Raw genomic sequence first — 57,671 nt, 5'->3', positions numbered from 1 at the left:
CGGACGTTTGATATCTTTCAATACGTTGTCTACAGCCTGTACTTCTTTTTCCATCAGGTAGCCCAACATCTTGTGGTCTGCATCGAAGTAGTCAGCGATTACAGCAGTAGAAGCGTGTTTACGGTGAGCAGTACCGAATGCGTCCATTACGTAGCAGTCAGCGTAAGAAGCCAATGTTTTTGCGAATTCTTTCTGAGAAGCCTTCATTGCTTTCTTCGCATCTTCGTAAGCAGGATCTTCTTTGTCGATACCTACAGGCTTACCTTCTTCTTCAGGATAGAAACGCAGGTTTTCCAGCAACAATACTTCACCCGGTTTCAAAGCAGCAGCAGCTTCAGAAGCCTTAGCGCAGTCAGGAGCAAACTGAACAGCTACACCCAAAGCAGCAGATACAGCGTCTACAATCTGGCTCAAAGAATATTTAGCGTTTACTTTGCCTTTAGGTTTACCCATGTGTGACATGATAATCAAAGCACCACCGTCAGCCAATACTTTTTTCAAAGTAGGCAGTGCACCGCGGATACGAGTATCGTCAGTAATTTTACCTTCTTCGTTCAAAGGAACATTGAAGTCCACACGAACGATTGCCTTTTTACCGGCAAAGTTGAATTTGTCAATAGTCATCATAATCTCTATATTTTATTGTTTAAAATAATTCCGTATTTTATCTTATCAGTTGCAGCGCAAAGTTAAGAAAAAAATGGAAGAGCCGTAAAAAGCAACGTATTATTTTCTTCGGATGTGTTATTTTCTGCTAAAAACATATTTTCTGTTTTGTCTTGCTTTGTATTGGCAGCATAATACTTTTGCTATAAATTTTTTATTTTATATAATGTTTATAATTGAAAACAGGCTCAAAACGATTGGATAATGGGGCGAAAATTGGATTTATTTTGTTCTCTTCTGACAATTTGTAATTGTTTCGTAATATAAATATGAGTTAAAAAACTTATATTTGCATTGAATTTGAATAACAAAGGACTGAAACTAGATTATTGTTGGTGCTAATAAATTATAATGTGTTAATTATAAAAACTCTCAAGAGGAAGCCGTTTCTAAAGTATTAAACTTATTTCACTTTATGAGAATGTATTGTTAATAGGATAAGCTATTAACATAAAGCTGTTAAATATCTGATTTGCTTAATTATAAATATGATATTATTGTATAATTTTACTATATTTGTCTATAAACAAATTTAAATTTCATTAAACATTTAGAGAGACGTATGAAAAAACATCTGAAACATTTCCTTTTGTTTGCAGTACTTACTGTATGTAGTATTGCAACAGCTGTAGCTCAGGCTACATTAAAAGGTAGGGTCGTAGATGCTGATAACAGTGAGCCATTGATTGGTGCTACTGTATCTGTTAGTGGAACTTCTTTAGGTACTATTACCGATGTAGACGGTAATTTTTCTTTCGAAGTGAAAGGCTCAAAAGCTACTTTGGTTTTTAGCTATGTAGGTTACAATGAAGTACGTCGGGAGGTAAAACTCTCGGGAAGAACGGTGGATTTGGGAGAGATTGCCATGAAACCGGATGCTATTGGCTTGGATGAAGTAAGTGTCATTGCTTCTATTATCAAGAGTGACCGTCAAACACCTATTCCTATTTCAAATGTGAAATTGGCTACAATTGAAGAGAAGGTAGGTAACTTGGAGTTCCCTGAATTGCTGAAGTCTACTCCATCTGTATACGTAACTCGTGAAAGTGGAGGTTATGGTGACTCACGTATCAATATGCGTGGTTTCGATTCTTCAAATTTAGGTATTTTGATTAATGGTGTACCTATCAATGGTATGGAAAACGGTAAAGTTTACTGGTCAAACTGGTCTGGTTTGTCTGATGTTAGCCAATTCATTCAGGTACAGCGTGGTCTGGGAGCTTCTGCTTTGGGTATTTCTTCTGTAGGAGGTACCATGAACATGGTAACCAAGAGTACAGAAGCAAAACGTGGAGGTTCTGCTTATGTTGGTATTGGTAATGATGGCTATCGCAAGTATTCAGTTTCATTGTCTACCGGTTTGATGGATAATGGTTGGGCTGTTACTTTGATGGGAGCTCTGAATACTGGTGATGGTTATGTAAAAGGAACAAATTATGAAGGATGGACTTATTTTGGAAATATCTCGAAAGTAATCAATGCTCATCATAAATTGTCTCTTACTGCATTTGGTGCTCCTCAGTGGCATAATCAGCGTAGCACTATGCATAAGATTGAAGACTATAAAAACAGTCCCGACGGCGGTCGATTTAATAATGGTTACGGATATATTAATGGTGAACTGACAGGTAGTGGATATGGTTATAATTTCTACCACAAACCTCAGATTTCATTGAACCATTACTGGACTATTGATGAAAACTCTTCTTTGTCTACTTCTCTGTATGCATCAATTGCTACTGGTGGTGGACGTCGTGTTCGTGGTAATCATAGCGACTGGTTGACTATCAATTATAATACAGGACGTCCGGAAGAAGAAGCGATGATGACCGAAAGCGGATTAATCGATTATGAATCTGCAATGAAAGCCAATGCTGAATCGGAAAATGGTTCTCAGGCTATCTTTACCAATGCCATTAACGACCATAAGTGGTATGGAATATTGAGTTCTTATAAGAATCGCTTTACTGAGCATTTTACTTTCACCGGTGGTTTCGACGGACGTTACTATAGAGGTTATCACGCTGAAAAGATTGATAATTTGCTGGGTGGAGAATATTATTATCCGGGAAGTAAGGCTTTGGATTTCCAGTCACCTAACCAGAAACTGAAAGAAGGTGATTATGTACAGTATTATAGCATAGGTGAAATTGTTTGGGCAGGTTTGTTTGCTCAGGCAGAATATTCTGTAGAAAAATGGTCTGCTTTCGCTTCTGCTTCATTGACTGAAGAAGCTTATCGTTATCACGATCGTGGTGGAAAGCCTATTGACGGAAAGAAAATCTCAGACTTCTATCACTTCTTGCCTTGGAGTGTGAAAGGTGGATTTAACTATAAGTTTACAGAAAATCATAATGCATTCTTTAATGCCGGTTACTTTACACGTGCTCCATTCTTCAATTCTGTATTCCCCAATAATACCATTGAAGCAAATGCTGATGCTCCGTACGAAAAGATTATGACTTTCGAGTTAGGTTATGGTTTCAGCACTGAAAATTTCAACTTGGCTTTAAACGGTTATTATACTCGTTGGAACGATAAGAGTTTGCGCCGACAGATTACAGCTGGTGAATCTGCTAATATTACCGGTTTGGATGCCGTACATATGGGAGTTGAATTGGAAGCTACTTACAAACCGGTACAGAACCTGGAGCTGAAAGGTATGTTCTCTTATGGTGACTGGAGATGGGCTGATGATGTAAGCTTTACTTTATACGATGATATGGATAAGCCTATAGGTACTTACAATGCATATGTAAAAGATGTACATGTAGGAAACTCTGCACAGATGACAGGTGCCTTATCTGCATCTTGGGAAATGTTCAAAGGATTTAAGTTGAATGTCGATTATAACTATGCTGGTAAGAACTACGCTGATTTCGATCCGGCAAACCGTACCAGTAAATCTGATGCAGGTATAGACGCATGGCAGTTGCCTGATTTCTATACAATCGATTTGGGCTTGAGCTATCGCTTCGAATTATGCAAGGGCTTGAAAGCTGTAGTATATAGTAATGTGTACAACGTAACAAATACATGCTATATTGCTGATGCCAAAGATGGAGCAAACCATAACTGGGATACAGCATTGGTATATTACGGATTTGGTACTACTTGGTCAACCGGTTTTAAAGTAATGTTTTAATCGATAAAAGAATGATTAATATGAAATTCAAATATAATTTAATTGCTATGTCGTTATTGGGAACCATGATGGTTTCGTGCGATCCCTTAGGCGACATTTATCAGGAAATAGATGCTCAGGGTTCTGATGTAACCAAAAGCAAAGAAGAATATGTCTTGACGAAGGCCGATTATGAAAGCATCGCAAAAGCAGCGTTGTCTGATGCTGGAGAAGATGAAACCAATAAAGCTTTGGCTAATAAGGTAAAGACAGATTTAGCTTTGAACTCATTTGCTACTGCAGATAAGTATGTGCCTGCTATATTGAAATCTTTATATCCTTCGTGGGGAGAAGGTTCTACTGTAGGGGTTACATATAATTTCCAGGAAGAAATTTCTGAGGAAGTAAAACAGTTTGCTAATGTTGCTATCTATGAGTTGACAGACGATGACTATGCAAAAGTTTGGGGTGAAGAAGAAACAATGTCTTTCCTGAGTCCTAAACATGCTCCCGAAACAGTATTACCGGAAGTGTTGAAGGCTAGTATGTCGGATGCTTCTGCAGGCAGTTTTGTTGCAGTAGACTATAAGTACGATGATAAGGATCCGGAATATGTACAGGGTCAAGACCTGTTCTCTGAAGATTTCAATTCATTGGTAAAAGGAGATGAAGTGACTACTACATTGACAGATTGGAAGTCTGAAGTGGTAGAAGGCTCTGTAAAATGGAAGGCTAATGAGTATAGTGGAGATTTATTTGCGGAAGTCTCAGCTTATGGAACAGGTGGAAAATTGGATAGTTGGTTAATTACTCCGGCCGTAAATATCACAAGTACAGATGCTGGATTTACTTTCAATGTAACTCAGAGATATTATAAGGGCAATTGTTTGTCTGTTTATATTTCTGATACATATGCGGGCGGAGAATTTGTGGAAAGTGAATGGGTGAATATTACTTCTTCATTTAATATACCACAAGCAACAATGGATAACAAGGCCAATGTCGGTACTTATTCTTTGTCGGAATATAATGGTAAGAATGTTTATTTCGCATTCCGCTATCAGGGAGAGGACAACGTGGCTACTACTACTGTCCGTGTTGATGATGTAAAAGTGACTACATCACGCATGTCTGTAACAAACGAAAAACCATACAATGCGTTGTATCAGTTCGATGGCGCTCAGTGGAAAGCTTATAAGGGTAGTGAGGTTATATTGGTAGCTCCGGCAGATTATGATGCGATGGGTGCTCCGGGTTCTCACGACAATTTCAGCTCTTCTGATAAGCCTGAAAACTATTTGCCACAATTCCTGGCAGGTAAATATCCTTATGCACAGCAAGGCGATAGCAAGGTAGTTCTTTATAAATATTACAACAGCACCAATAAGACTACCACTATGATTGGCGACGAATATAAGTACGATACTGCTTGGATACTCAATAAGAACATTGTGACCAAGAGCAAGGAGACTTATATCGTGGTAAGTGGCCAGTGGATTTTTAGCCCGATTGTAAATGTGTCAATGACCAAAGATGACTATCGGATTCTGGTAGACTGGGTGGCAGAAAATCATCCGGGATACATCGATGCTAAATACAAAGACTCTGAATATTGGTTTGGTGCCAGTGTAAACTATTCAAACTTCAACGTTAGTTTGCCGAAACGTCGTTCTAACGACCCTGATGGTGTACTGGCAGACAAGAGTGATGAAGAGGCAGAAGTATATCTTGCAAACATGGTTGCTGAGGGTGCCAAGAAGCTTTTGGAATTGAAATATCCGAATGCAGATGCTCAAATGAATGGAGCCGATGTACACTATGTTGTATCAACCACTGTATACGATGGCGGTTACTTCGTTTATACATTCAAGTTCAAGAGCTTGGGTGGAGGTCAGTTTGAACAGGCCGGTGAACCGGAGATTTCAAGTAAATAATATTAGTTTATAGTTTTGGAAAATCCCTGTCCGAAGAGTGATATTTTACTTTCGGATAGGGATTTTTTTTGTGGTATGGTATAAAACAACGATGCTTGTATCGTTGGCTTCCGATACAAGCATCGTTATGGTTCGTTACTAATAACGTGAATACACGATACAGGTAACGTTTTTATATATCACATGTAGCTTATTTCATTATAAACTTCACTGCTGCCCAGTTGTTCTTCTCGCGGTGATGTACAAATTCCAAGCCCAAACTTTCTGCCTTTTCTCTCAGAACAGGTATATCTTCAACGTAGAATCCGCTCATGTAAATCTCCGAACCACTATGCATGCAGTTTGTATAAGCTGCCATATCGTTCATCAGAATGTTGCGGTTGATATTGGCAATAATCACATCGAAAGGTTGGCGTCCTTCAAGTAAGGAAGCATCCCCCAGTTCTACTGTAATATTATGAATGTTGTTCAGTGCAATGTTGTCACGTGAGTTGTTTACACACCAGTCGTCAATATCGATGGCTGTTACCGGGTCGGCGCCACGCATACTTGCCAGAATGGCAAGAATAGATGTACCACATCCCATGTCGAGGACAGATTTACCTTTCAGATCCGCATCCAGCAGTTCGCCTAAAATGGAACTGGTTGTTTCGTGATGTCCGGTACCGAAAGCCATCTGAGGATTGATTACAATATCATATTCAGCCTTCGGATAATCTTTATGGAACGTGCTGTGTATTACACAACGGTTGTCTATTACTATAGGCTGGAAAAAGTTCTTTTCCCATTCTTCGTTCCAGTCTTTATCTTCCGGTTCAAAAATACTGTAAGTTATATTTGTGTCGGGCAGGGGGAAGTCGGCCAATACATTTTTTAGTGCCTCTTCATCGAAAAGGCTTTGCTGAATATATGCCTGTATACCTCCTTCACATTCTACAAAACTTTCAAAGCCTATCTCCGCAATCAGGGCAGACAGCACATCCGTAACAATTTCATTGCAAGGCTGTGCAGTAAAAGTAATTTCAAAGTATTTCATATATAGGAATCTTTAATTTCTACAAATATAAGTAAAATAGGAAAAACCTGAAGCCGAAATTGCGTATTTCCACTTGCAGGAAGAAAATATCTGTTTATTTTTGTAAGTAAGAACAATTGGATAAAGAAGAAAATTTAAAAATAAGACGCCTATGAAAGGACGATTTATTACTTTATTGCTGATTGCCGTCTTACCGGCGTTGGCTATGGCGCAGAGTCATGATGACTTGTACTTTGTTCCTAAGAAGAAAAAGAAAGTAGAACAAAAAGAGGAGGTAAAGAAAGTACAAAGTACAGATACTGTGGCTATGTATGCAGCAACCACTCCTACAAAGATAGTGGTAAAAGATGTGACCGGACAAGTGAGGGATGTAGATGAGTATAATCGTCGGTATACTTCACGCGACAATACCTTTTCGGTAGAAAATGATACACTCTACATAGAGGAAAAACCTTACAGCGAACGTGGAGAGTGGGTGAATGGATTTGAAGGTTCGCAGGACGATTATGAATATGCCATGCGTATCGTACGTTTCCGGAGTCCCCGTTATGCTATTCCTGTAAGCAGTCCGTTGTATTGGGAAGTAGTTTCTGGAGTTTACCCGTCATGGGATTGGAATGTATACGATGACGGAATGTATGCGTATGTATTTCCTACCTACAGCAATCCGATGTGGTGGGACTGGCGTTGGAACAGGGGATACTATGGATCACGTTGGGGATTCGGATTCTATGGACCTAACTGGAGCTTTGGATGGAGTTCGCCTTGGTATAGCAGCTGGTATTCTCCATACTGGTATGGCGGATATTGGGGTGGATGCTGGGGACCTGGTTATTGGGGACCGGGATGGCATCATCATCATCACCATCACTATCCTTATCATGGCTGGGCTGGTCCTTCTTATAATTACAATAATCGTCGCGAAAGTGTACGTTATGCTCGTCCTTCTTCTTCCTCATACCGTCGGGCTCTTGATAATAGAGGACGTACGGGAGGACGTGTGGTGGCTGGAAGCCGCGATGCAAACACATCGGTACGCAGTAATGGGGTACGTGTAGGCAGAGATAATGCAGTATATACTCGTCCAAGTACTGGAGGTAACAGAGGAGGAAACAGTTATACCCGTCCTACTACCACTCGTCCTACTACTACCACTCGTCCTGCATCGAACAGTAACTCTTACCGCAATACCAATGCATTCGAACGTATGCGTAACTCTGGTTCAAACCGAAGTTACAGTAGTGGTTCAAGTCGCGGAAACTATTCTTCCGGAGGTGCTTCCGGTGGAGGTGGAAACGTACGTAGCGGTTCACATAGAAGATAATAAAAATAGAAATGGATATGAAAAATATAAAGGCTATAGCAACTGCTTCTCTGCTGTTGTCATTCATAGGGGCAACGGCACAGACACCCTATGATGCTGCTCGTTTTAGTGGTAATGAACTGAATGGAACAGCCCGTTTTGTGGGAATGGGAGGTGCCATGAGTGCATTGGGAGCAGACATCTCTGTCATTGGTTCGAATCCGGCTGGTATCGGTCTGTTCAGAGGGCATGATTTTACGGCTTCCTTCGGGTTTAATGCAACAAAGACTGCCAGCGATTTCGGGGGAAATACAATGAACGAAAAGCGCAACCGTGCTTCGTTCGACCAGATTGGGTTTGTGTATACCAGTAAGATAGGAAACCGTACCAAACTGCGTTATGTAAACTTTGGGTTCAATTATCATAAGAGTAAAAACTTTAACCGCCAGTTTGCTTCGGGAGGTATGTTGGAGGGAATCTCACAAACCGGACAGATGAATAATATGATAAATGCCTGGATAGATGATAAATCTACCTTGGATAAGCAAATTGGTGATATATACAATTACGGAATGGAGGGTACTAAACTTCCTAATCCATATCATCCTACGCAATCTCCCTATCCGTATTTGGGTGTGATGGGAGTACGCAGTGGATTGGTATATGTAAGTAAAGATGATCCTACCCAATTGATGTATATGAATGGGCATGCCAACGGATACCGCAGTGTGGAAGAAGGGGGCATCAGCGACTATGACTTTAATGTATCTTTCAATGTAGAAGACCGTATGTATTTCGGGGCTACGATTGGTGTACACGATGTCAGTTACCGTCGTTCTTCCTACTATACAGAGGATGTATACGACAAGAGTTCGACTGGCTATTATGAAATCAATAACTTGTTCAGTACAGACGGTACAGGATTTGACTTTAAATTTGGAGCGATATTCCGTCCCTTTGAAGAATCGCCTTTCCGTTTTGGAGTAGCTGTTCATACCCCAATCTGGTATGCACTGACCGATATTTATTCTTCTAATATGTATACGTATTTGGAGGATAAAAATACGCAAAAAGTACTTGTCGATTTTAAGGAATCTCCTCAATATTATACCGATGCAGATGTACTTCGCGACTATCAGATGGTGACTCCATGGCGTTTCAATGTAAGTATGGGTACAGTAGTGGCCGGGAATATTGCTTTGGGAGCCGAATATGAATTTATGAATTATGCTTCTGCCAAGTTGAAATATTCTGACGGTTACGATATGGAGGAACAAAACAGTTATGCAAAGGAAGATTTGAAGGGGGTACATACAGTACGTGTAGGAGCAGAAGCTCGTATTTTACCTTCATTAAGCGTACGTGCCGGATATAATTTCAGTTCTTCTGTTTTTAAAGAATCTGCCTATAAAGCGTTGGGGGCAAGTGATATGCGTACCGATACGGAGTATTTTAACGACTTTGGCCGTAATACGGTTACTGTAGGACTTGGATATCGCGGCAACCGCTTTTATGCCGATCTGGCTTATAAATACGATATGTATAAATCCGATTTCTATGCATTCAGTGATGATTATCTGACTGCAACGAAGGTGGACAATAAGCGCCATCAGTTACTGATGACATTGGGAGTACATTTCTGATTCTTACTGTCTGATAAAAAGTAGAAAAGAGATATTTCCGTTTAGGGCTGGCTTTGTAACAACGAAGTCAGCCCTAATTTTATGTTTTGACGGCTTTGGCTTTATTGGAAAAGCATTGTTCTTGTTTCTGTTGTATGAGGGTATTGTAGCGTATTACAACATAGGATGTGTTGTAGCCGGCGTCGTCGTTTATATAGTCGGCGTCGCCGGTTGTATAGTTAGCGACGCCGATTATGCAGCCGACGTCGTCGGATATAGAAAAAGACAGATAGAAGGGAACGGTTTTATTGGTAGCATGAGATTTTGGTTTGGAGAAGAGCACCCGTATATCGTGGTAAAGTTCTATTTTTCTCTGTATTCCCTTCGTTTCCAGAAGTTGAATCCGGCATAGATGCGCAAGCTGCCAAAGGAGTTTGTCATGGCAAAGCGGGTACGGCGGTAGTCGTATGTATTGACAATGAGTGAAGCTCCTACATAATATTTGCTGTTGTTCCAGGTAATACCGGCACGGGTTATTAAATCGAAGTTCAAATCCTTCATCCATCCGGTCCAGCTGTCATCCAGATTGGCAGGCTTTCCGTTTATCTTAGCCCGTTTGTAAGAAATTGCCGGCATGAGAGAAACATTCAGCAGACAGTTTTTTGCAAAGACCCAGTTATATCCATATCCTGCACTTAAATTGTAGTCGTGGTATTGCAGCCGGTTAAAGATAAGAGAAGGTGCTATGTGGGTAATCATTTCGTCCGGAAGTTGGGTATAATCGAACGAAATCTGGTGGTGTGAGTATGAGAATCCGGCCATAAACGAGCCGCAACTGCGGCGTTGGTTGGTGGACTGGCTGTATGCTGCCGGGTAGGAAAAATGTTTGTTGTTGAATATCCAGTATGTGTTGAGTCCTACAATTTTGCTTTGAAATCCTCCAAAGTCTTGTCCGATGTAGTCGGAAGGAATATCGAAATTGGAGTAAGAAGTAATGTGAAAGTCGTTTCCTGTTTTTCGGTAGTAAAGATCCAGTCCTATGCGCGAACTGTACAGGTTGAAGACGTATTCTTCCTTCGATTTTCCGTTTTTATTCTTTTTTATTAAATCCGGGATACTGAATGAAAATCCTAAAAAGATCCATCTCCAGCCAAAATATGCTCCGATTTTAGGGGTCGCATTAGGGGCGAAACTGATGCTTTGTTTACCGTCTCCTATATCGCCTTTCAGACTGTATCGTTCGTGCCAGAAACTTTGTTCCACCATGAAAGTCAGGTTGTATTTATTGGGCGCAATATAGCTTGTATCTGTTTCGCTGAATGTTTTTTCGAGCCATTGTGCAAAACTCTTCCGTTTCTCTGTCTGAGCATGCAGGCTTTGACAGAGAAGCAGAAAAATTGCAATGTATTGGAAAAACAGTTTCATGTTTTACAGTTTATTCAAAATACGGTCCATTACCCAGTTGGTAGGAGTCGCACTGATACCGTCGCAAGTGCAGATGGCTTTTCCTTGCAGATGTTCTACTACTGCTTTGATAAGCGGAAGCTGTACATGCGGTGGGTTGGGAGGAAGAATTTCTTCCCTTCCTCGCTGGGTATGTAGTGCTATTGGTTCGTAGGTAAATATCGAGAAACAAATCATACCTTTGTCTCCTATGATTTCAATTCTGTCTTCTTTGGCCGAATCATGAGCTACAAAGCACCATGAACCGGAACCGGGCAATCCGGATTCAAACTTGAAACAGGCGCTGATGGTATCTTCTGCAGGATACAATCCGCCACGGTTGCTTTTATAACCCTCGGCTTCGAGAATACAGCCGAATATATCCTGCAGCATATCCAGCTGGTGTGGGGCTAAATCGTAAAAGTAACCTCCTCCGGCGATATCTGGTTGTACACGCCAGGGCAGGTTGGTACTGTTGTAGTCGAGGTTGCGCGGAGGTTGGGCAAAGCGAATCTGAATATTGATCACATTGCCTATTTCTCCACTTTCTACCAGTTCACGTACTTTCTGGAAGTAAGGGAGGTAGCGTCGGTAATAGGCTACAAAGCAAGGTACACCTGTCTCTTTCGAAATACGGTTGATGCGTGCACAGTCTTCGTAGCTGGCAGCCATCGGTTTTTCTATATATACCGGTTTTCCTGCTTTCATGGCCATAATGGCGAAAGTTGCATGAGAGGAGGGAGGGGTAGCTATATAAATGGCATTTACATCTTCGTCGCCTATCAGTTCCTGTGCATCGGTATACCAGCGGGGAATATTGTGCCGGCGTGCATATGATTTTACTTTTTCTTCATCACGACTCATCACAGCCACTACTTTGGAACCCTCAATCATGTTGAAGGCGGGGCCGCTTTTTTTCTCGGTTACTTCACCACATCCGATGAATCCCCAATTGACGGTTTTCAGACTTATCATAATAGCAAGAATGTTTAATGAAAATACTTTTTGTAAAGCTTTTGGTACTCTTTAGTTTCCATATAGCTGTTCAGCCAACTGTTTAAACTGTCGAGTAAGACGGGAGAATGTTTGTTTACTCCCCAGGCATAAAATTGGGTAAAACTGATGTATGTGCTGATGTCAAGGTTCGGAAAATCGGCAAGCGCACTTCGGGCAATGTTTTCATCGCATACGGCATAATCGATGTCGCCTTCGGAAACCATAGCCAGCAGTTGTTCTGCACCGTAGAGCTCAACCTCTTCTATGTAGATTGTGTCGGCTATTTCTTCCATCAGGTTGCGGATACGAAGCAAAGCCGGAGAGTTTTTGATTACGTGCAAAGTCTTGTGAGCCAGTTTCAGTTGGTTATCGATATACAGACTGTCTGTTTCTTTCTTCCGTTGTACCAGCACTTGTTTGCTTAATATCAGTGTTTGGGTAAAAAGCAGGGAGTCTTTTGACTGGGTATTGACTAATGTACCTGTGGCAAGTAAATCGTATTTCCCTTCAAGTATGCCTTGCAGTCTTTTTTCAAAGCTCATTTCGGGAGTAATCTCCAACTTTATGCCTTTGTCTTGTGCAAAGGCATGAAGCAGTGCATAGTCAAATCCTTCTATCGTATCGTTTATAATATGATAGCTTACCGAATTATATTCTGTAACGGCACGGAGTACGCCTTCTTTTATAATTTCTGCATAATCTCGTGGGGCTGGAGAATTTTCTTTTCTTTCTTTACGCGTACCCAGCAAGATAATACATATTGAGATGGTTATACCTATCAGGATATATTTCAGTAATTTTTTGTTCATAGTACATACTGCTTAGTCGAAGAAATTCCATGAAAGTCCAAATTTGAGTGAGCGCGGATTCAATGGGTAATGAGGAGCTGTGAAATAGCCTCCACCCATATCTCCTTGTATCAAATTGTACATATTCAGGAAAATACGTGTACGCTTCAAGTGCAGGTTCAAATAGGCATTCACCAAAGGATATCCACCCACTTTATAGCGTGTTTCCGGATTTTGCAGATAGAACTGTCCGATTGCCGGAGCATAATCGGGGGCATAGTATTTAGTGAAATAGCGTACATCGGCACCCAATTCTACCTTTAATACCTTTTTGGCAAGGCCAAAACGGAGGTAAAGGTTATGGTACAGTGACAGGTCGGGTAAAGGGAGTACATTTTGGTTGCTCGATTTCTGATAAGTAATTTCATTGTCGAGATGCAGGATACCCCATTTGAAGTCTTGGCGTAAGCTGGCACTAAGAATCTGAATATTTCCAGAGTGTTGACGGACAGCCAAGTCATTTTTGTATGTCACGGTTTCTTTCTCTTCAGTGGTTGCTGTATATTTTACTGATGTGTTGTCTAAATAGGTATAGTTGGTGATGTTTTCTACACCTGCACGTAACTGGGTTTTCCAGTGGTCTATGCTAAGTTTACCTTCAATACGTGTACGCATAATCTTCGACAAATCCTGATCCCACCAATAGTGTTTGGAGTGGAAGTGTCGGTAGTAGAATACCGGATTCAGATTTTTGATATAAGCATTGGCTTCCAGACGAACAGTGTCATTGAACAATCGGAAATTCAAGTCTCCGGTTCCTTCTATCTGGAATTGTCCTATATCTTCACCCAATAAAGCTACTTCACCGGTTACATTGTAATGAAGTGTTTTTCCTTGTTCTTTTATTAATTGTCCTCCTACAGATACGACATTTTCCACGTAATCGGTTGGAATACGCTGTCCGGGATTGTCTGCTATGGTATCTGTCATGGTAAAACGACGGTATTCGTGACTTACGAAGGCTGTTAGTCCGGCTTTTGCCCATTTATTGAAGCCTTCTAGAAGTGACAATCCTAATGTGTTTTTTACAATCAGCTGTTTGGTGATATCTGTGTTGTCCGGGCTGAGGAAGTTGTTTTCAAAATACGACTGATTTTTAGTTTCGTCTTGAGAAATGTATTTACGACGATTCATGTCCACCTTCAATGTATGTATGAAGCTGGTTACAGGCACAAAAATCTCAGTGTTGATTGTATCGTTCTTATCTGGATTGTCACGGTAGAACCCAAGGTTGTAGCGGTGGGTTAAAAAGCCATGATATCCTGTATTGTGATTCCAGATACTTTTGAAGTTGACAGGGATTTCAGAAGCATCAAGCTTTTGGCCATCTCCAATCTGTTCCGGCTTGGTGATGTAGCGGTCGTCTGTAATACCACCGTTTTCTGCCACTTTCAGGTTGTCGTTGATGAAACTGAAGTGCATATTATACTTGTCTCCTCTATAGTATGCAAAAAGATTTCCGTTGAAGAGAGCTGTAGACTGGTGTTGGTATTTGCCTCGTCCGTACGTATAGTCGATATTAAAGCCGAATCCCAAACGTTTGTTGGCATTGACTGCAAAATAAGCTTTGAAACGTTCTTCACCATATTCTCCACCTCCTTGCTTGTAATAAGTAAGATTGGAGAAAGGAGATTTGGTATTTGTATATACTACATCTTGTGGAGTCCGTACGGTAAAGTCATACGGATCGGTAAAGAACAGTTGGCTGGGGTCTTTACGTTCAAAAAAGACATGAGAGATGCGCGGAGAACCTAAGTTTCCTAAGTATGTGTAATGTCCTGTTGGACCTCCAGTATCGTTTGTATTCTGGAAGTTATACAACAAAGTATCTACCGGAACTTCTGTGATGATTCCGAATCGCTCGTCAATAGTCCACGAAGAAAGTCCGATAGGTATAGTGCTGGCATCAATCACAGCTGTGGTATCTATAGGATTTCCGTTACGGTCATATAGATTTCCGTCCATGCCTGAAGCAGAACTACCAAACTGACTGAATTGGTTTTGGACAGGAACTTGTGCGGCAATTTTTCCGCTAATCAATATCAATAGGGTTATAAAAAGTATCTTCCTCATAATGTTGACAAAGATACAATATAAAAATGAAAAGAAATAGGTGAATAGCAGAGTAATAATATAAAAAAACAAATGAAACTGAAAGAGAAGAGATGTAGTTGTTGTGTCGTAGACAAAATAATTGTATTTTATCTATGAAAAAACACAAAGGGTGAGCAGGAGAGAAGATAAGGAGGATAGAATGATGTGTGTGCTTTTTAAAAGAAAAGTGGCCGTTTCCTCACTCTTATGTGATGATAAAACGGTCACTTTTCTAATGATTGTATAAAGTCTTTTTACACTTCTTTGATGATATCCATACCAATGTGAATGGCTTCTTCATTCATCGGAATCAGGTGGTGGTGGCGTTCTGGTAAAGTTTTACGTAAAGCTTTAATTACGCTTTCAACAGAAACTATAGGACGTATCTTCAGCAATCCGCCTAACACAATCATATTGAATGTTTTGGCCATTTTACGTTCATTGGCTTCATCCATGGCGTCAATGCGGTATACATGGATGTCTTTGCGGGTAGGAGGGTTGATAATACCGTATCCGTCGTAGATAAGTACTCCGCCTGGTTTAACCTTGTCTTCAAACTTGGCCAGTGAAGGCTGGTTCAAGATAATGGCAGTATCATATTTACTGAGGATAGGAGAGGAGATGCGTTCATCACTTACGATGACTGTTACATTGGCGGTTCCGCCTCGTTGTTCAGGGCCGTAAGCAGGCATCCAGGTTACTTCTTTATCTTCCATCAGTCCGGAGTATGCCAGTATCTTTCCCATCGACAAGACTCCTTGTCCTCCGAAGCCGGCTATGATAATTTCTTCTTTCATACTTCTTGATTTTTTTATGTTATGTTCTTGGCACGTCTATGTGTGATACAAGTTTACAAGGTTGTATCTTTCAAGTCGCCCAATGGGTAGAATGGGAACATATTTGCTTCCATCCATTTATTGGCTGCATCCGGAGTCATCTTCCATCCTGAGTTACAGGTTGAAACGATTTCTACCAAGTTAGAGCCTTTGCCTTGCATGGAGTTTTCGAACGCTTTGCGAATGGCTTTTTTGGCTTTACGGATAGCAGCAACTGTATGGACAGACTGGCGGGTAACATAGCAGGTTCCTTCTAATGTGGCAGCAATTTCTGTCATTTTCAACGGATAACCATGAATTTCCGGAATACGTCCGTAAGGACAAGTCGCAGTCTTCATACCTAATAGTGTAGTAGGAGCCATCTGTCCACCGGTCATTCCGTAGATTGCATTGTTGATGAAAATGATGGTGATGTTTTCTCCACGGTTCAGTGCATGAATCGTTTCTGCTGTACCGATGCAGGCCAAGTCACCGTCTCCCTGATAAGTGAAGACAAGACGGTCCGGCCACAGACGTTTGATGGCAGAAGCTAAAGCTGGTGCACGTCCGTGAGCCGCTTCCTGACAGTCGATATCCAAATAGTTATACATAAATACGGCACAACCTACAGGACTGATACCTACAGTTTTGTCGGCCATACCCATTTCTTCAATTACTTCGGCTATAAGTTTGTGTACTACGCCGTGGCTACATCCCGGGCAGTAGTGCATGGGATTATCGTTTAACAAGCGAGGCTTCTGGTAAACCAGATTCTCGGGTTTCATTATTTCTTCTTTTGTCATACTTTTACCTCCTGAGTTATCGTAGTAAGAAACGGAGTACGAACTCCATCATTTTCAGGAATAAAGAAGCGCCGCATACATAAAAAAAGATGCTTTTGTCTTCTCCTAAAGAAAAATAGAGTATGATTGAAGCAAGTGCTCCGATCATGAACAAGATGTTCAAAATGTTTCTGATTTTATCGATGTTGTTCATGGTTCTTACTGGTTAATGAATTTTTCTTTTAATGCATCGATTACTTCATCCGGATCGGGTACAATACCACCCAAACGTCCGAAGTGTGCAACCGGCACATTGCATCTTACAGCCAGTTCTACATCTTCAATCATCTGTCCGCTGTTCAATTCTACTACAAGAATTCCTTTCACCTGTTTGCTTCTTTCTTGCAGTGCTTTGCTTGGGAATGGCCAAAGAGTGATGGGACGGAAAAGACCTACTTTGATACCTTCTTCACGAGCGTGTTCCATCGCCTTCTGCGCAATGCGGGCACATGAGCCAAAAGCGACAATCAGATATTCGGCGTCTTCGCAGTTCAACTCTTCGTAGCGAACCTCATTCGCTTCGATAGCAGCGTATTTTTCCTGCAGATGAAGGTTGCGTTGTTCCATGATAGCAGGATCAAGTTCCAATGAAGTGATGATATTCGGTTTACGGTTGTTGCATCCGGTAGTAGCCCATGGGCATTGTTCGATGATTTCTGCCTCTGTACGGCGTGGACGGGGAGCTGGCAATACTACTTTTTCCATCATTTGTCCGATTACACCATCGGCCAGAATCATTGCCGGATTACGATATTTAAAAGCAAGGTCGAAAGCCAGACCTACAAAGTCAGCCATTTCCTGTACCGATGCCGGAGCCAGTGCTATCAGATGATAGTCGCCGTGACCTCCTCCTTTAGTAGTTTGAAAATAATCGGCTTGACTGGGCTGAATGGTTCCCAGTCCGGGACCTCCACGCATGACATTGACGATAAGACAAGGCAATTCGGCGCCAGCAATGTAAGAGATACCCTCTTGTTTCAGACTGACACCAGGGCTTGAAGAGGATGTCATGACCATTTTTCCGCTTCCTGCACCTCCATATACCATATTGATTGCTGCAACTTCACTTTCGGCCTGAAGAACGACCATTCCGGTGGTTTCCCAAGGCTTCTGTTCGGCAAGAGTTTCCAATACTTCTGATTGGGGAGTGATAGGGTAACCGAAATAGCCGTCTACACCGATGCGTATAGCTGCATGAGCAATGGCTTCGTTACCTTTCATTAGAACTACTTCTTCTGCCATATTTTTGAGTTTATTAGTTATAGTTTTAAAGTTATTGGATTCTTAGGTCTGTTCCTGTATTTCATGGGGACTATCCGATTTCTATGCAGATTCATACAGGGAAGTAAAACGTAAGAAAACTATTCTTCACTTTTTGCTCTGTATACTGTCAGACAGCCATCCGGGCATACAATTGCACATGAAGTACATCCGTTGCAGGTGTCTTCTACTACCTGCTGAACATAATTATATCCTTTCTGATTTACTTTGGCGGTGAGTGATAACACATGCAATGGACATGCCACAACACACAGGTTGCATCCTTTGCAGCGTTCGGTATTCACTACTACCACACCTTTCATTTTAGCCATAAGATTACCTTTCTTATTGATTAAACATATCTTTATTATAGAAATTAAGGATGTCCATAACCATTGCGCGTGCTTCCATAGCAGGGCTTTCCGGATTCAGATGAATTGCTTCCTGATAATGATTTAAAGCCTGTTGCCAGTTTCCTTGCTTTCGATAGGCATTTCCCAGCAGATAGTAAGCCTCTGCAGCGATGGTATCAGAAGCTGAAGTTGTCAGTAGGTTGAGCTCGCTGATGGCGGCTTCGGTTTGTCCTTCATTAATCAGTGTTTTGAGCTGTTGCAATCTTTCTTTCATGGTTATGAAACCGTTAGTTTGTTTCCTTACAAAGGTATGTTTTATTTTTTACTAAAATGATTTTTTCTGGTAAAATCCTCCTGAAAACTGGAAAATAATTTTAGTCAATGATTGTAATATATTGTATTATAAATGTTTGTATATGCTGGTGATATGTTGCAATTGGAAAGATTGTTTATGTAACTATGTAAACGTATTTTATACACATTTGTATGAAAAATGTATAGGTATGTCTGTAAAGACAATGATTTACCGGTTAGAACTATGGCGAAGTAAGGAGATATGTATAGAAGATAATGGAGGATGTGGAAGAGGAGTATATGAAAAGTAAATTAATGCAAGAAAGCAATACTTTCAAATTGAAATTGGAATAAAAAACTCCTCTTGTCTGGAGCTTGAAAAATGGATTTTACTCACAGACAAGAGGAGTTCTGAAGATTGTATGCTTATAAATTATAAGTACATGTCTTAAATTTATTCGATACCGTGTGCGTTAGCTTCCTTATTGATTTTCTTGATAAGACCTTGCAGCACGGCACCCGGTCCGCATTCTGTAAATTCATCTGCACCGTCGGCAATCATGTTTTGTACAGTCTGTGTCCAACGTACAGAAGCTGTCAGCTGAGCTACCAGATTCGCTTTAATCTGAGCTGGGTCTGTATAAGGTTTGGCATTTACATTCTGGTAAACAGGACATTTGGGAGTGTGGAACTCTGTAGCATTGATTGCTGCTTCCAACTCAACTTTTGCAGGCTCCATCAATGGAGAGTGGAAAGCACCACCTACTTTCAGAGGAAGTGCACGTTTTGCTCCGGCAGCTTTCATCAGTTCGCAAGCTTTGTTGATACCCTCGATAGAACCCGAAATAACAATCTGTCCCGGACAGTTGTAGTTGGCTGCAACGCAAACTTCACCTTCTGCTGCTACTGATGCACAGATTTCTTCTACCTTTTCATCAGGCAATGCGATGATAGCTGCCATTGTAGACGGTTGTGCTTCGCATGCTTTTTGCATAGCCATTGCACGCGCATAAACCAGTTTCAAACCATCTTCGAATGACAACGCTCCGGCTGCAACCAATGCAGAAAATTCTCCTAAAGAGTGACCAGCTGTCATTTCAGGCTGGAACTTGTCGCCCATGCACAATGCAGAAATCACTGAGTGAAGGAATACTGCAGGCTGTGTTACTTTTGTCTGGCGCAAGTCTTCGTCTGTGCCTTCGAACATGATATCAGTAATGCGGTAACCTAAAATATCGTTTGCCTTTTCGAATAATTCTTTTGCTAAGGGTGAGTTTTCGTACAAGTCTTTTCCCATTCCTACAAACTGGGCACCTTGTCCGGGAAATACAAATGCTTTCATAAGTTTTTTGTTTTTAATTAAAGTTATACTATTTGCAAAGGTAATGATTCTTTTGAATAATTACTCATTTTGGCTTAAAATGTGCATTGCTACCGGGGAGTGGAAATGGTTCAGAGGACCATGTCCTTCGCCGATGTGAATATCTTTCCCGGATACAATTCCTTGATATACATATTCTTTTGCCTTCTTCACAGCCTCTTCCGTGGAGTTCCCTAAAGCAAGGAAGGTTGCGATGGCCGACGATAACGTACATCCGGTGCCATGGGTGTTTTTACTTTCTACTTTAGGGGCTGTAAAAAGATACGGCTCTGGCTGTTGACTGGTTTTAAGTACATCGCACATGTCTCCTTTTTCCAGATGTCCGCCTTTGATTAATACAGCTTGGCAGTGATATTCCAGCAGGTGGTCTGCTGCTTGTTTCATGTCTTCTATTGTTTTTATCGGACTGCCGGTAAGTACTTCGGCTTCACGCAGATTGGGAGTAATGAGCGTAGCCAGCGGAAAAAGTTCGCGGGTAAGTGCCTCTATGGCTTTGTCTTCGATGAGTTTGCAGCCGCTTGTCGATACCATAACCGGATCGAGTACCACGTGGGCAGGTTTATATTTGCGGATGGCATCGGCTATTACCTTTACAATTTCCACATCATTAATCATTCCTATTTTGATAGCTTGCGGACGAATGTCGGTCATGACAGCATCGATTTGTCCTTTTACATATTGTGCCGGAATGGGATGTATGTCGGATACTCCACAGGTATTTTGTACGGTAATGGCTGTGATGGCACTGGCAGCATAAGCTCCTAACGCAGAAATGGCTTTGATATCGGCCTGTATGCCGGCTCCGCCGCTACAGTCGGAACCTGCAATTGTTAATATACAAGGATAATGTAGCATGTTTTTTTCTTTATAGTTGAAAGACAAAAGTAAAAAGAATGTGTAAGTTTTGCAAGGTAAACCTTATCTTGAGTGAGAGTCACGAATAAAAATGTAAAAAAAAGGAAAACTAATCAATAATTCTCTATATTTGCAAAAACCAAAAGAATATAGCTTATATGAACTTGAACAATAATCATTTGGTAATAATGGCAGGAGGGGTTGGCAGCCGGTTTTGGCCGATGAGTACAGAAAAACTTCCCAAGCAGTTTATTGATATATTGGGATGTGGAAAAACTCTGCTTCAACTTACTGTAGACCGTTTTAAAGGAATTTGTTTACCTGAAAATGTATGGGTAGTCACTTCTGCCCAATACGAAGATATAGTAAAGGAACAGTTGCCCGATATGCCGGAAGGTCATGTCTTGCTGGAGCCTTGCCGCAGAAATACGGCTCCTTGTATTGCTTATGTCAGCTGGAAAATCAAAACCTTGAATCCTAAAGCCAATATTGTGGTGACTCCCAGCGATCATATCGTAATGGATTCCAGAGAATTTGCAAGAGTGATAACTTCGGCCATGAAGTTTACTGCCGATTCGGATGCGATTGTGACTTTGGGAATGAAAGCTACACGACCGGAAACCGGATATGGATATATCGAAGCGGATATGTCGATGGCTTCTCCTTCGAATAAAGAAATTTATCGTGTAGATGCCTTTAAGGAAAAGCCGGATTTGGAGACTGCCCGCCGTTATGTGCAGCATAACAATTTCTTCTGGAATGCCGGAATTTTTATATGGAATGTGAATACCATAGTCAATGCAATGCGGGTGTATCAGCCACCTATTGCGGAGATATTCGAACGGATGATTCCTTATTATCATACAGAAAAAGAGCAGGAAATGGTGAATGAACTGTTCCCGATGTGTGAGAATATCTCTATAGACTATGCGGTAATGGAAAAGGCTGATGAGATATTCGTTTTTCCTGCTTCATTCGGATGGAGTGATTTGGGAACCTGGGGCTCGCTGCATGAGAACTCCAAAAAGGATGCACATAATAATGTATGTGTAGGAGAGAATATCAAGTTGCATGAAACCCGTAACTGTATTGTGCATACTACTCAGGAGAAAAAAGTTGTCATTCAGGGATTAGACGGATATATTGTAGCAGAGAAAAATGATACTTTGCTGATTTGTCGTCTGACCGAGGAGCAGCGTATCAAAACGTTCTCAGAGGAATAAACGATAGATAATATAGTAAGGAGTTGAAACAATGAAGATTGAGGCTGGCGATTTTGGAACAGCCGGATCTTTATTGTTTCAACTTTTTTATGGAATAAGTGTTTGCATTGTATCTTTAATGGGAAGTATGTGCAATGCTGTTCTTGTTCTGTAATCAACGACGCTGGCTGTACAATCGACGTCGTCGGATTTGGATTCGCCGACAGTGGCTGTGTAGCCGACGGCGTCGGTTGAAGCTTTTTCCCTGTGTCGTGTGCTGCGGATATTATAATCTGATTTCTCCGCTGCCGATACATAAGTGTGCCTGTGCATCGTATACCACTCCGAATTGTCCGGGAGCAATACCCTGAAGTTTCTGGTCGCTTTCTACGAGGTAGCCGTGTTCGGACTTGATGAGCTTGCCGGTGTGGAATGTATCTGTGTGCCGGATTTTGAAGCAGATTCTTTCTTCTTTGTCGGGGGTAAACGGGTTGCAGGTAATAAAATGGAAGTTCTGGAGTTTGAAGTGGTGGCCGTATTGTTTTTCTGTATCGTATCCTTTCGATACATAGAGTATGTTTTGGATGGTATCTTTGTCGACTACAAAATAAGGTCCTCCACTCAATCCCAGTCCTTTTCTTTGTCCGATGGTATGAAACCAAAATCCTTTGTGTGTACCCAGTTTCTTTCCTGTTTCCAACTCAATGATATCTCCCTGACGTTCGCCTAAAAAACGGCGGATAAAGTCGTTATAATTGATTTTTCCCAGGAAACAGATGCCTTGGCTGTCTTTTCGCTGTGCACTGGGCAGTTTGGCCTGTTGGGCTATGCGGCGTATCTCTTGCTTGGTATATTCTCCTAAAGGAAATAATAGTTTGGAAACCTGCAAGTAGTCTATCTGTGCAAGAAAGTCGGTCTGGTCTTTTACCGGATCTTTTGCTGTGGCCAGCCATGTGCGCCCGTCTATCCTACAGGTTGTGGCATAGTGTCCGGTCATGATTTGGTCGTAGTCATATCCCACTTTCTTTTCAAAGCATCCGAATTTTATCAGTTTGTTGCACATCACATCCGGATTTGGGGTAAAGCCTTGCTTCACCTTATCGATAGTGTATGCAACTACATTTTCCCAATATTCTTTCTGGAGGTCTACGATGTCGAATTTCAGCCCGTATTTTCTTGCAGTAGCCGAAGCCAGTTCGATGTCTTCTTCGGCTGTGCAACTTAAGCTCTCGTCGGTATCCATTCCTATCTTGATATAGAAAAGGTCGGGCTTATAACCTTGTTCGCAAAGCAAGTGTACCCCTACGGCGCTGTCTACACCTCCGGAAATAAGTGCGGCTATATTCATAAATCTGTTTTTTTTGTTAGCCGCAAAGGTACACTACTTTGCCGGGAATGGAAATACCCTATTTAGGGGATATTTATCTTCCGTACAGCTTGTCTATCAGATCATTTCTGCCAATGCGCTTAAGTTCGCTGATAATGGCTCTTCTCTCTTCCGGCTTGTACCAGAAGAAGAACATGCGCTGTGCCAACTTTTCTTTGGGAGTCTTGGCAGAGAATACCGGTTCGAGTGTGTAAGGATGGAAGCCAGTATACCATGCTTCGGTGGCTACGGTCATCGGAGTAGGAGTGAAGTCCTGTACTTGTTCCAGGTGGAAATCCAGCCGCTTGGTAATTACAGCCAGTTCGGCCATGTCTTCTTCCGTGCATCCGGGATGACTGCTGATGAAGTAAGGAATAATCTGCTGACGCAGATTTAACTCTTTGTTCAGCTTGTCGAAGATTCGTTTGAATCGCTGGAACTGCTCGAAAGGCGGTTTTCGCATGAGGTACAAAACACGGTCGCTTGTATGTTCCGGTGCCACTTTCAGTCGTCCGCTCACGTGGCGGGCAATAAGTTCTCGGGTATACTGTGCAGTGCTCTGGTTTACAGCGGGGTCTTTGCTTTCGTGAAGCAGTAAGTCGTAGCGTACTCCGCTTCCGATGAAGCTCTTCTTGATACCGGGCAATGCATCTACCGACTTGTAAATGTCGAGCAACGGACGGTGGTCTGTATTCAGATTAGGGCATACTTTCGGATGAATGCACGAAGGACGCTTGCAGCGCCGGCACATCTTCTCGTCTCGTCCGCGCATCATGTACATATTGGCAGACGGTCCCCCTAAATCACTCAAATAGCCTTTGAAGTCGGGCATTTCGGTGATAGCTTTTACCTCGCGCAGGATACTTTCCTTGCTGCGGCTGACAATGAATTTTCCCTGATGTGCAGAGATGGTACAAAAAGCACATCCTCCGAAGCATCCGCGGTGAATGTTGACGGAGAATTTAATCATTTCGAAAGCCGGAATTCGCTTTCCCTTGTATTTCGGATGCGGCAAGCGGGTGTAAGGAAGGTCGAATGACATATCCAGTTCACCTTGTGTCATTGGTGGGTAAGGAGGGTTCACTACCACTGCCTGATTGCCGGTTTCCTGCCAGATACGAGCCGCTTCGTATTTGTTGGACTCTTCTTCTATGTGTCGGAAGTTTTCGGCCTGTTTCTTCTTGTCTTTCAAACACTCTTCGTGAGAGAAAAGACGCAGGTCTCCTTCTTGTGGAGAGAATTCCTTGCTCGGACACAGATAAGCAGTTTGCGGTAAATCTTTCGGTAATTCCGGTGAATGGTGCAGATGCTTGCACAAGTCGGTAAGCGGTTTTTCTCCCATACCATAAATCAGCAAGTCGGCTCCCGATTCAAGCAAGATAGAAGGACGTACCTTATCCTCCCAGTAGTCGTAATGAGTCAGTCGGCGCAGGGAAGCTTCTATTCCTCCCAATACGACCGGTACGTCCGGGTAAAGTTTCTTTAGTATTTGGGTATAGACAATACTCGGATATTCCGGACGCATGTCATGGCGTCCGTCGGGAGTATAAGCATCTTCGCTTCGAAGTCGTTTGTTGGCTGTGTATTTATTGACCATGCTGTCCATGCATCCGGCAGATACACCGAAAAACAGACGGGGGCGTCCCAGCTTTTTGAAGTCGCGTAAATCGTCTCGCCAGTTAGGTTGGGGTACAATGGCTACACGCAGTCCCTGCGATTCCAGCATTCTTCCGATAACTGCTGCTCCGAACGACGGATGGTCTACGTAAGCATCTCCACTGAACAGGATGACATCGAGTTCTGTCCATCCTCTCAGCTCTATTTCTTTTTTGGTTGTAGGCAACCAGTCGGTTAGCTTATACTCTTTCAATGTTTTGATTGTTTGAAGGTTGATGAATATCCTGAATATCTTTTCAGCAATTAAGGAGTTAAGAATTTGAAGTAGTCAAAAAGCAAGGAGGTGAACAACTGGATTTTCCGATACATTGCTTTGTGCCATGTATTGGTCTCACTGTGTGTTTCTCTTTTCTTTTCTGACTGCTTGTTTTTCTTAACTCCTTAATCTTTTTGTATTTCTTTTACTCTGTGGCAGAAGCAGTATTATTGTCTTCCTTTTCTTCTTCCCATTTAATATAAAGCATAATCAGTTGGTGTAAGCCGAATGCTTTCATATTGTTATGGTAAATTACATCAATGCATAAGTCCAGCAAATCTTTGCTGTTTCCTTCCATTGATGAAATCAGAGAACGTATGTTCAGTTTTAATTTGTCGAGCACGCTTTCGTCTACAATACCATTGCTGTCTATCAACTGTTGGAACAGAGAATACTTCTCGATGGTCTGCAGATGGGCATCCGATACCTCGATGGAACGTGTACCCGATGGATTGGCTTGTATTGTGTACATGACTTTTCAGTTTTTAAGTTAGTGTACGGATGAACAAGTTAAATTTCACCTAATGCAAATTTCTCCGGATGCTTACCTTTAAAATGCTTGAAGTAGAGTTTTATTTCTCGCATGTCTTTCTCAATATCTCCACTTGGAATCAAGTATTTATTAGCAGAAATACATTTTTTCTCGTAGTCGATACCAATCAGGACAATGGGAATCTGAGCTCCTAATGCAATGTAGTAAAAGCCTTTTTTCCATTCTGGGTTTGCAGAACGTGTTCCTTCCGGTGTAATTGCTAAATGAAACTTTTCGCTCTTTTTTATTTGTTGGATAATCTGATCTACCATCGAAGTGCGTTTGCTGCGGTGTACAGGTATTCCCCCCATCCATCGGAACAGAATTCCCAAAGGAAAGAAAAACCATTCTTTCTTCATCATAAAGCCGGATTCACGCCCTATTGAGCTAATGAAAAGCTTGCCGATGAACAAGTCCCAATTGGTGGTATGAGGAGCTGCGCAGATAATACACTTGTCGAAGTCCGGAACATTGACTTCAGCTTTCCAGCCTAATACTTTTTGGTAGATAAACCGGCAAATAGTTTGTTTCATTCGTATTATTTACCCAATTCTTCTAATTTTTTGAATATTGCTTCCACTTCTGTATTGAAGTCGCTTTTCAGTTTCTTGTAGAATACCTTTACACTTCCCGGTTCAGTATGGCTGATACGGCTGATGATATCTCTTCTTAAGTTTACAATTTGCAAAAACAGCTGGCTGATTGCTTCTCTGTTTTCTTCTTTTGCATTCATGCTTTCTACGATACATAAGCCTGCTACCAGGTCTGAGATATAGTTAACATTTTTCTTTAAGTTTCTTCTATTAGCCATAGTTGTAAGTTTTTAGAAGTTTATAATAAGTTTGTTTCGGGGGTAAAGATAACCTTTTTGCTCGACAATTCCTATTAATTACAGTTTTATATGCTTGTATTTTCCATGTGCTTTTATAATTGGAGACGGTATGTAGCAGGAAAGAATCTGATTGTTATTCTGATTTTGTATGATATGGGGATAAAGAGGATATAAAATGTCTTCGGCAGGAAACCTTTGTAACGTCTTTTTTGAATTGAAGAAAAGTTCTTCGGATTCTTTTATATTTCCGAAAAAAACACGAAATTTGCACAGACGTAGAATTATTTACATCTTATTATATAATAATACAATTATGACAAAAAGTGCATTACAAATTGCAAGAGCTGCTTATCAGCCTAAATTGCCTAAAGCGCTGAAAGGTGCAGTAAAGGTACAGGAAGGAGAACCGACTCAGTCTGTAGCAGACCAGGAAGCTATTAAAGCTTTGTTCCCGAATACTTACGGTATGCCGTTGATCAAGTTTGTAGAAGGTGAAGCTACTGAACATGCTCCTATGAATGTAGGTGTAATCTTGTCTGGTGGTCAGGCTCCGGGCGGACACAACGTAATCTCTGGTTTGTTCGATGGTATCAAGAAATTGAACGCTGAAAACAAACTGTACGGTTTCATCTTGGGTCCTGGCGGTTTGGTTGATCACAAATATATTGAATTGACTTCTGACATTATCGATGAATACCGTAACACTGGTGGTTTCGATATCATTGGTTCTGGCCGTACTAAATTGGAAAAAGAAGAACAGTTTGAAAAAGGTTATGAAATCTTGAAAGAACTGGGTATCAAAGCTTTGGTTATTATCGGTGGTGACGACTCTAATACTAACGCCTGTGTATTGGCTGAATACTATGCAGCTAAGAACTATGGTGTACAGGTAATCGGTTGTCCTAAGACTATCGACGGTGACTTGAAGAACGATATGATTGAAACTTCATTCGGTTTCGATACTGCTTGTAAGACTTACGCTGAAGTAATCGGTAACATCCAGCGCGACTGTAACTCAGCACGCAAATACTGGCATTTCATCAAGTTGATGGGTCGTTCGGCTTCTCACATTGCATTGGAATGTGCTTTGCAGGTTCAGCCTAACGTATGTATCATTTCTGAAGAAGTTGAAGCTAAGAATATGTCTTTGGATGATGTAGTAACTTACATCGCTCAGGTAGTAGCTGACCGTGCTGCTGCTGGCAACAACTTCGGTACTGTATTGATTCCGGAAGGTTTGATCGAGTTCATCCCGGCTATGAAGAGTCTGATTGCTGAATTGAACGACTTCTTGGCTCACAATGGTGAAGAATTCAACAACATCAAACGTTCTAAACAGCGTGAATATATCATCAGCAAGTTGTCTCCGGTTAACTCTGCTATCTACGCTTCTCTGCCAGAAGGTGTAGCTCGTCAGTTGTCTTTGGATCGTGACCCACACGGAAACGTACAGGTTTCTTTGATCGAAACTGAAAAACTGTTGTCTGAAATGGTTGCTACTAAGTTGGCTGCTTGGAAAGAAGAAGGCAAGTTCGTAGGTAAATTTGCTGCTCAGCACCACTTCTTCGGTTACGAAGGTCGTTGTGCTGCTCCTTCTAACTTCGATGCTGACTACTGCTATGCATTGGGTTACACAGCTTCTATGTTGATGGCTGCTGGTAAGACTGGTTATATGTCATCTGTACGCAACACAACTGCTCCTGCTGAAGAATGGATTGCAGGTGGTGTGCCTATCACAATGATGATGAACATGGAACGTCGTCACGGCGAAATGAAACCAGTTATCCAGAAAGCATTGGTTAAATTGGATGGTGCTCCATTCAAGGCTTTCGCTGCACAGCGTGAAACTTGGGCTAAGGAAACTGCTTATGTATATCCGGGTCCTATCCAGTACTTCGGTCCTACAGAAGTTTGCGACCAGCCGACTAAGACTTTGCAGTTGGAACAAGCTAAATAAGAATTGTTTCTGATAGCGAAATAAATAAGTAATGTCATTCTGAACATGGGGAGACAGGGCATGCGATGCGTGCCGGATGTATTTCCTCTTGTTCGGGATGACATTTTTAAATGTAAAAAAAGAGACGATATGGTGAAAGAACCGCCCATACAGGTGGTAAATAAAACGCGTAAGACAGCGAAACAAAAGCGCACAAAGACTGTACGCTCCAAATCTGCTGCTTCAGGAAACCGGAAAAAGAAGAAAGACTCTGAATATTCTTCTATTCCCTTGTGGCTGAAGTATGTGATTCTGGGAGTGTCTGCTGCTTTGTTTGTGATTGTCTTTTATTACTTTTTCATTCGTCCCTATACTTACCGGTGGAAACCTTGTTATGGTGTGAAAGCCTATGGTGTATGTTTGCCTCAAGGATATAGCGTACATGGGTTCGACGTATCACATCATCAGGGGAAAATAGATTGGGAAGAATTACATAAAACCCAGCAAACTCCTTTCCCCGTTCGTTTTGTCTTTATGAAAGCTTCCGAAGGAGGCGATTTCAGTGATACAGCTTTCGTACGCAATTTCGATATGGCCCGTCAGTATGGCTTTATTCGCGGTGCTTATCATTTTTATAATCCAAAGACCGATGCAGCCCGTCAGGCCGATTTCTTTATCCGTTCGGTAAAACTTGAACCCGGAGATTTACCTCCTGTTCTTGATATTGAAACACGCAGCAAGGACGTTCCCAAGCTACGTCGCGATTTGAAAATATGGCTTGACAAGATTGAGAAACATTATCATGTAAAGCCTATTCTTTATACTTCTTATAAGTTCAAGAACCGTTATCTCAACGATTCGATATTCGATTCATATCCATATTGGATAGCCCATTATTATGTAGATTCAGTGGAATACAAAGGGCAGTGGAAGTTCTGGCAGCATACCGATGTGGGAACATTGCCGGGAATCGATGAATCGGTAGACTTGAATGTATTCAATGGAAATATGGAAGAGCTGCTCCAGCTCACTATTCCGAAAGAATAAATAAACAGACCTGTATCCTTTTGTTATCGGGAATAATTCGTATCTTAGCGCGGATTTTCCGATAACTATTATTGTATCCCTATCTGTGTTTAGTGATACAATTCTCTTTGTTTTACTTTAAAAAACAATCTATGAAGAAATATTCTTATTTACTTCCTATGACTATTATGGCTACAGTAGCCAATGTATATGGAGCCAATCGAGGGGCTGACAGACCGAATGTGGTATTTATTTATGCCGATGATATTGGTTACGGTGATTTAAGCTGTAACGGAGCGACTACCATTCATACTCCACATGTGGAACGTTTGGCTGCAAACGGTATCCGTTTTACCAATGCGCATGCTGCAGCAGCTACCAGTACGCCTTCTCGCTATGCCATGCTGACAGGGGAATATGCGTGGCGTCGGCAGGGGACCGGAATTGCTGCCGGTAATGCCGGTATGATTATCCGTCCGGAACGTTATACGATGGCCGATCTTTTCAAAAGTGCAGGATATACGACCGGAGTAGTCGGTAAATGGCATTTAGGCTTAGGAGATAAGCAAGGTACACAAAACTGGAATGAAACCCTTACTCCCGGTGTACGCGATTTGGGATTCGATTATTCGTATATTATGGCTGCTACAGGCGACCGCGTTCCTTGTGTGTTTGTAGAAAATGACCGGGTAGACAATCTGGACCCTTCGGATCCGATAGAAGTCAGTTACGAAGCCAATTTCCCCGGTGAACCTACCGGAAAAGAACACCCTGAAATGTTGCGTATGCATCCGTCGCACGGGCACGATATGACCATTGTGAACGGAATTTCCCGTATCGGCTATATGAAAGGGGGAAAGAAAGCACTTTGGAAAGACGAGAAAATTGCAGAAACCTTGACCGAGAAGGCCATCCGCTTTATCGAACAGCAGAAAGATAAACCATTTTTTCTTTATCTGGCTACACAAGATGCCCATGTTCCCCGTGTACCGGGAGAGCAGTTTGCCGGTAAGAGTGGAATGGGGCCTCGTGGCGACTGCCTGCTTGAATTCGACTGGACGGTAGGGCAGGTACTCGATGCTTTACAGCGTTTGGGACTGGATAAAAACACTTTGGTTATTCTTTCGAGCGACAATGGTCCGGTAGTAGACGATGGATATAAAGACCAGGCGGTAGAATTGTTGGGCAATCATAAGCCGGGAGGAATATACAGAGGAGGAAAGTATAGTGCTTACGAAGCCGGAACCCGTGTCCCCTGTATCTGGAGCTGGCCGGCTCAGATTAAGTCCGGACAGGTTTCCGATGCTTTGGTCAGCCAGATAGACTGGATGGCTACTTTGGCAAAAGTAGTTGGAGCGGATATCCCCCAAGGTGCAGCTCCCGACAGTCGGCCACAGCTGGATGCATGGACAGGCAAGGATAAAATTGGACGTGAAACACTGGTTACCCAAAATGCAGCCAACAATCTTTCTTTACTTTCCGGAGAGTGGAAATACATCCGTCCGGGTGGAGGTGCAGCGTATGAGTATAATGTAAACATCGAACTGGGAAACAGTAAAGAACCTCAGTTGTATAATCTGAAGCAAGATCCTCAGGAGAAGCACAATGTGGCGACTCAGTATCCGGAAATACTGAAAGTGATGAGTGAAAAGCTGGAAGATATCGTAGACGGACGCTATGGACTTCCTTTATATTAAAAAAATACCTTCTATAATAAATGATTTAAGATGAAGAATACAAGTTTGTTTTATTCAGTGGCAGGATTTGCTACGTTGAGTGCTGTAGCTTCTTCCTGTCAGCAGAAGCAGGAAGAACAGAAAAAATATAATATCGTTTACATCATGACCGACGATCATACGGCCCAGATGATGAGTTGCTATGACACACGCTATATGGAAACCCCCAATCTGGACCGTATTGCGGCAGATGGAGTCCGTTTTACCAATAGCTTTGTAGCCAATTCACTGAGTGGTCCGAGTCGTGCATGTATGATTACCGGCAAACATTCGTGTGCCAACAAGTTTTACGACAATACGACCTGTGTGTTCGATTCTGCCCAGCAAACTTTCCCGAAGCTGTTGCAGAAGGCAGGTTATCAGACTGCCTTAGTCGGTAAATGGCATCTCGAGAGTCTTCCTACCGGTTTCAATTATTGGGAGATTGTGCCGGGACAAGGCGACTATTACAATCCGGATTTCATTACACAAAACAACGATACGGTTCATCGTCACGGGTATATTACCAACCTGATAACCGATGATGCCATCGACTGGATGGAAAACGGACGCGACAAGTCGAAACCTTTCTGCCTGCTCATCCATCATAAAGCGATTCACCGCAACTGGATGGCAGATACCTGTCATCTGAATCTGTACGAAGACAAGACCTTCCCGCTGCCCGAAACTTTCTTCGACGATTACGAGGGCCGTCCGGCTGCTGCAGCCCAGGAAATGAGTATTGTGAAAGATATGGATATGATTTACGACCTCAAGATGCTGCGTCCGGACAAACAGTCCCGTCTGAAGACAATGTACGAAAGATTCCTCGGTCGTATGGATGAGGCCCAGCGTGCAGCATGGGATAAGTTCTATGGTCCGGTAATCGAAGATTTCTACAAGAAAAATCCGCAGGGAAAAGAACTTGCAGAATGGAAGTTCCAGCGTTATATGCGCGACTATATGAAGACTGTGAAATCGCTTGACGAGAACGTGGGCCGTGTGCTCGATTATCTGAAAGAAAAGGGTTTGTTGGATAATACACTGGTAGTCTACACTTCCGACCAGGGATTCTATATGGGTGAGCATGGCTGGTTCGACAAGCGTTTTATGTACGAAGAATCCATGCGTACTCCACTTATTATGCGTCTGCCTGCCGGCTTCGACCGCAGAGGTGATGTTACAGAACTGGTACAGAACATCGACTATGCACCGACCTTCCTCGAACTGGCTGGAGTAGAAGTGCCGTCGGACATTCACGGGCAGTCTATGCTTCCGTTGCTTCGGGGTGAGCAACCCAAAGACTGGCGGAAGGCCCTTTACTATCACTTCTACGAATATCCGGCCGAACACATGGTAAAACGCCATTACGGTGTACGTACCGACCGTTACAAACTGATTCATTTCTACAATGATATAGATGTGTGGGAATTGTACGATTTGCAGAACGACCCGCAAGAACTCCATAATCTGTACGGGCAGAAAGAATACGAAGCCGTTGTATCCGACTTGAAACAACAGTTGCTTCAGTTGCAGGAGCAATATAATGATCCTGTCCGCTTTTCGCCAGACCGCGATAAAGAATAATCAATAGAAGGGGATAGAAACTGTATTATACTACAATCGGCGACGTCGGCTGTACAATCGTTGTCGTCGATTGTAGAGTCAACGCCGCCGATTGTACAGCCGACGTCGTCGGATGAAACAGGATACAGGTCACGCTGCGCCGGAAAACCTGTCTCGTACGGGTTGTATAGCAATATGTAGAACTTTAACCAAAGGACTTGTCGTGTCAGCTGTTTTGAAGCTGGCGGAACAAGTCTTTTTGTTTTTCGGTAAGCTGAGAAGGAATTGTAACCTGGTAATTTACAATCAGGTCGCCACAACGGTTCTCTTTGTATACCGGGAATCCTTGCTGACGTAACCGTACCTTTGTATTGTTCTGTGTACCCGGTTTTACTTTCAGTCTGACTTGTCCGTTCAGTGTGTGAACCAGTACTTCACCTCCCAGTACGGCTGTATAAAGATCTATCTGCACATCGGTATACAAATCATCTCCTTCCCGTCGGAATGACGGATCGTCTGCTATCTGGAACGTGATGTACAAATCACCGTTCGGGGCGTTGTTGGCTCCTTTTTCTCCATATCCTTTCAAGCGGATAGTCTGTCCGTCTTTTACTCCGGCAGGAACGGTGATACGTATATTTTGTCCGTTGATACTGAAAGTCTGTTTATGAGTAACAGCCGCTTCACGAAGGCTTAATGGCATGTGCGCATGGATGTCCTCTCCTTGCATAGGATGAGTGCTGAAATGAGCTGCGCCATGTCCGAACAGCTCTTCGAAAAAATCGGAGAACCCACTTGCATTCCTTCCGAATCCGGAAGTAAAATCGCTTCCATTTCCACTGTACCAATATTGGCTGCGGTTTCCCTGCTGAGCCTGATACTGGCGCTGTTGTGCTTCAAATTCTTCTGCATGCTTCCAGTTTTCACCGTAAGCATCGTATTTCTTTCGTTTTTCCGGATCACTTAATACCTCATTCGCCTCATTGATTTGCTGGAACTTATCCTTGGCGGATTCGTCGTTCGGATTCAGGTCCGGATGGTATTGACGTGCCAGTTTACGGAAGGCTTTTTTTATTTCCTCCTGTGTGGCATTTTTGTCTACACCCAATACTTTATAATAATCGATGAATGACATATGTATATTGTTTTTTCGGATGAATTCAATAAAAAATCCCCTTTCCTGTCTGGGTAGAGAGGGAAAGAGGATTAAAAGTTAGGTTACTATTTGTTTAATGAATCTCAATGACTCTGTTTACTTTTGCTTTTTCTTCGGCTGTCTGTTTCGGCAAAACGATGCTCAATACACCGTCGTTGACGTTGGCTAAGATCTTTTCTTTTTCTACATCGTCCGGAAGAACCAAAGCCTGTTCGAATTTGGAGTATGAGAATTCTCTCCGCAAGTATTTCTTGTTTTCTTTATCCTCTTCCTTGGTTTCGTTCTTCTTCTCCATGCTGATCACCAACTCATTATTGTCGGTGAGATGGATATTGAAATCTTCTTTAGTCATACCTGGAGCTGCTACTTCTACCTTGTAATCCGTATTGCTTTCTATCACATTAATGGCAGGAGCGGTAGCATTGGCTTTTACCATCCAGTCGTTGTCAAAGAAATCATTAAAAATACTCGGTAACCAATTCTGATTGTTGTACTTTCTAATCGGCATCATAGTTGTAATCTCCTATAATTAAGTTGTTTATTTTTATCTTTTCTTCCCGTAGGTCTTTCAACCTGCGGTCACTTACATGTAAGCAAAGAGTATACCAGCAAGCCTTTTTGTCAGATAGGGAAAGGAGCTATTTAACCCTTTGAAAACCTTCTTAAACTATCGCAGGCAGATATTAAACTTTTGTAAACTTTGTTTACTGTTATACGCGGAAAAAGACTGACACAGACCGACATTTTGGCATGAAACAAGGCTGGTTTAACTGAAATTTTGTATATTTGCTGAATAAAAATAAGATAGTAGTATGAAAAAGACAATCTATGCATGGGCTAGTATCCTTTTAGGATGTACCATTCTGGCCGCAGGTTTTGTATTCTTTATTAATCCCTATAATATTGTTCCGGGAGGTGTGTACGGGGCAAGTATCGTGCTGCACAACCTCTTTCCTTCCATTCAGGTCGGTACGTTCGGTTATATGTTTGATATCCCTTTGCTCATTCTTTCGGTCCTTTTACTGGGAGCAAAACTGGGAACACGCACCATAGCAGCGGCACTGATAACTCCTTTGCTGATGAATGTCATGTCGCATTTGGTATACCCTACCCAGGAAGCACTGGAGCGCCTGGACCCGGCACAGCTTTTGGGTGGCACAATGAATATGTCCGAGCACCTGATGCTGACAAGTATCATTGGAGCTACGGTAATTGGAATAGGTACGGGGATTGTAATCCGCAATCAGGCTACCACAGGAGGCAGTGATATTGTTGGCATGTTGCTTCAGAAATATTGCCACATACGTTTTTCCCGGGCAATTCTGCTGGTCGATGCTACGGTAGTATGTTTCGGGTTGTTGGTCATAGGGTTCGGAATAGGAAGCGCCAATGATTCTACCCAGCCTTCGTGGCATTTGTCTTTTTACTCACTGATATCCATATTCGTGATTTCACGTGTCATTGCTTATGTCATCAATGGAGAGAAAAACGACAAATTGATTTTTATTATCAGCAACAAGAATCTGCCAGAGCTTCGACGGTATATTCTGGAGGACTTGGACCGTACAGCTACCTATATCAAAAGTAGTGGACTTTACACACGGGAGGATAAGGAGATGATTTTCATGGTAGTCAGTTATAAGGAAGTAGCCGGTCTGAAATTGAAGATAAAAGAGGCCGATCCGCGTGCGTTTGTGGTAGTGACCGATGCGTACGATACATTTGGAGAGGGATGGAAGCAATTGCCGTCGGCTCACGAATTGGATCCGGAATAAGTCGGAGCGAGAGGGACGGAAACCTGCTGAAACAGCAAAGTCGTTAAAGAGAGTGTAAATGTCATGCCGACAGCATTCAATTCTCTTTAACGACTTTGTTTTTATCCGGAAATCCAGTGTTTATTGGTCTGGATTCTTTACTTTGCCTTTGTATTTTTCAGGAAGATCCTTTTCTATTTCCTTGTACGATTCTTCCATCAGCATTTTCAGATTATCGTTTCCTTTACCGATAGGGTATATCGGTTTATGGATAGTGAGCTTCATCCGATGCCAGGAAAGCAGTTTACCTGTGCGAGGCAGGATTTCGAACGAACCGTCGATAGTCAGTGGTACTACAGGAAGCTGTAACTGGTCGGCCAGCTGGAAGGCTCCTTTTTTAAAGTCGGCCATATGTCCGGTAAAGGTTCGTGCTCCTTCAGGGAATACTACCAGCGAAGTACCTCCCTGCAACACACTTTGTGCATGTTTAATGGTTTCGTACACTTTGCGTGGACTGGATTTGTCTACAAAGATGAATCCGGCCGATTCGCATGCTTTTCCTACGAAAGGTATTTTCCGCAGACTTTTTTTCATCATCCACTTGAAGTTACGTTTCAGGAAGCCATACACCAGAAAGATGTCGAATGCTCCCTGATGGTTTGCAACGAATACATACGAAGTCTTATGGTCGATGTGTTCCCATCCGGTTACTTTTACCGGAAGCAAAAACAGATAACAGGTCAGTTGCGACCATATTTTACCGGGATAATATCCCCAGAAGTGTCCGTTTCCTAACCAGCAGCCCACCATGGTAGTCAGTGCAGTCAGGATGGTCAGCACGAGGAAAATCGGCAGTCCGATACAGATTTGATAGATAATGTATAGCAATCTCATATTCGATAATGTTTTTATGTAATGATTATTCTTTTCGTAACGTAAGAACAGTTATTTCGGGCCAGGCTCCCAAGCGCATCGGGAAGAGTACGTATCCCAATCCGATGTTGACATACAATCCCCGGTTTCCTTCCCGATATAGTCCGTTATGCTCCGGATAGAAGAAACGGGAAGCCGAAAAGCCGAAAATGCGGAATTGCATATCGTGTGTATGTCCGGCAAGCATCAGTTGGATATCTGTTTTAAGGAGTACCTCGCGTCGCCAGTGAGTCGGATCATGGCTCAGCAGTACCTTGAACATTCCCTCCGTACCTTTCATTGCTTTGGGCAGATCGCCTTTGTTCGGAAAAGGCGGATTACCACTGTTTTCTACTCCTACAAGTGCTATCGAGTCGTTGCCGCGGTATAAGTTGACATGTTCATTCATCAGCATCTGCCATCCCATTCCATTCTGTCTGGCTATCAAGGTATCAATATTGGCCAGTCGTTCTGCTTCACTGTTCCATTTCACATAGGTCGCATAGTCATGGTTCCCCAGCACAGAATACACGCCATCTTTGGCGTGAAGTTGGGAAAGAACCGGTATGAACTCTTCCAATTCGCTGGCACGGCTGTTGACCAAATCTCCGGTAAATACAGCAAGGTCTGCCTGTTGCGCATTGCACAAGTCGATGGCACGCTGCATGGCTGTCGCATTTCCTTTCCAGCTTCCTACATGCAAGTCGGAAATCTGTAGAATGCGGTATCCGTCGAATGCTTCAGGCAAATCGGGAGAGGAGAATGTAACCTCCCTTACCTGGAAATGTTCTTTTCCTTTGATGGCACCAAACAGCAGATAGCCAAACAGCAGTAAGCTGGGAATGCAAAGTCCGGGGATTTCTATGGGAGAGCTTGTAAAGCGTTTCCGAAGCAATCGTACCGGCCAGGCCAGAAGGGCAAAAAATGCTTTGGGTACACTGATGCAGATTACTGTTACCAGATAAACTCCCAGATAACTGTGCAACGCTTCATCTCCGATAAGGAATGCCGCTAAAGCAGCCAGCAACAGAACAGTAGGAGTCCACCACAAGCGGTTCCAGCTTTTACGGCCAAGCGGTTTCAGGTACGTTTTATAAATGAACCAGTCTGGCAGAAGCAGTAACAAAAGGAAGAATATGGTAACTCTTAGCAGTATCATGTTTGGTCTTTATACAAGGTTAAGATTGTAGGTTTGCGGTCAGATATTTTCTGATTTGTCCGATGGGAATATTTCTCCGTTTTGCATAGTCTGCCAGTTGGTCTTCGTCAATTTTCCCTACGGCAAAATAACGGGAGGCCGGATGTGCAAACATCAGTCCGCATACCGAAGCGTGCGGTTGCATCATACCGTTTTCCGTAAGACGGATACCAATTCGTTTCATGTCAATCAATTCATCAAGCAGATAGCTGACGGATATATCGGGAAGTGAGGGATAACCCACTGCCGGACGGATACCCTGATAGTCTTCGTTGAGCAATTGTTTCATGGTAAGTTGTTCGTCTTTGGCATATCCCCAAACTTCTTTGCGTATGGTTTCGTGTATCTTTTCGGCTGCTGCTTCTGCCAGTCGTTCGCCCAGTGTCTTGATAAGAAGATGCTTGTAGTCGTCTTCCTTGAACTCCTCTTCCATGCGCTCGTCTATGGTCGTGGCAAATCCTCCCACTGTATCAGTGATACCCGATGCAAGCGGGCGTACAAAATCGCTCAGACACAGGAACGGGTCTTCCGGCTTAATGCGTGTCTGCTGGCGCAGCAACGGGAAGCGTGTACCATTCAGGAGCAGATTGTCACCGTCGGCATTGGCATCCATCAGACGATATACCGCATATACCTTGAAACGTCCGTCTACTGCATTCAGCATTCGGTTGGCTTCCTTATGCAGTTGCATGGCTTCTGCAGCCTTGGCACGTTCATTCTCGGGAAAAGAAGCCAGCCATCCGGCACGGCAGGAGTCACATCCGTGGATATCAGCAATAGCTGCAAAGCGTGGCTGGAATCCCCATGCATGGAAAAAATAAATCCAGTTGATGTATTCGGTAAGGTCGTGAATATCGTATGTTACTACAGTGATATCTGTCTGCATAAATTATGATGGCTTATCGGTCGAACGTCAATGCTTGTCCACGGTGTGCTGTATTTACTTTTCCATTCTCGTATACAACAGTACCGTTGACGAATGTTTTCTCTACCTGTGTGTGGAAACATTGTCCTTCCATCGGGCTCCATGCACATTTGCTAAGGATACACTCCGGGGTTACTGTCCATTCACTTTCCGGATTGACCAGTACCAGATCGGCCTTATAACCAGGGCGGATGTATCCACGTCCGGCTATCTGATACAGTTCGGCTGGGGCATGACACATCTTTTGTACCAGTTGTTCTACAGTGAGTACACCTTGATGTACCAGTTCGAAGATGCTGACCAATGAGAACTGCAGTGTAGGCATACCGGATACAGCCTTCAAGGCTCCTCCTTCTTTTTCACGGAGCAGATGTGGGGCATGGTCGGTGCCGATGACATCGATACGGTTGGTTGTCAATGCCTGGCGGAGTGCATCACGGTCGTGTGCAGTTTTGATGCTGGGATTGCATTTGATGCGTGCTCCCAATGTTTTGTAGTCTTCATCGCAGAAGAACAGGTGCGATACGCAGGCTTCGGCTGTGATGCGTTTTTCTGAGATCGGTTTGTCTTCGAAAAGTTCCAGTTCTCTGGCAGTACTGATGTGCAGAATATGTAAGCGTGCATTTGTTTCCTTGGCCAATTGTACGGCCAGTGCAGAAGAATGATAGCAGGCTTCTTCACTGCGAATCAGCGGGTGATAAGTAATATCGAGATCTTCACCGTATTTCTCTTTATAATATTCCGTGTTCTGGCGGATGATATTCTGGTCTTCACAATGAGTCGCAATCAGCATACCTGCTTCGGAGAAAATCTTTCGCAGCGACTCCATGCGGTCTACCAGCATATTTCCTGTGCTGGCTCCCATGAACAGCTTCACTCCACATACATGCGTCTTATCCAACTGAGCCAACTGGTCGGCATTGTTGTTGGTTGACCCAAAGTAGAAAGAGTAGTTTACGATGCACTTGTGAGAGGCATCGGCAAACTTGGCATTCAAGGCTTCCAGCGTAGTTGTCTGTGGGTTGCAGTTGGGCATATCCATAAACGAGGTGACACCTCCGGCCGCTGCTGCCGCTGTTTCGGTCGACATATCTGCCTTATGCGTCAGACCCGGATCGCGAAAGTGTACATGGTCGTCTATGACACCCGGTATCAGGTAACAGCCTTTGGCGTCGATTTCTTCGTCGCAGGCCTGTGCAGGACGTGCATCACCTGCAATTACTTCGGCTATCTGTTCTCCTTCTATTACTACAGAGCCGGCAAACTTCTTGCCTTCGTTTACAATAATGGCGTGATGTATGAGGGTACGTTTCATTATGAATTTTTCTTTTGAGGATATTTCTTAAACCAACTGTTCCATTTCAGGCGGATGACACCGAATACGGCTTCTCCGAAAATGCTGCTGTTCATCTTGGATGTACCTAACTCGCGGTTGATGAAGATCACTGGTACTTCGATAATTTTAAATCCGCACTTGTAGGCAGTAAACTTCATCTCAATCTGGAAGGCATAGCCTTTAAAGCGTATCTTGTCCAATGGAATTGTTTCAAGCACTTCGCGACGGTAGCATTTGAATCCTGCAGTGGTATCGTGAATGGGAATACCTGTGACGATACGTACATATTTCGAAGCAAAGTACGACATCAGCACACGGCCCATCGGCCAGTTTACCACGTTCACTCCACTCACATAGCGGGAGCCGATGGCTACATCACCACCTTCGTCGTGGCAAGCCTTGTACAAACGCGGCAGGTCATTGGGGTTATGACTGAAATCAGCATCCATTTCGAAAATGTATGCATAATCGTGTGCAATAGCCCATTTGAATCCGGCAATATATGCGGTGCCCAAACCTTGTTTGCCTTTACGCTCTACCATGAACAGACGTTCGGGAAATTCTTTTTGCAGACGGCGGACAATATCGGCGGTTCCGTCCGGTGAGTTGTCTTCTATAATCAGAATGTGAAATACTTTTTCCAGTCCGAACACTGCACGGATGATGTTCTCAATGTTTTCCTTTTCGTTGTAAGTAGGAATAATTACTATACTGTCGCTTGTTGCCATCTTCTGTCTTTATTTATAGGGACAAATATAGCGATAAAACAAATATGGTTGTATATTTGCTGGAAGAAAGAGTAATACTATGGAAAAAATAAGACTTATCAGCAGCTGCTGTCGGGCAGTTTGTGGGATAGGACTGGCTTTTATGCCGGTTCTTGTTCAAGCACAACAGGTAGAGACTCCGCTTATGGGATGGAGTTCGTGGAATACATATCGTGTCAATATTAACGAGGAACTTATACGCAAACAGGCCGATGCCATGGCTGCTTCGGGACTGAAGGAAGTGGGTTACCGTTTTATCAATATAGACGATGGCTTCTTTGGCTATCGCGATGAAACGGGACGCCTGCATACACATCCGCAGCGTTTTCCCAATGGAATGAAAGGTATAGTGGATTATATTCATTCGCTGGGCTTCAAGGCAGGAACCTATTCGGATGCCGGTAGTAATACCTGTGGCTCTATCTGGGACAATGATGTGAACGGCATCAATGTAGGACTTTATGGACACGAGCGTCAGGATGCGGATCTGATGTTCAATGAATGGGGATTCGACTTTATCAAGATTGATTATTGCGGAGCCGGACAGGAGTTGGCACTGGAAGAGCAGAAGCGTTATACTGAAATCTGTAAGGCCATTGAAGAAGTGGCCCGCCACAAAGTATCGGTTAATATTTGCCGTTGGGCTTATCCGGGTACCTGGGTGAAGGGGATAGCCCGTTCATGGCGTATCAGTTCGGATATTACTCCAAACTGGTGGTCGGTGCGCGATATTATACGTAAGAATCTGTATCTTTCTGCTTATGCGGGAGGAGGACATTACAACGATATGGACATGCTGGAGATAGGGCGTGGGTTGAAGCCTGAAGAAGAAGAGGTGCATTTCGGGATGTGGTGTATCATGAGTTCTCCATTGCTGATAGGGTGTGACATGACTACTATTCCGGCAGCATCATTAGAACTTCTGAAAAATAAGGAACTTATTGCCTTGAATCAGGATCCGTTGGGGCTGCAAGCCTATGTGGTTCAGCATGAGGGGAATGGATATGTACTGGTAAAAGACATTGAACAAAAGCGGGGAACAGCGCGTGCGGTGGCGCTTTATAATCCTTCGGATACGTTGTGTCATTTTTCGGTGCCTGCTTCGGTTCTCGAATTAGGAGGGAAGTTGAAAGTACGAGATTTGGTGAAGCGCCGTTCGGAAGGAACACTGAAAGGGGCACTGGTCTATACTTTGCCGGCACATAGTGTGAAGATTTTGCGGGTAGAAGGTGAAACACGTCTTGAGCCTACTGTATATGAGGCTGAATGGGCTTATCTGCCTTGCTTTAATGATTTGGCCAAGCATCCTAAAACTGTAGCTTATACTCCGGTAGAAGGTGCTTCGGAGGGTATGACGGTGAGCTACGTGGGAGGTAGTACGGAAAATTATGCCGAATGGAGTAAGGTGTATAGTGAAAAGGGGGGACAATACGAAATGACTGTTTCTTATGTGCCTGGAAAATATCGTAAACTGGAAGTAGAAGTAAACGGAAAGAAGACCTTACTGACCGATTTGGAAACTGATACGGAGAAAGGGATTTCCCGAATCACCCTTCCTGTAACACTGAATGCGGGATATAATGTAGTACGTATGGGTAGTGCGTACTGCTGGGCACCGGACATCGACTGCTTTACATTGTGTCGTATTGGTAAATAATCAGAATAGGACGACTCTTGTGCCGCCTATCAGAGGGGTGTCCGACCCTTGATAGGCGGTTATATTATTTTTATGTATGGCAGTCGGTAAGCTACCGAACGGGGCAGAAATTCTCCTGTATTTAGGGTATAAATTATGAAAACAATTGTTGATATAATTATATTAGTTTGTTTCTTAGGTTCTTTTGTCTTTATTGTGAGTGATGTGTTGTTGTATTACTTATTGAAGCCAAGAAAGAAACAAAAAAGAATTGTATATTGTATCTTACATAATCTTATTACCATCATATTGTCTTTTTTTATTTTTGCAATATGGAACTTCAAGACTGATGTAATGTCTTATTTTATTTTTCTTCCGGCTGTGTTGGCTGAAATAATAGTTATCCCATTGTTTTATTATTGGATAAATAATCGTAAATAATACATTTAAAGAAATCAGCGGCTGGATAGAAACTAAAAATTTAGGAATACATGTTTCATGTTACGACACCGATACGGTTAAAGTATTACAGACTCCAAAATTAAATTCGAAGGTGTCTTTTCTCATAGTCAAACCTCAATGGAAAGATTTTTATATTATATACGATGCCTATCAAGGGTGGCTCTATATACAAAATATAAATAATGAACAGGAATATGGATGGCTTTCTGTAAAGTATCAGTGTGATAATCCATATACAACTTGTAATTAGCATTTATTAAAATACGATTATTTCCTTTCTTGGTTTGAATGAAATATTTTAGGTATGAATAATTTCTGTACAGTTTGTGTGAAAATATGAAATCAGATTCATTATTTAATAATGATATTCAGATGAGCTACCAATCCTCTTAATTCGCTTTCCGGAAAGATAGTCTTTTTCAGTTTACATTGGGTAGGATCAATGGTGAAGTGAAAAGATGAGGAGAAATCTACCTTTTCCAGATTGGTGCGATGAAAAGAAGCACGAGTCAAATCGCACAGATCGAAGCATGAAGCGGTCAGGTCGCTGTCGTCGAAGTAGGCTTCGTGTAGAAGGCAGTCGCGAAAGACGGTTTTATGTATCTTGATACCCACAAAGTTGGCATAATTCAGCATGCTCTTCTCAAATACCAGTCCGTTGGAAAACTTGTTTAATTCTGTAAATTCGGCTCCAGTCATGCGGCAGTCTGTAAATACTACATCTCTTAACACGTGTCCAAACTTAGTGAGACTAAAGTCGCACGATTCAAAGCGACATGTATCAAAACTGCTGCGTTGAAGATTCGTTTTAGAGAAGTCGCATGCATGGAATGTACATTGGCTGTATTCCGTATCGAGCATTACCTCGTCAAATCGAACCTGTTCGAATAACTGGTTTTCTGTCATTGTAAAAGAAAATTATATTAAAGTTACCAATCAATCTCAGCCAGATGATGACTTTTCAGATACTCATTGGCCTGACTGAAATGTCTGCATCCAAAAAAACTACGGTGAGCAGAACGAGGGGAGGGATGAGAAGCGGTTAATATCAAATGTGTATGCTTGTCTATCAATTTTGCTTTTGATTGGGCATATTTACCCCACAACATAAAAACTAGATGTTCTCTTTGTTCGCTCAGCTTTTTAATGGTGGCATCGGTAAATGTTTCCCAACCCTTTTTACGATGTGATTGGGAATAGCCGCTACGAACAGTCAAAATAGAGTTTAGGAGAAAAACACCTTGATTGGCCCATTTATCCAAACAGCCAGATACTGGAACCGTTTTGTTTAAATCCTTTTCCAGCTCTTTAAAGATGTTTCTTAAAGAGGGTGGTTGGGGAGTTACAGAAGGAACGGAGAAAGCTAGTCCACAAGCTTGTCCTGGAGTGGGATAAGGGTCTTGTCCTAAAATAACGACCTTTACGTTCTCGAACGGGCAATGATTAAATGCATTAAACAGATCTTCCTTTTTGGGAAGGATGTGGAATTTGCTGTATTCTTCTTCTACAAAAGAAATAAGATTGATAAAATAAGCCTTGTCGAATTCTTCGTGCAAGGCTTTTTCCCAGCTTTCTTCGATTGCTATCTTCATCGTTTAAGTTATAAAGATTGCTTTATAGCAAATCAGGCATCAGGTAAATAGTTTCTGCCGGAATATGCTGTTCAATCAGTGCTTCCTTGTCGGCCAAATACAATTTGATAAACTCCTCATGGGTAGAACATTGTTTTTCGGCTTTTCGGTAACATTCGATAGCTTGTGGAATGTTCTGCAAGGCTGTGTATACATGTCCTGCATTCAGATAGTCATTTGTTTGTGGGGAAGCTGAATGAAGCAGTTTTTGGTAGAAATTCAATGCTTTTTCGTATTCTCCAGTCATGAAATAGCACCATCCGATAGCTCGTTGTGCATTTTCCGGAGCTTTTTCCAGATATTCTACTTTGAAGAAATAAGACAGAGCTTTGTCGTACAGACGAAGAGTTGCCAGACATTGTCCGATCTGTAACAGCAGATTGAGATTATCGGGTTGCATCTCTTCTACCTTTCTGAAGTATTCCAGTGCCTGTTCGTACGCATGCATACGTTTATGGCATTGTGCCAAATGCTTGAGTGTCCAAATATGGTCCGGGCGAAGTATATCGGCTTGCATATAAGCTTTGACAGCTTCTGCATATTTCTTCTGTTTCTGTAAAGAAAAGCCCAGTCTTTGCCATAAATCTGCATTATCCGGTTCGGTACGGATTAGTTTCTCATAAAGTTCTGCTGCTTCTTCCATGTAATCTTTGGAGAACAGATGACCGGCTATTTTCTTCAGTGTATCCTGTTGCTGGAGAAGTGGGGCGAGTGCCTGACAATTCCATAAAGCCAATTTGTTTTTGAAGATATCAGTCTGTTCGTTGCGGTACATCCAAAGTTTGTAGAAACGATACAAGTCGTGTATATATTGTCGGCTGCTGGTATCGGTATTATCGGCTTTCTGGATTTTTGCGTTCAGTTTGTCGAAGTCTCCATATACCAAATCATCGTGTTTGGGTAATTCTGAACCTAACATTTGAAGTTGAGATTCAGGCATGGCAACAGTAGCCAGACAAAAAGAGTATTTGTCTGAGTTGCAGAATATGGGCGACTGGAGCAGGATATTGATCATTGATTTTTCTGCTATCTTGTTCGAGTTGAACAAAGCGATGATATCCGGAACTTGTCGGTCGAATGGATAAAACCAATGAGCAATCTGTCGGAAGAATGGGAAACTCTTTAGTTGGGCAAAAGTTCCCATATTAGTATCGGCTCCTTCCATTTGTAACTCACCCAATTCTTGTATACTCTTTTGTACTTGATTTAAATCTTCTTCCCACTCCGGATTCTTGTCTTCCAGGTCTTCAATGTCTTCGATTTTGAAGTCAGGACTTTGCATTTTTGTATTACGCATCATCTTAGGGATGATTTCTTCTCTCATCTTTTTGTCAATCTTTTCTGTTTCACGGGAAAGAAGGAACAGAATCTGGATGGTGGTAAGTTGTTCTATAACTTTAGCATCGTCACTTAAAAGAGAAAGAGCTGCCTGTAGTTCAGGATAAAGAGCCAGTCGTTTTTCCTGATAGTAGGCTACAAGAGCTATACCAATTAAAGCACGTTGTGAAATGAGATGTTCGGAACGAGATTGGTATGTTTGGAGAAGGAATTGGAACTTCTTGGGATCGAACAACTGAAGCAAGCTCAAGGTTACACCACTAAGCATAACAGCCAGATCGAGAACTGGTACTAAAAGCGACTGCATCAATTCATTGGCTTCGTTGAAATCATTTTCTTCCCAAAGCAGAGAAACCCATGCCTTGGAGAACAGGGTATCTGTACTATTTGCATGTCGGGTAGCAATGTCGAGTTGGGCTGCTTGCAATTGTTTTTCATCTTGCATGTAATTCAATTCTGCCATGCCAAAATCTTCAGTGATTCCTTCCAGTTGAATGCAGATGTTTTTGTAGGATGGATGCGGATTTCGGCGGGCATTGCGAAATGCATTTGCAAAATATCCGTTTCCTTTCAGAGTTTTTCGTACTAATTCTGTCTGATCGGCCAGCTCGTATGCAGTCCGTCGCAACCGTTCATACAGCTTACCTTGTTCCGGGTCTTGCATGCCTTGTGCTGCGTATTGCAACATATATCCGTAAGTAGTTTGCAGATTTTCTGCTTTCGATTGCAGTTGCCAGTCTTCGGCTTCTGAGGTGAGAGCATGTAGTTGGGTTAAGGCTTCTTTCAGCCGGTGTTCGTCAAGAAATTGAATAATATCGTTGTACATATTGATTGTCTGATTAGGTAGATGCAAATGTAGCAATATTTTTGTAATTTTGCCGACATCTATAAAAGGAACAATGAATATAGCGGAACTTCAACGTATTTATGCTTCTCACCCTAATGTAGCAGGGTTGACGTCATTACTCGACAATAAAGATATTCGTACTATTTATCTGAAGGGGATGCACGCCTCTTGTGCTTCTCTGTTTGCTTCGGGAATCTTTGATAAGGCTCCTGGTATCTATGTCTTTATTTTAAATGATGTAGAAGAGGCTGGGTATTTTTATCATGATTTGGTACAGGTAAACGGTGATGAACAGATTTTGTTTTTTCCTTCTTCATATCGGCGTGCCATCAAGTACGGACAGAAAGATGCAGCGAATGAGATTCTGAGAACCGAGGTGCTAAGCCGATTGGGAAAGCAGGAATCTTTGGTTGTCGTGACCTATCCGGATGCGTTGGCGGAAAAAGTGGTGTCGTGCCAGTATCTCAGCGACCGTACGTTGAAGCTGGATGTGGGACAACACATCGAGACTGATAAGATTACGGCTCTGCTGGTAGAGTATGGCTTTGAACATGTAGATTATGTGTACGAGCCGGGACAGTTTGCTACGCGAGGAAGTATTCTTGATGTTTACTCGTTTGCATCGGAACTTCCTTATCGAATCGACTTTTTTGGCGATGAAATAGACAGTATCCGTACATTTGAGGTCGAAACCCAGTTGTCTACAGAGAAGAAAACAACTGTAAGTATTGTTCCGGAGTTGATTTCTGCTTCGGGAAGCGATATTTGTTTCCTCGACTTTATCCCACGTCAGACGGTACTTTTCATAAAAGATTTTCTATGGCTTCGCGAACGTATCCAAACGGTGCGTGATGAGGCTCTTTCCCCACAGGCACTAACGGCCTACGAGGGAGAGCAGACCGAACTGATGAATCTGGAAAAGAAACTAGTGGATGGAGCGGAGTTTACTGTAAAGGCATTGGAGTTTAAGCGAGTGGATTTCGGGCATAAGCCTACTGGTACACCCCAGGCTACTTTGGAATTTAACACTTCTATTCAACCTATTTTTCATAAGAATTTTGATATGGTGGCTTCTGTGCTGACGGAATATTTGCAGCGTAATTACAAGCTTTATATCTGTTCGGACAGTATGAAGCAAACAGACCGTTTGCGAGACATTTTTAAAGAAAGGGGAGACCGTATCAGTTTTGAACCGGTAGACCGTACTTTACATGAAGGTTTTGTAGACCATACTCTAAAATGTTGCATCTTTACCGATCATCAGATTTTTGACCGCTTTCATAAGTATAATCTTCGCAGTGATAAGGCACGTAGCGGAAAAGTCGCTTTGTCACTGAAAGAACTGAATCAGTTTGAGCCGGGGGATTATGTCGTACATATAGACCATGGAATCGGTAAGTTTGCCGGACTGGTACGTATTCCCAATGGTAATACGACACAAGAGGTTATCAAACTGATTTATCAGAACGATGATGTGGTATTTGTATCGATTCATTCGTTGCATAAGATCTCCAAATACAAAGGTAAAGAAGGAGAGCAACCCCGTATCAGTAAGTTGGGTACAGGAGCATGGGAGAAAATAAAAGACCGTACCAAGACCAAAATCAAGGATATTGCCCGCGATTTGATTAAGTTATATTCGAAACGCAGACAGGAAAAAGGATTTAAATATAGCCCGGACAGTTTCCTGCAACATGAATTGGAAGCCAGCTTTTTATATGAAGATACTCCCGATCAGTTGAAAGCTACTCAGGAGGTAAAAGCGGATATGGAAAGCGACCGTCCGATGGACCGCCTTGTTTGTGGGGATGTAGGTTTCGGTAAGACTGAAGTGGCAGTGCGTGCGGCTTTCAAGGCTGTAGCCGATAACAAACAGGTGGCCGTGCTGGTACCAACTACGGTTTTGGCTTATCAACATTTCCAAACCTTCAAAAAGCGTTTGGAAGGATTGCCTTGTAAGGTCGATTATCTGAGTCGTGCACGTACGGCGAAAGATACCAGCCGTATCTTGAAAGAACTGGAAAATGGAGATATTAATATCTTAATCGGTACGCATAAGATAATCGGGAAGACTGTAAAATTCAAGGATTTGGGATTACTGATTATCGATGAGGAACAGAAGTTTGGGGTAAGTGTAAAAGAGAAACTCCGTCAGATAAAAGTAAATGTGGATACACTTACTATGACGGCAACTCCTATTCCCCGTACACTTCAGTTTTCACTGATGGGAGCTCGCGATTTATCTGTCATTCAGACCCCTCCTCCCAACCGTTATCCTATTCAGACCGAGGTTCATACCTTTAATGAAGAGATAATCATGGAAGCTATCAACTTTGAGATGAGCCGAAACGGACAGGTGTTCTTTGTGAACAACCGGATTCAGAATCTGGCAGAACTGAAAGCACTGATTCAGCGAAATATTCCAGACTGTCGCGTATGTATCGGTCACGGGCAGATGCAGCCTGAAGAGTTGGAAAAAATTATATTTGGTTTTGTAAATTACGATTTCGATGTGTTGCTGGCAACTACTATTATAGAAAGTGGTATTGATATTCCTAATGCCAATACCATTATCATTAATCAGGCACAGAATTTTGGCTTGAGCGATTTGCATCAGATGCGTGGTCGTGTAGGCCGAGGTAACAAGAAAGCGTTCTGTTATCTGCTGGCTCCTCCTTTGTCTTTGCTGACTCCTGAGGCTAAGCGCAGACTTCAGGCTATAGAGAACTTCAGTGATTTGGGAAGTGGTATTCACATTGCCATGCAAGACCTTGATATCCGTGGTGCTGGAAACATGCTGGGAGCAGAGCAGAGTGGATTTATTGCCGATTTAGGTTATGAAACTTATCAGAAGATTCTGTCGGAAGCTGTGACTGAATTGAAGAATGAAGAGTTTGCCGACTTATACGCAGAAGAAATCAAGGCTGGAGAGGAGAAAATCAGCGGTGAAGAGTTTGTAGACGAGTGCACGGTAGAAAGTGACTTGGAATTGCTGTTCCCGAATGAGTATATTCCGAGTAGCAGTGAGAGAATGTTGCTGTATAGAGAGCTCGACAAACTGGAACTTGACAGGGATGTAGAGGCCTTTAAAGCTCGTCTTGTGGACCGTTTTGGAAAGATTCCACCAGAAGGAGAAGAACTCATTCGTATTGTTCCTCTTCGCCGACTGGGAAAACGCTTAGGAATAGAGAAGATTATTCTGAAGGCCGGACGTATGACACTATACTTTGTAAGTAATCTGGAAAGTCCTTATTACCAGAGTATGGCATTTGGAAAGATTATCGACTATATGTCTAAATATCCTCGTAACTGCAACTTGCGTGAACAGAATGGAAAACGCAGTATGGTGATTAAAGAAATTGGGGATGTTGTTTCGGCTGTACGAATCTTGCAGGAAATCATCAGTCTGTAGAATAAATTTCAGAAGAAATCAGCCTGCTTTACTTAAAAAAGTAGAGCAGGCTGAAAAATAAAATTATAAGAACGAAGAAACGTTTATTTTTCCTTCTTGAATTTCCTTCAAAACAATTCTTGCCAAATTAAAGAAGTCTTGGTCTTCTCCCATGTCTTTTTCTCCCCATAGGGGATTAGACAATGATTCTGGAGTATAGAAACAACTTCGAACCATATACTTGAGCATATTTTTTTCATCTTTTAAGCGGTAATAGCAGAAAGCGATGTAGCCGTAGAAGTCTTTTACCTCTTCTGGATACTCTTTCTCTATCCAATGATAAAGTTGAACTGCTTCTTTAAAATGTTCATATCTCATATAAGTGGTTGCAGCCAGTTGTGCAGTTTCTGCTTTTTCCATTGCGAATGATTCTGCTTTTCTGAATGAACATTCTGCTTCTATCATTTTTCCTTCGGATACGAATAGTTCTCCTTGAACGAGATACAGCTCACTGAATTCTCCATCGTAGGTAAGCCCGTTGATAACGTCTTTTTCGCTTTCTTCGTATTCACCTTTTACTAAGTGAGATACAGCACGTTTATGATATACATTGGCTCTTTCAAAGTTTTCCAAGTCGTTGCTTTCCAGAAGTTTGTTGCAATATTGAATCGTTTCATCGTATTTTTTGTCGATGAAATAGCAAGCCATCAGTACCATCCGAATCCGTGTTTTGTTGGAAACGGACTGCTCTACCTGCTTATAGCATTTGCATGCGGAAGTCCCATCTCCTAAAAGCTGAAAACAATAACCTTTCATTTCAATACATGTCAGATCGTTTTCGTTTATGGTCAGTGCAAACTCTACGGATTCCATGGCTTGTTCTATTTCGCCCATCTGCAGGTAACAGCGGGTGAGTTCTGTCCAATAGTATAGATTGTATGGATCTTCATCCAATAGTTTATTATAATAAACGGTAGCTTGTTCTACACTTTTGAACGAATAATGATAATCAGCCATTGATTCCAATACTTCTATATCATTGGGAGCCTGTCTGTAAGCTTTTTGTAGCCAGTGGTAAGCCATCTTTTCCATGTTGGCATCCATGTAAATATCGGCTATATCCAGCAATGTGTTGGTATCATTATCTTCTTCTTCTGCAAGTTGTTTGAATACTTCTTCTGCACTTTCTATATCCTGACGTTCCAGGCAGAGATTGGCGTAAGTCAGTCTTACTTCTCTATCATTTTGATCGGGAATCGTCTCCAATAGAAAAAAAGCTTCGTTGATTTTTCCTCTGGCTACCAAATTATTGCATTTGTAGATAAGAATATCCAGATTCTCGGGATGAAGTTGTAGTCCATAATTGATAACTTCTTCCGAAGCTTTGCTGTCTCCCTGATGTGCATAATACTCTGCAAGATGGGTCAACTCGTTGCTTTCCATATAAACATGAGTATGATTTTGCTTCATTTCTTCATATTTATGTTTGATGGCTTGAAATTCGGGAGTATTAAAGCTGGATGCTAAATCATGTCTCATGCGTAGGTAATTTTTATGAATGAATAACGAAGAATCTGCAAGCTGATTTATGATAAGGCTCGCAAATTCTTCGTTGGATAAAATAGGATTTTTATAAATCAATCTTATTTATTGCTGATTTTACTCCAAGTATCTTTAAGAGACACAGTACGGTTGAATACTAAATGTTCTGGAGTAGAATCTTTGTCTACGTTGAAATAACCAATACGTTGGAACTGCAAGTAATCCAATGGTTTGGCATCTGCCAGGAATTTCTCTACATAACATTCTGTCAGAATATTCAGAGAATTAGGATTAATCATTTCCTGCATTGCTTCCAATGGAGAGCAGTTCTTGGCTTCACGGATAGCAGCCATTTCATCGCGTGGGTTTTCCACTTTCCACAAGCGGTCGTACAAGCGGACTTCAGCTTTCAGGCAATGATTGCAGCTTACCCAATGTAATGTTCCTTTCACTTTACGGTTTGCTTCAGGCATACCGCTCTTTGTGTTAGGATCATATTCAGCATAGACTTCTATTACATTACCGTTTTCGTCTTTCTTGCATCCGGTACATTTTACAATATATGCGTTTTTCAAACGAACTTCCTGTCCCGGAGTCATGCGGAAATATTTTTTCGGAGCATCTTCCATGAAGTCATCGCGTTCCATCCACAACTCACGGCTGAATTCGATTTTATGTGTCGGTGAATTCGGGTCTTCCGGATTGTTGATCGCTTCCATTTCTTCTACCTGTCCTTCCGGGTAGTTGGTCAGAATCAGTTTTACCGGATTCAGAACAGCAGATACACGGGTTGCACGTGCATTCAAATCTTCGCGTACTGCACTTTCCAGTAAAGCGAAGTCGTTTAATGCATCGTAGGTAGTATAACCAATCTTATCGATGAATTTCCGGATAGACTCTGGAGAATAGCCACGGCGGCGGAAACCGCAGATTGTCGGCATACGAGGGTCATCCCATCCGTTAACCAGTCCTTCTTTTACAAGAGTCAGCAAGTTGCGCTTACTCATCAGAGTATAGCTGAGGTTCAACTTGTTGAATTCGTACTGATGTGGGCGGTTGTCATCCAAGTCTTTACCGTCTTTTACCCAGTCTACAAACAAATCGTACAGCGGGCGGTGAACAACAAATTCCAACGTACAAAGTGAGTGTGTTACTCCTTCAAAGTAGTCGCTTTGTCCATGAGCAAAGTCATACATCGGATATGCTTTCCATGTATCGCCTGTACGATGGTGAGGGGTTTTTACTACACGGTAGATGATTGGGTCGCGGAAATGCATATTAGGATTAGCCATATCTATTTTGGCGCGTAATACCATTTTCCCTTCTTCAATTTCTCCTGAATTCATTTTCTGGAACAGTTCCAGACTTTCTTCTATCGGGCGATTGCGGTATGGACTTTCTGTACCTGGTTGGGTAGGAGTACCTTTCTGTGCAGCAATCTCTTCGGACGACTGTTCGTCTATATAAGCTTTTCCCTCTTTAATCAAACGGATAGCGAAATCCCACAGTTGCTGGAAATAATCAGATGCATAATATTCATTTCCCCACTGGTAGCCCAGCCATTGAATGTCTTCTTTGATGGCTTCTACGTATTCAACATCTTCTTTTGTAGGATTGGTATCATCGAAACGCAAATTACATACACCACCGTAACGCTGTGCAATACCAAAATCCATACAGATTGCTTTGGCATGTCCGATGTGCAGGTAACCATTCGGTTCGGGCGGGAAACGGGTTTGTATTCTACCTCCGTTTTTACCTTCTTTTAAATCCTTTTCTACAATTTGTTCTATGAAGTTCAAACTTTTCTTTTCTGAACTTTCAGCTGCATTCATTTCAGTCATAGTGGTTTTCTCTTTTACACTTTATGTGTGCAAAAATAAGCATTCTTTTGTTATATACCTATTAGACTTTATGTAAATTTTGCTGATGGATAACTTGGGAATTTTTGAATGGATGAATTTGTATCGATTTAATAAATTTTTCTTATTTTTGAAAAAGCTTCAAAAAAAGACAATGAACAGATTTAAAATAAAAGAAAATGCCAGAAATGTCAGAAATGTGTTTTAAGACATGTTTTTTTATTTGGTTAGCTAAAAAAAAGGCCGCATCTTTGTGGCGTTATCCTGAAAACAATCTTTTTACCTTAAAAAAAAACTAATACCTATTGAAAACTTAAAAAAGGCTCTTTGTGAAAAGCGCCTTTTTTTATTGCCCTTATGTCTGGCTTTTTTCCGAATCACTAAAGGTTTTTTTGAGTAGAATTACGTATTTTTGTGTTTCTAATTGGAGTATCAGAATATGGCACAACCTTTGGCAGAAAGAATGCGTCCAAAGACGCTGGATGAGTATATCGGACAAAAGCATTTAGTAGGAGAGGGGGCTGTCTTGCGTAAAATGATTGATGCGGGACGTATTTCTTCTTTTATCTTATGGGGACCTCCCGGAGTAGGCAAGACTACATTGGCACAGATTATTGCCCATAAGTTGGAAACTCCTTTTTATACTTTGAGTGCAGTGACTTCTGGAGTTAAGGATGTACGCGATGTAATTGAGAAAGCGCGTAGCAATCGTTTCTTTTCCCAGCAGAGTCCTATTCTTTTCATAGATGAAATTCATCGTTTCAGCAAATCTCAGCAAGATTCCTTATTGGGAGCAGTAGAAACCGGGGTAGTGACTTTAATAGGAGCTACTACGGAGAATCCTTCTTTCGAAGTTATTCGTCCGCTTTTGTCGCGCTGTCAGTTGTATGTACTGAAATCTCTTGAGAAAGAAGATTTGCTTGAACTGCTGCAGCAGGCTTTAGTCCGTGATGCTATTTTGAGAGAGCGGAAAATAGTGTTGAAAGAAACGGATGCTATGCTCCGCTATTCAGGAGGAGATGCGCGCAAGTTGCTGAATATCCTGGAGCTGGTGGTAGAGGCCGATGGAGAGGAAGAGGTTGTCATTACAGATGAAAAAGTAGTGGAACGTTTGCAGCAAAATCCATTGGCATACGATAAGGAAGGAGAGATGCACTATGATATTGTTTCTGCTTTTATCAAGTCTATCCGTGGCAGCGATCCGGATGGAGCCTTATATTGGCTTGCCCGTATGGTGGAGGGAGGAGAAGATCCTGCTTTTATTGCCCGACGTTTAGTTATATCGGCTTCCGAAGATATCGGTCTGGCCAATCCTAATGCATTGTTGCTGGCCAATGCAGCATTTGATGCTGTAATGAAGATAGGATGGCCGGAAGGAAGAATCCCGTTAGCCGAAGCAACCGTTTATCTGGCAACCAGTCCGAAAAGCAATTCGGCTTATGAAGGAATCAACTCTGCGCTGGAAATGGTACGGGAGACTGGAAACTTACCGGTACCACTTCATTTAAGAAATGCCCCTACCAAATTGATGAAGCAGTTAGGATATGGAAAAGATTATAAATATGCGCATGCTTATAAAGGGAACTTTGTAAAGCAGCAGTTCTTACCGGATGAAATGCAGCAGAGACGTATCTGGCATGCTCAGGATAATCCGGCTGAGGCTAAGTTGAAAGAACGGATGGTTCAGCTATGGGGAGAACGATTTAAAGATTAAAGAATATAGAAATGAAGATAGTTGTTTTAGATGGATTTACATTGAATCCCGGGGATTTTTCGTGGGAGTCATTGAATGAACTGGGTGAACTGACGATACACGATCGTACAGCCCCAAGTGATGTATTACGGCGGGCAGAAGGAGCTGAGGCATTATTGACGAATAAGACGGTACTTTCTGCAGAAACAATCAATTCGCTTCCTGACCTGAAATATATAGGTGTATTGGCTACCGGATATAATGTGGTAGATGTTCAAGCGGCAAAGAAACGGGGAATTGTAGTAACCAATATTCCGGCCTATAGCACTCAGTCGGTAGCTCAGATGGTTTTTGCGCATATTCTGAATATCACTCAGCATGTGGCACATTATGCCGGTGAAGTACAAAATGGGGTATGGAGTTCACAGCCTGATTTCTGTTATTGGAATACTCCGTTGATAGAACTTGCAGGAAAGAAAATGGGAATTGTGGGATTCGGACATACCGGACAGGCTACTGCGGCCATTGCACGAAGCTTTGGTATGGAAGTTTGTGTATACACCAGTAAACCGGAGAATAGTCTTCCCGAAGGAGTAAAGAAAATGGAGTTGAACGATCTGTTTCACAATTGTGATATTGTCAGTCTTCATTGTCCTTTGAATGAGGAGACTAAAGAAATGGTCAATTCTTTCCGCCTGTCGCTGATGAAACGGAATTCTATTCTGATCAATACAGGAAGAGGTGGCCTGGTTGATGAAAAAGCATTGGAGGAAGCCTTGGTGGAAGGTCGTTTATTGGGAGCAGGACTTGATGTGCTTTCTGCTGAGCCACCTTCAGCCGGTAATCCTTTGCTAAAATTGAAAAACTGTTTTATAACTCCGCATATAGCCTGGGCTACTCGTGAGGCCCGTGTACGTCTGATGAAACAGGCAGTCGAGAATTTGAAAGCTTATATAAATGGAAATCCTATAAACAATGTTGCAGAAAATGAATAAACAGGAACGTATAGAAAAAGCTGTTGCTCTTTTTAAGGAAGGATATAATTGTTCGCAGTCGGTTGTGGCTGCTTATGCCGATCTTTATGGATTTACGCCCGAACAGGCACTGCGCATGGCTGCTTCTTTTGGAGGAGGTATTGGTCGTATGCGTGAAATATGTGGGGCGGCTTGTGGTATGTTTTTGCTGGCAGGACTTGAGCGTAGTGCAGTTTCCGGAGCCGATCGTGAAAGTAAGGCTGCCAATTATGCTCTTGTGCAGGAACTGGCTGCAAAATTCAAGGAAGTTACAGGAACCATACACTGTGCAGAGTTGCTGGGCTTGTCAAAAAAAGAGCCCGTTGTAGCAACTCCGGAAGCGCGTACTGCCCAGTATTATGCCAAACGTCCTTGTGCAAAGATGGTTGAAATAGCTGCAACGATATGGGGGGATTTCCTCGAAAAAGAAGGAAAATTGTAAAATGTTCCCTTTTTTTACTATTAAAATGAAAGTTTTTTCAAGGAAAGTAGAAGAAGGTCTTGTTTTTTGTTTATTTTTGCGCCGTAAGACACAAATACTTATTCGTGTTAAATAAATTGTAAATACGATTTAAACTAAGAGCTATGTTGAAAGAAAAAGCAGGTGTAATTGCCGGAAAAATCTGGGAAGCACTAAATGGAAATGAAGGAAAAACTCAAAAACAGATTAAAAAAGCAACCAAGCTGGTAGATAAAGATTTCTTTTTGGGTTTGGGTTGGTTATTGAGAGAAGATAAGATTGAAACAAGCGAAGTAGAAGGTGAACTTTTTGTTAAGTTGAAATAAGTAACAATCTTGAAGTGTATGAAAAAAGATGCGTAAATGCCGGAAAGGCTCTTACGCATCTTTTTTTGTTTTTGATATACCAGTTTTACCGTTCAGCTTCAATTGTATATGTAAAACTGTCTGCACGGTAATAGCCGATATTATATTCTATTGGGTTATTGTTGGTGTCGTATACAAAACGTTTGCGGATAAGAATCGGATCCGTGGTTTTGATATCCAGTTTTTCTGCTATTTCTTCTCCTGCCAGGCTGGCAGAAATCTGTTCTTTACTGGTTTTTACGGTTATTTGATACTCCTTTTCCAACAACTCATATAGAGGCCGTGTAAAATCTTCCTCTCCGGTAAAAGGTATTTTGGGGTTAAAATAGGAGATAAAATATACAAATGGATATTCTTTTTTCCCTCTTACTCGCTCTAAGACAATGCATTTTATAGGATTCTTTTTGTC

General features: G+C 42.2%; 47 protein-coding genes (2 of these 47 cut by a window edge). 16 read left to right on the top strand and 31 right to left on the bottom strand.

Annotated elements, in window-relative coordinates; all coding sequences use genetic code 11:
- Positions 1 to 627: the 5' end (the start) of a phosphoglycerate kinase gene (locus WKU26_RS04960; protein ID WP_340321123.1), read on the bottom strand. It extends 630 nt beyond the left edge of the window; only the first 627 of its 1,257 coding nucleotides appear in the window; its start codon is at positions 625 to 627; the stop codon falls past the left edge of the window.
- A gap of 601 nt (positions 628 to 1,228) precedes the next feature.
- Here WKU26_RS04960 and WKU26_RS04955 point away from each other — a divergent pair.
- Together WKU26_RS04955 and WKU26_RS04950 are read left to right on the top strand one after the other, a co-directional pair.
- Positions 1,229 to 3,811 carry a TonB-dependent receptor gene (locus tag WKU26_RS04955; protein ID WP_340321122.1) on the top strand — a complete coding sequence of 861 codons (2,583 nt, stop codon included), beginning with the start codon at positions 1,229 to 1,231 and terminating at the stop codon, positions 3,809 to 3,811.
- Positions 3,812 to 3,831: 20 nt separating this feature from the next.
- Positions 3,832 to 5,724, top strand: coding sequence for a choice-of-anchor J domain-containing protein (locus WKU26_RS04950; protein ID WP_340321121.1), 1,893 nt, complete (start codon positions 3,832 to 3,834; stop codon positions 5,722 to 5,724).
- Positions 5,725 to 5,914: 190 nt separating this feature from the next.
- Here the strand turns inward: WKU26_RS04950 and prmA are convergent, their stop codons facing one another.
- Complete coding sequence (prmA, locus tag WKU26_RS04945) at positions 5,915 to 6,760, bottom strand: 50S ribosomal protein L11 methyltransferase (RefSeq protein ID WP_178265886.1); 846 nt, start codon at positions 6,758 to 6,760, stop codon at positions 5,915 to 5,917.
- A 151-nt stretch (positions 6,761 to 6,911) separates the two neighbouring features.
- Here prmA and WKU26_RS04940 point away from each other — a divergent pair, with 151 nt between their 5' ends.
- Positions 6,912 to 8,084 carry a hypothetical protein gene (locus WKU26_RS04940; RefSeq protein WP_340321120.1) on the top strand — a complete coding sequence of 391 codons (1,173 nt, stop codon included), beginning with the start codon at positions 6,912 to 6,914 and terminating at the stop codon, positions 8,082 to 8,084.
- Between the two features lie 17 nt (positions 8,085 to 8,101).
- Positions 8,102 to 9,706 (top strand): OmpP1/FadL family transporter, encoded by a 1,605-nt coding sequence (locus WKU26_RS04935; protein WP_340321119.1) that lies wholly within the window; start codon positions 8,102 to 8,104, stop codon positions 9,704 to 9,706.
- 342 nt (positions 9,707 to 10,048) lie between these two features.
- Here WKU26_RS04935 and WKU26_RS04930 read toward each other — a convergent pair whose 3' ends face one another.
- The 11 genes from WKU26_RS04930 to thiD all read right to left on the bottom strand — a co-directional run bounded on the left by WKU26_RS04930 (position 10,049) and on the right by thiD (position 20,866).
- A complete protein-coding gene (locus WKU26_RS04930; protein WP_340321118.1) occupies positions 10,049 to 11,110 on the bottom strand; it encodes a DUF4421 domain-containing protein in 1,062 nt (353 codons plus the stop codon).
- A 3-nt stretch (positions 11,111 to 11,113) separates the two neighbouring features.
- Positions 11,114 to 12,103: a Gfo/Idh/MocA family protein gene (locus WKU26_RS04925; RefSeq protein WP_340321117.1), complete on the bottom strand. Its 990-nt coding sequence runs from the start codon at positions 12,101 to 12,103 to the stop codon at positions 11,114 to 11,116.
- 14 nt (positions 12,104 to 12,117) lie between these two features.
- The gene (locus WKU26_RS04920; protein ID WP_340321116.1) at positions 12,118 to 12,933 is read right to left on the bottom strand and encodes a transporter substrate-binding domain-containing protein; all 816 of its coding nucleotides are present in this window, start codon (positions 12,931 to 12,933) and stop codon (positions 12,118 to 12,120) included.
- Between the two features lie 12 nt (positions 12,934 to 12,945).
- Positions 12,946 to 15,045: a putative porin gene (locus WKU26_RS04915; protein ID WP_340321115.1), complete on the bottom strand. Its 2,100-nt coding sequence runs from the start codon at positions 15,043 to 15,045 to the stop codon at positions 12,946 to 12,948.
- Positions 15,046 to 15,320: 275 nt separating this feature from the next.
- Positions 15,321 to 15,863 (bottom strand): 2-oxoacid:acceptor oxidoreductase family protein, encoded by a 543-nt coding sequence (locus WKU26_RS04910; RefSeq protein WP_340321114.1) that lies wholly within the window; start codon positions 15,861 to 15,863, stop codon positions 15,321 to 15,323.
- Between the two features lie 53 nt (positions 15,864 to 15,916).
- Positions 15,917 to 16,684 (bottom strand): thiamine pyrophosphate-dependent enzyme, encoded by a 768-nt coding sequence (locus WKU26_RS04905; RefSeq protein WP_178265878.1) that lies wholly within the window; start codon positions 16,682 to 16,684, stop codon positions 15,917 to 15,919.
- Positions 16,685 to 16,882: 198 nt separating this feature from the next.
- Positions 16,883 to 17,965 carry a 3-methyl-2-oxobutanoate dehydrogenase subunit VorB gene (locus WKU26_RS04900; RefSeq protein WP_340321113.1) on the bottom strand — a complete coding sequence of 361 codons (1,083 nt, stop codon included), beginning with the start codon at positions 17,963 to 17,965 and terminating at the stop codon, positions 16,883 to 16,885.
- 119 nt (positions 17,966 to 18,084) lie between these two features.
- Complete coding sequence (locus WKU26_RS04895; RefSeq protein ID WP_178265875.1) at positions 18,085 to 18,315, bottom strand: 4Fe-4S dicluster domain-containing protein; 231 nt, start codon at positions 18,313 to 18,315, stop codon at positions 18,085 to 18,087.
- A 13-nt stretch (positions 18,316 to 18,328) separates the two neighbouring features.
- Positions 18,329 to 18,610: a tetratricopeptide repeat protein gene (locus WKU26_RS04890; RefSeq protein ID WP_178265874.1), complete on the bottom strand. Its 282-nt coding sequence runs from the start codon at positions 18,608 to 18,610 to the stop codon at positions 18,329 to 18,331.
- Positions 18,611 to 19,084: 474 nt separating this feature from the next.
- Positions 19,085 to 19,972: an ACP S-malonyltransferase gene (fabD, locus tag WKU26_RS04885; RefSeq protein WP_340321112.1), complete on the bottom strand. Its 888-nt coding sequence runs from the start codon at positions 19,970 to 19,972 to the stop codon at positions 19,085 to 19,087.
- A 60-nt stretch (positions 19,973 to 20,032) separates the two neighbouring features.
- Positions 20,033 to 20,866 carry a bifunctional hydroxymethylpyrimidine kinase/phosphomethylpyrimidine kinase gene (gene thiD / locus WKU26_RS04880; protein ID WP_340321111.1) on the bottom strand — a complete coding sequence of 278 codons (834 nt, stop codon included), beginning with the start codon at positions 20,864 to 20,866 and terminating at the stop codon, positions 20,033 to 20,035.
- Between the two features lie 158 nt (positions 20,867 to 21,024).
- On the opposite strand from thiD, the gene WKU26_RS04875 reads away from it, so the two are divergent.
- Positions 21,025 to 22,089, top strand: a complete 1,065-nt coding sequence (locus WKU26_RS04875; RefSeq protein WP_269877860.1) for a mannose-1-phosphate guanylyltransferase — start codon at positions 21,025 to 21,027, stop codon at positions 22,087 to 22,089.
- Between the two features lie 265 nt (positions 22,090 to 22,354).
- On the opposite strand, the gene mnmA is transcribed toward WKU26_RS04875, so the two are convergent.
- The 5 genes from mnmA to WKU26_RS04850 form a co-directional block, all read right to left on the bottom strand.
- Entirely contained in the window at positions 22,355 to 23,416 is a 1,062-nt protein-coding gene (gene mnmA, locus WKU26_RS04870) for a tRNA 2-thiouridine(34) synthase MnmA (protein WP_340321110.1), read from the bottom strand.
- 73 nt (positions 23,417 to 23,489) lie between these two features.
- Positions 23,490 to 25,304: a YgiQ family radical SAM protein gene (locus WKU26_RS04865; RefSeq protein WP_340321109.1), complete on the bottom strand. Its 1,815-nt coding sequence runs from the start codon at positions 25,302 to 25,304 to the stop codon at positions 23,490 to 23,492.
- A 208-nt stretch (positions 25,305 to 25,512) separates the two neighbouring features.
- Positions 25,513 to 25,839 carry a hypothetical protein gene (locus WKU26_RS04860; RefSeq protein WP_269877865.1) on the bottom strand — a complete coding sequence of 109 codons (327 nt, stop codon included), beginning with the start codon at positions 25,837 to 25,839 and terminating at the stop codon, positions 25,513 to 25,515.
- A 38-nt stretch (positions 25,840 to 25,877) separates the two neighbouring features.
- Positions 25,878 to 26,432: a 1-acyl-sn-glycerol-3-phosphate acyltransferase gene (locus WKU26_RS04855; RefSeq protein WP_269877866.1), complete on the bottom strand. Its 555-nt coding sequence runs from the start codon at positions 26,430 to 26,432 to the stop codon at positions 25,878 to 25,880.
- A 5-nt stretch (positions 26,433 to 26,437) separates the two neighbouring features.
- The gene (locus WKU26_RS04850) at positions 26,438 to 26,710 is read right to left on the bottom strand and encodes a hypothetical protein (RefSeq protein ID WP_269877867.1); all 273 of its coding nucleotides are present in this window, start codon (positions 26,708 to 26,710) and stop codon (positions 26,438 to 26,440) included.
- Positions 26,711 to 27,044: 334 nt separating this feature from the next.
- Between WKU26_RS04850 and WKU26_RS04845 the strand changes: the two genes are divergently transcribed.
- From WKU26_RS04845 to WKU26_RS04830, 4 genes are all read left to right on the top strand, one after another.
- Positions 27,045 to 28,688 (top strand): diphosphate--fructose-6-phosphate 1-phosphotransferase, encoded by a 1,644-nt coding sequence (locus tag WKU26_RS04845; protein ID WP_340321108.1) that lies wholly within the window; start codon positions 27,045 to 27,047, stop codon positions 28,686 to 28,688.
- A 129-nt stretch (positions 28,689 to 28,817) separates the two neighbouring features.
- On the top strand, positions 28,818 to 29,714 hold the full coding sequence (locus WKU26_RS04840; protein ID WP_338157918.1) for a glycoside hydrolase family 25 protein: 897 nt from the start codon (positions 28,818 to 28,820) through the stop codon (positions 29,712 to 29,714).
- A 158-nt stretch (positions 29,715 to 29,872) separates the two neighbouring features.
- The gene (locus WKU26_RS04835; RefSeq protein ID WP_445323215.1) at positions 29,873 to 31,390 is read left to right on the top strand and encodes a sulfatase-like hydrolase/transferase; all 1,518 of its coding nucleotides are present in this window, start codon (positions 29,873 to 29,875) and stop codon (positions 31,388 to 31,390) included.
- A 30-nt stretch (positions 31,391 to 31,420) separates the two neighbouring features.
- Positions 31,421 to 32,995 carry a sulfatase family protein gene (locus WKU26_RS04830; RefSeq protein WP_340321106.1) on the top strand — a complete coding sequence of 525 codons (1,575 nt, stop codon included), beginning with the start codon at positions 31,421 to 31,423 and terminating at the stop codon, positions 32,993 to 32,995.
- A 205-nt stretch (positions 32,996 to 33,200) separates the two neighbouring features.
- Here WKU26_RS04830 and WKU26_RS04825 read toward each other — a convergent pair whose 3' ends face one another.
- Both WKU26_RS04825 and WKU26_RS04820 read right to left on the bottom strand, forming a co-directional pair.
- On the bottom strand, positions 33,201 to 34,109 hold the full coding sequence (locus WKU26_RS04825) for a J domain-containing protein (RefSeq protein ID WP_269877874.1): 909 nt from the start codon (positions 34,107 to 34,109) through the stop codon (positions 33,201 to 33,203).
- Between the two features lie 94 nt (positions 34,110 to 34,203).
- Positions 34,204 to 34,641, bottom strand: a complete 438-nt coding sequence (locus WKU26_RS04820; protein ID WP_340321105.1) for an Hsp20/alpha crystallin family protein — start codon at positions 34,639 to 34,641, stop codon at positions 34,204 to 34,206.
- A 301-nt stretch (positions 34,642 to 34,942) separates the two neighbouring features.
- Between WKU26_RS04820 and WKU26_RS04815 the strand changes: the two genes are divergently transcribed.
- Positions 34,943 to 35,905: a YitT family protein gene (locus WKU26_RS04815; protein WP_340321104.1), complete on the top strand. Its 963-nt coding sequence runs from the start codon at positions 34,943 to 34,945 to the stop codon at positions 35,903 to 35,905.
- Between the two features lie 120 nt (positions 35,906 to 36,025).
- On the opposite strand, the gene WKU26_RS04810 is transcribed toward WKU26_RS04815, so the two are convergent.
- The 5 genes from WKU26_RS04810 to WKU26_RS04790 are packed head-to-tail and all read right to left on the bottom strand — an operon-like array spanning position 36,026 to position 40,983.
- A complete protein-coding gene (locus tag WKU26_RS04810) occupies positions 36,026 to 36,778 on the bottom strand; it encodes a lysophospholipid acyltransferase family protein (protein WP_269877877.1) in 753 nt (250 codons plus the stop codon).
- 25 nt (positions 36,779 to 36,803) lie between these two features.
- Positions 36,804 to 37,955: a metallophosphoesterase gene (locus tag WKU26_RS04805; protein WP_340321103.1), complete on the bottom strand. Its 1,152-nt coding sequence runs from the start codon at positions 37,953 to 37,955 to the stop codon at positions 36,804 to 36,806.
- A 19-nt stretch (positions 37,956 to 37,974) separates the two neighbouring features.
- The gene (locus WKU26_RS04800; RefSeq protein ID WP_340321102.1) at positions 37,975 to 38,880 is read right to left on the bottom strand and encodes a vitamin B12 dependent-methionine synthase activation domain-containing protein; all 906 of its coding nucleotides are present in this window, start codon (positions 38,878 to 38,880) and stop codon (positions 37,975 to 37,977) included.
- 13 nt (positions 38,881 to 38,893) lie between these two features.
- Positions 38,894 to 40,234, bottom strand: a complete 1,341-nt coding sequence (locus WKU26_RS04795; protein ID WP_340321101.1) for a dihydroorotase — start codon at positions 40,232 to 40,234, stop codon at positions 38,894 to 38,896.
- Positions 40,234 to 40,983 carry a polyprenol monophosphomannose synthase gene (locus WKU26_RS04790; RefSeq protein ID WP_269877882.1) on the bottom strand — a complete coding sequence of 250 codons (750 nt, stop codon included), beginning with the start codon at positions 40,981 to 40,983 and terminating at the stop codon, positions 40,234 to 40,236. The genes WKU26_RS04795 and WKU26_RS04790 overlap by 1 nt, the downstream gene beginning before the upstream one ends.
- A gap of 142 nt (positions 40,984 to 41,125) precedes the next feature.
- Here WKU26_RS04790 and WKU26_RS04785 point away from each other — a divergent pair, with 142 nt between their 5' ends.
- Positions 41,126 to 42,679, top strand: a complete 1,554-nt coding sequence (locus tag WKU26_RS04785; protein WP_340321128.1) for an alpha-galactosidase D — start codon at positions 41,126 to 41,128, stop codon at positions 42,677 to 42,679.
- Between the two features lie 792 nt (positions 42,680 to 43,471).
- On the opposite strand, the gene WKU26_RS04780 is transcribed toward WKU26_RS04785, so the two are convergent.
- From WKU26_RS04780 to WKU26_RS04770, 3 genes are read right to left on the bottom strand one after another with little or no spacing between them, the layout of a single operon-like run.
- Positions 43,472 to 44,026 (bottom strand): pentapeptide repeat-containing protein, encoded by a 555-nt coding sequence (locus tag WKU26_RS04780; protein WP_340321100.1) that lies wholly within the window; start codon positions 44,024 to 44,026, stop codon positions 43,472 to 43,474.
- A gap of 23 nt (positions 44,027 to 44,049) precedes the next feature.
- Positions 44,050 to 44,712, bottom strand: coding sequence for a uracil-DNA glycosylase (gene ung, locus WKU26_RS04775; protein WP_340321099.1), 663 nt, complete (start codon positions 44,710 to 44,712; stop codon positions 44,050 to 44,052).
- Positions 44,713 to 44,734: 22 nt separating this feature from the next.
- Positions 44,735 to 46,915 (bottom strand): tetratricopeptide repeat protein, encoded by a 2,181-nt coding sequence (locus WKU26_RS04770; protein ID WP_340321098.1) that lies wholly within the window; start codon positions 46,913 to 46,915, stop codon positions 44,735 to 44,737.
- A 73-nt stretch (positions 46,916 to 46,988) separates the two neighbouring features.
- Here WKU26_RS04770 and mfd point away from each other — a divergent pair, with 73 nt between their 5' ends.
- A complete protein-coding gene (gene mfd, locus WKU26_RS04765) occupies positions 46,989 to 50,348 on the top strand; it encodes a transcription-repair coupling factor (protein ID WP_340321097.1) in 3,360 nt (1,119 codons plus the stop codon).
- 63 nt (positions 50,349 to 50,411) lie between these two features.
- On the opposite strand, the gene WKU26_RS04760 is transcribed toward mfd, so the two are convergent.
- Both WKU26_RS04760 and WKU26_RS04755 read right to left on the bottom strand, forming a co-directional pair.
- On the bottom strand, positions 50,412 to 51,866 hold the full coding sequence (locus tag WKU26_RS04760) for a tetratricopeptide repeat protein (RefSeq protein ID WP_340321096.1): 1,455 nt from the start codon (positions 51,864 to 51,866) through the stop codon (positions 50,412 to 50,414).
- 104 nt (positions 51,867 to 51,970) lie between these two features.
- Positions 51,971 to 53,713, bottom strand: coding sequence for a glutamine--tRNA ligase/YqeY domain fusion protein (locus tag WKU26_RS04755; protein WP_340321095.1), 1,743 nt, complete (start codon positions 53,711 to 53,713; stop codon positions 51,971 to 51,973).
- A gap of 457 nt (positions 53,714 to 54,170) precedes the next feature.
- Here WKU26_RS04755 and WKU26_RS04750 point away from each other — a divergent pair, with 457 nt between their 5' ends.
- The 4 genes from WKU26_RS04750 (at position 54,171) to WKU26_RS04735 (ending at position 57,223) form a co-directional block, all read left to right on the top strand.
- Positions 54,171 to 55,445, top strand: coding sequence for a replication-associated recombination protein A (locus tag WKU26_RS04750; RefSeq protein ID WP_269878101.1), 1,275 nt, complete (start codon positions 54,171 to 54,173; stop codon positions 55,443 to 55,445).
- 11 nt (positions 55,446 to 55,456) lie between these two features.
- Positions 55,457 to 56,419 (top strand): D-2-hydroxyacid dehydrogenase, encoded by a 963-nt coding sequence (locus WKU26_RS04745; protein WP_340321094.1) that lies wholly within the window; start codon positions 55,457 to 55,459, stop codon positions 56,417 to 56,419.
- Positions 56,412 to 56,879: a C-GCAxxG-C-C family protein gene (locus tag WKU26_RS04740; protein ID WP_340321093.1), complete on the top strand. Its 468-nt coding sequence runs from the start codon at positions 56,412 to 56,414 to the stop codon at positions 56,877 to 56,879. Before WKU26_RS04745 ends, WKU26_RS04740 begins: the two co-directional genes overlap by 8 nt.
- Before the next feature lie 143 nt (positions 56,880 to 57,022).
- Positions 57,023 to 57,223 carry a winged helix-turn-helix domain-containing protein gene (locus tag WKU26_RS04735; protein ID WP_340321092.1) on the top strand — a complete coding sequence of 67 codons (201 nt, stop codon included), beginning with the start codon at positions 57,023 to 57,025 and terminating at the stop codon, positions 57,221 to 57,223.
- 85 nt (positions 57,224 to 57,308) lie between these two features.
- On the opposite strand, the gene WKU26_RS04730 is transcribed toward WKU26_RS04735, so the two are convergent.
- On the bottom strand, positions 57,309 to 57,671 hold the 3' end of the coding sequence (locus WKU26_RS04730; RefSeq protein ID WP_340321091.1) for a GntR family transcriptional regulator. The gene runs 366 nt beyond the window's last position; 363 of the gene's 729 nt are visible here — the last part of the coding sequence; its start codon lies off the right edge, out of view — the gene reads right to left on this strand; its stop codon occupies positions 57,309 to 57,311.

Origin of the sequence: Phocaeicola sp. HCN-40430, from assembly GCF_037890285.1 — a bacterium.
Lineage (GTDB): Bacteria > Bacteroidota > Bacteroidia > Bacteroidales > Bacteroidaceae > Phocaeicola > Phocaeicola acetigenes.
The sequence above is the reverse complement of the archived record's forward strand: the minus strand, read 5'-3'. Positions and strand labels throughout refer to the sequence as shown.

Bases quoted from the DNA above. Each gene is read 5' to 3' on its own strand.
- WKU26_RS04930 (WP_340321118.1), bottom strand. From the start codon at position 11,110: ATGAAACTGTTTTTCCAATACATTGCAATTTTTCTGCTTCTCTGTCAA.
- WKU26_RS04915 (WP_340321115.1), bottom strand. From the start codon at position 15,045: ATGAGGAAGATACTTTTTATAACCCTATTGATATTGATTAGCGGAAAA.
- WKU26_RS04740 (WP_340321093.1), top strand. From the start codon at position 56,412: ATGAATAAACAGGAACGTATAGAAAAAGCTGTTGCTCTTTTTAAGGAA.
- WKU26_RS04835 (WP_445323215.1), top strand. From the start codon at position 29,873: ATGACTATTATGGCTACAGTAGCCAATGTATATGGAGCCAATCGAGGG.
- WKU26_RS04770 (WP_340321098.1), bottom strand. From the start codon at position 46,915: ATGTACAACGATATTATTCAATTTCTTGACGAACACCGGCTGAAAGAA.
- WKU26_RS04755 (WP_340321095.1), bottom strand. From the start codon at position 53,713: ATGACTGAAATGAATGCAGCTGAAAGTTCAGAAAAGAAAAGTTTGAAC.
- WKU26_RS04735 (WP_340321092.1), top strand. From the start codon at position 57,023: ATGTTGAAAGAAAAAGCAGGTGTAATTGCCGGAAAAATCTGGGAAGCA.
- WKU26_RS04785 (WP_340321128.1), top strand. From the start codon at position 41,126: ATGCCGGTTCTTGTTCAAGCACAACAGGTAGAGACTCCGCTTATGGGA.
- WKU26_RS04895 (WP_178265875.1), bottom strand. From the start codon at position 18,315: ATGGCTAAAATGAAAGGTGTGGTAGTAGTGAATACCGAACGCTGCAAA.
- mnmA (WP_340321110.1), bottom strand. From the start codon at position 23,416: ATGAATATAGCCGCACTTATTTCCGGAGGTGTAGACAGCGCCGTAGGG.
- WKU26_RS04830 (WP_340321106.1), top strand. From the start codon at position 31,421: ATGAAGAATACAAGTTTGTTTTATTCAGTGGCAGGATTTGCTACGTTG.
- prmA (WP_178265886.1), bottom strand. From the start codon at position 6,760: ATGAAATACTTTGAAATTACTTTTACTGCACAGCCTTGCAATGAAATT.
- WKU26_RS04900 (WP_340321113.1), bottom strand. From the start codon at position 17,965: ATGGCAGAAGAAGTAGTTCTAATGAAAGGTAACGAAGCCATTGCTCAT.
- WKU26_RS04745 (WP_340321094.1), top strand. From the start codon at position 55,457: ATGAAGATAGTTGTTTTAGATGGATTTACATTGAATCCCGGGGATTTT.
- WKU26_RS04850 (WP_269877867.1), bottom strand. From the start codon at position 26,710: ATGGCTAATAGAAGAAACTTAAAGAAAAATGTTAACTATATCTCAGAC.
- thiD (WP_340321111.1), bottom strand. From the start codon at position 20,866: ATGCTACATTATCCTTGTATATTAACAATTGCAGGTTCCGACTGTAGC.
- WKU26_RS04805 (WP_340321103.1), bottom strand. From the start codon at position 37,955: ATGATACTGCTAAGAGTTACCATATTCTTCCTTTTGTTACTGCTTCTG.
- WKU26_RS04905 (WP_178265878.1), bottom strand. From the start codon at position 16,684: ATGACAAAAGAAGAAATAATGAAACCCGAGAATCTGGTTTACCAGAAG.
- WKU26_RS04815 (WP_340321104.1), top strand. From the start codon at position 34,943: ATGAAAAAGACAATCTATGCATGGGCTAGTATCCTTTTAGGATGTACC.
- WKU26_RS04790 (WP_269877882.1), bottom strand. From the start codon at position 40,983: ATGGCAACAAGCGACAGTATAGTAATTATTCCTACTTACAACGAAAAG.
- WKU26_RS04925 (WP_340321117.1), bottom strand. From the start codon at position 12,103: ATGATAAGTCTGAAAACCGTCAATTGGGGATTCATCGGATGTGGTGAA.
- WKU26_RS04910 (WP_340321114.1), bottom strand. From the start codon at position 15,863: ATGAAAGAAGAAATTATCATAGCCGGCTTCGGAGGACAAGGAGTCTTG.
- WKU26_RS04940 (WP_340321120.1), top strand. From the start codon at position 6,912: ATGAAAGGACGATTTATTACTTTATTGCTGATTGCCGTCTTACCGGCG.
- WKU26_RS04840 (WP_338157918.1), top strand. From the start codon at position 28,818: ATGGTGAAAGAACCGCCCATACAGGTGGTAAATAAAACGCGTAAGACA.
- WKU26_RS04875 (WP_269877860.1), top strand. From the start codon at position 21,025: ATGAACTTGAACAATAATCATTTGGTAATAATGGCAGGAGGGGTTGGC.
- WKU26_RS04800 (WP_340321102.1), bottom strand. From the start codon at position 38,880: ATGCAGACAGATATCACTGTAGTAACATACGATATTCACGACCTTACC.
- WKU26_RS04845 (WP_340321108.1), top strand. From the start codon at position 27,045: ATGACAAAAAGTGCATTACAAATTGCAAGAGCTGCTTATCAGCCTAAA.
- WKU26_RS04935 (WP_340321119.1), top strand. From the start codon at position 8,102: ATGAAAAATATAAAGGCTATAGCAACTGCTTCTCTGCTGTTGTCATTC.
- WKU26_RS04795 (WP_340321101.1), bottom strand. From the start codon at position 40,234: ATGAAACGTACCCTCATACATCACGCCATTATTGTAAACGAAGGCAAG.
- WKU26_RS04760 (WP_340321096.1), bottom strand. From the start codon at position 51,866: ATGAGACATGATTTAGCATCCAGCTTTAATACTCCCGAATTTCAAGCC.
- WKU26_RS04890 (WP_178265874.1), bottom strand. From the start codon at position 18,610: ATGAAAGAAAGATTGCAACAGCTCAAAACACTGATTAATGAAGGACAA.
- WKU26_RS04825 (WP_269877874.1), bottom strand. From the start codon at position 34,109: ATGTCATTCATCGATTATTATAAAGTATTGGGTGTAGACAAAAATGCC.
- mfd (WP_340321097.1), top strand. From the start codon at position 46,989: ATGAATATAGCGGAACTTCAACGTATTTATGCTTCTCACCCTAATGTA.
- WKU26_RS04780 (WP_340321100.1), bottom strand. From the start codon at position 44,026: ATGACAGAAAACCAGTTATTCGAACAGGTTCGATTTGACGAGGTAATG.
- ung (WP_340321099.1), bottom strand. From the start codon at position 44,712: ATGAAGATAGCAATCGAAGAAAGCTGGGAAAAAGCCTTGCACGAAGAA.
- WKU26_RS04820 (WP_340321105.1), bottom strand. From the start codon at position 34,641: ATGATGCCGATTAGAAAGTACAACAATCAGAATTGGTTACCGAGTATT.
- WKU26_RS04860 (WP_269877865.1), bottom strand. From the start codon at position 25,839: ATGTACACAATACAAGCCAATCCATCGGGTACACGTTCCATCGAGGTA.
- WKU26_RS04955 (WP_340321122.1), top strand. From the start codon at position 1,229: ATGAAAAAACATCTGAAACATTTCCTTTTGTTTGCAGTACTTACTGTA.
- WKU26_RS04750 (WP_269878101.1), top strand. From the start codon at position 54,171: ATGGCACAACCTTTGGCAGAAAGAATGCGTCCAAAGACGCTGGATGAG.
- WKU26_RS04855 (WP_269877866.1), bottom strand. From the start codon at position 26,432: ATGAAACAAACTATTTGCCGGTTTATCTACCAAAAAGTATTAGGCTGG.
- WKU26_RS04920 (WP_340321116.1), bottom strand. From the start codon at position 12,933: ATGAACAAAAAATTACTGAAATATATCCTGATAGGTATAACCATCTCA.
- WKU26_RS04950 (WP_340321121.1), top strand. From the start codon at position 3,832: ATGAAATTCAAATATAATTTAATTGCTATGTCGTTATTGGGAACCATG.
- WKU26_RS04810 (WP_269877877.1), bottom strand. From the start codon at position 36,778: ATGAGATTGCTATACATTATCTATCAAATCTGTATCGGACTGCCGATT.
- fabD (WP_340321112.1), bottom strand. From the start codon at position 19,972: ATGAAAGCATTTGTATTTCCCGGACAAGGTGCCCAGTTTGTAGGAATG.